This is a genomic window from Stenotrophomonas sp. TWI1183 (assembly GCF_039673115.1).
Classification (GTDB): Bacteria; Pseudomonadota; Gammaproteobacteria; order Xanthomonadales; family Xanthomonadaceae; genus Stenotrophomonas; species Stenotrophomonas maltophilia_AA.
The window spans coordinates 1-57,422 of record NZ_JBDJKZ010000002.1 but is presented as its reverse complement, the minus strand read 5'-3'; the positions used below and the strand labels follow the sequence as shown (position 1 = coordinate 57,422).

The 57,422-nt window shown below is 66.7% G+C and carries 47 protein-coding genes and 1 pseudogene (1 of these 48 running past the window's edge); 37 read left to right on the top strand and 11 right to left on the bottom strand.

Annotation, left to right across the window (positions count from 1 at the left end; translation table 11 throughout):
- The 6 genes and pseudogenes from hslV to ABE434_RS02605 form a co-directional block, all read left to right on the top strand.
- On the top strand, positions 1–507 hold the 3' portion of the coding sequence (hslV, locus tag ABE434_RS02630; protein WP_019183676.1) for an ATP-dependent protease subunit HslV. Its footprint begins 45 nt before the window's first position; 507 of the gene's 552 nt are visible here — the last part of the coding sequence; the start codon falls outside the window, past its left edge; the stop codon is at positions 505–507.
- A gap of 148 nt (positions 508–655) precedes the next feature.
- Positions 656–2,029, top strand: a complete 1,374-nt coding sequence (gene hslU, locus ABE434_RS02625) for an ATP-dependent protease ATPase subunit HslU (RefSeq protein WP_346477728.1) — start codon at positions 656–658, stop codon at positions 2,027–2,029.
- Positions 2,030–2,620: 591 nt separating this feature from the next.
- A pseudogene (locus ABE434_RS02620) lies at positions 2,621–3,523 on the top strand (IS110 family transposase); the annotation flags it as partial.
- Positions 3,524–3,918: 395 nt separating this feature from the next.
- The gene (locus ABE434_RS02615) at positions 3,919–9,240 is read left to right on the top strand and encodes a wall-associated protein (RefSeq protein WP_346477727.1); all 5,322 of its coding nucleotides are present in this window, start codon (positions 3,919–3,921) and stop codon (positions 9,238–9,240) included.
- On the top strand, positions 9,240–10,181 hold the full coding sequence (locus ABE434_RS02610) for an RHS repeat-associated core domain-containing protein (protein WP_346477726.1): 942 nt from the start codon (positions 9,240–9,242) through the stop codon (positions 10,179–10,181). The genes ABE434_RS02615 and ABE434_RS02610 overlap by 1 nt, the downstream gene beginning before the upstream one ends.
- On the top strand, positions 10,153–10,629 hold the full coding sequence (locus ABE434_RS02605) for a hypothetical protein (RefSeq protein ID WP_346477725.1): 477 nt from the start codon (positions 10,153–10,155) through the stop codon (positions 10,627–10,629). The genes ABE434_RS02610 and ABE434_RS02605 overlap by 29 nt, the downstream gene beginning before the upstream one ends.
- 646 nt (positions 10,630–11,275) lie before the next feature.
- Here ABE434_RS02605 and ABE434_RS02600 read toward each other — a convergent pair.
- A complete protein-coding gene (locus ABE434_RS02600) occupies positions 11,276–11,944 on the bottom strand; it encodes a TetR family transcriptional regulator (RefSeq protein WP_346477724.1) in 669 nt (222 codons plus the stop codon).
- 231 nt (positions 11,945–12,175) lie between these two features.
- Here ABE434_RS02600 and smeD point away from each other — a divergent pair, with 231 nt between their 5' ends.
- The 3 genes from smeD to ABE434_RS02585 are packed head-to-tail and all read left to right on the top strand — an operon-like array spanning position 12,176 to position 17,903.
- Positions 12,176–13,354: a multidrug efflux RND transporter periplasmic adaptor subunit SmeD gene (gene smeD / locus ABE434_RS02595; protein ID WP_346477723.1), complete on the top strand. Its 1,179-nt coding sequence runs from the start codon at positions 12,176–12,178 to the stop codon at positions 13,352–13,354.
- Between the two features lie 12 nt (positions 13,355–13,366).
- Complete coding sequence (smeE, locus tag ABE434_RS02590; RefSeq protein ID WP_346477722.1) at positions 13,367–16,513, top strand: multidrug efflux RND transporter permease subunit SmeE; 3,147 nt, start codon at positions 13,367–13,369, stop codon at positions 16,511–16,513.
- Positions 16,506–17,903, top strand: coding sequence for an efflux transporter outer membrane subunit (locus tag ABE434_RS02585; protein ID WP_176988156.1), 1,398 nt, complete (start codon positions 16,506–16,508; stop codon positions 17,901–17,903). The genes smeE and ABE434_RS02585 overlap by 8 nt, the downstream gene beginning before the upstream one ends.
- Before the next feature lie 39 nt (positions 17,904–17,942).
- Here the strand turns inward: ABE434_RS02585 and ABE434_RS02580 are convergent, their stop codons facing one another.
- The 4 genes from ABE434_RS02580 to ABE434_RS02565 all read right to left on the bottom strand — a co-directional run bounded on the left by ABE434_RS02580 (position 17,943) and on the right by ABE434_RS02565 (position 19,819).
- Positions 17,943–18,362 (bottom strand): low affinity iron permease family protein, encoded by a 420-nt coding sequence (locus ABE434_RS02580; RefSeq protein ID WP_346477721.1) that lies wholly within the window; start codon positions 18,360–18,362, stop codon positions 17,943–17,945.
- Positions 18,363–18,438: 76 nt separating this feature from the next.
- Entirely contained in the window at positions 18,439–18,771 is a 333-nt protein-coding gene (locus ABE434_RS02575) for a hypothetical protein (RefSeq protein ID WP_346477720.1), read from the bottom strand.
- 62 nt (positions 18,772–18,833) lie between these two features.
- The gene (locus ABE434_RS02570) at positions 18,834–19,112 is read right to left on the bottom strand and encodes a hypothetical protein (RefSeq protein ID WP_346477719.1); all 279 of its coding nucleotides are present in this window, start codon (positions 19,110–19,112) and stop codon (positions 18,834–18,836) included.
- 254 nt (positions 19,113–19,366) lie between these two features.
- Complete coding sequence (locus ABE434_RS02565; protein ID WP_176988159.1) at positions 19,367–19,819, bottom strand: nucleoside deaminase; 453 nt, start codon at positions 19,817–19,819, stop codon at positions 19,367–19,369.
- A gap of 78 nt (positions 19,820–19,897) precedes the next feature.
- On the opposite strand from ABE434_RS02565, the gene ubiE reads away from it, so the two are divergent.
- Entirely contained in the window at positions 19,898–20,659 is a 762-nt protein-coding gene (gene ubiE / locus ABE434_RS02560) for a bifunctional demethylmenaquinone methyltransferase/2-methoxy-6-polyprenyl-1,4-benzoquinol methylase UbiE (protein ID WP_019186052.1), read from the top strand.
- Between the two features lie 101 nt (positions 20,660–20,760).
- On the top strand, positions 20,761–22,701 hold the full coding sequence (locus ABE434_RS02555; RefSeq protein WP_346477718.1) for a M1 family metallopeptidase: 1,941 nt from the start codon (positions 20,761–20,763) through the stop codon (positions 22,699–22,701).
- A gap of 71 nt (positions 22,702–22,772) precedes the next feature.
- Here the strand turns inward: ABE434_RS02555 and ABE434_RS02550 are convergent, their stop codons facing one another.
- Complete coding sequence (locus ABE434_RS02550) at positions 22,773–23,393, bottom strand: TetR/AcrR family transcriptional regulator (protein WP_346477717.1); 621 nt, start codon at positions 23,391–23,393, stop codon at positions 22,773–22,775.
- 130 nt (positions 23,394–23,523) lie between these two features.
- Here ABE434_RS02550 and ABE434_RS02545 point away from each other — a divergent pair, with 130 nt between their 5' ends.
- The 3 genes from ABE434_RS02545 to ABE434_RS02535 all read left to right on the top strand — a co-directional run bounded on the left by ABE434_RS02545 (position 23,524) and on the right by ABE434_RS02535 (position 26,004).
- Positions 23,524–24,570, top strand: coding sequence for an MBL fold metallo-hydrolase (locus tag ABE434_RS02545; RefSeq protein ID WP_346477716.1), 1,047 nt, complete (start codon positions 23,524–23,526; stop codon positions 24,568–24,570).
- A 94-nt stretch (positions 24,571–24,664) separates the two neighbouring features.
- Positions 24,665–25,396 carry a hypothetical protein gene (locus ABE434_RS02540; RefSeq protein WP_346477715.1) on the top strand — a complete coding sequence of 244 codons (732 nt, stop codon included), beginning with the start codon at positions 24,665–24,667 and terminating at the stop codon, positions 25,394–25,396.
- Between the two features lie 35 nt (positions 25,397–25,431).
- A complete protein-coding gene (locus tag ABE434_RS02535) occupies positions 25,432–26,004 on the top strand; it encodes an HAD family hydrolase (protein WP_346477894.1) in 573 nt (190 codons plus the stop codon).
- A gap of 181 nt (positions 26,005–26,185) precedes the next feature.
- Here ABE434_RS02535 and ABE434_RS02530 read toward each other — a convergent pair whose 3' ends face one another.
- Entirely contained in the window at positions 26,186–27,124 is a 939-nt protein-coding gene (locus ABE434_RS02530) for a carbohydrate kinase family protein (protein ID WP_346477714.1), read from the bottom strand.
- A 275-nt stretch (positions 27,125–27,399) separates the two neighbouring features.
- On the opposite strand from ABE434_RS02530, the gene ABE434_RS02525 reads away from it, so the two are divergent.
- From ABE434_RS02525 to ABE434_RS02485, 9 genes are all read left to right on the top strand, one after another.
- On the top strand, positions 27,400–28,446 hold the full coding sequence (locus ABE434_RS02525; RefSeq protein WP_019186044.1) for a rod shape-determining protein: 1,047 nt from the start codon (positions 27,400–27,402) through the stop codon (positions 28,444–28,446).
- 156 nt (positions 28,447–28,602) lie between these two features.
- Positions 28,603–29,730 (top strand): rod shape-determining protein MreC, encoded by a 1,128-nt coding sequence (gene mreC, locus ABE434_RS02520; protein ID WP_346477713.1) that lies wholly within the window; start codon positions 28,603–28,605, stop codon positions 29,728–29,730.
- Positions 29,727–30,212, top strand: a complete 486-nt coding sequence (gene mreD, locus ABE434_RS02515; protein ID WP_346477712.1) for a rod shape-determining protein MreD — start codon at positions 29,727–29,729, stop codon at positions 30,210–30,212. Before mreC ends, mreD begins: the two co-directional genes overlap by 4 nt.
- A 1-nt stretch (position 30,213) precedes the next feature.
- The gene (gene mrdA, locus ABE434_RS02510; RefSeq protein ID WP_176988167.1) at positions 30,214–32,283 is read left to right on the top strand and encodes a penicillin-binding protein 2; all 2,070 of its coding nucleotides are present in this window, start codon (positions 30,214–30,216) and stop codon (positions 32,281–32,283) included.
- Positions 32,280–33,392 (top strand): rod shape-determining protein RodA, encoded by a 1,113-nt coding sequence (gene rodA / locus ABE434_RS02505; protein WP_019186040.1) that lies wholly within the window; start codon positions 32,280–32,282, stop codon positions 33,390–33,392. The genes mrdA and rodA (ABE434_RS02505) overlap by 4 nt, the downstream gene beginning before the upstream one ends.
- Positions 33,393–33,557: 165 nt before the next feature.
- Positions 33,558–34,658, top strand: coding sequence for a rod shape-determining protein RodA (rodA, locus tag ABE434_RS02500; RefSeq protein WP_346477711.1), 1,101 nt, complete (start codon positions 33,558–33,560; stop codon positions 34,656–34,658).
- A 600-nt stretch (positions 34,659–35,258) separates the two neighbouring features.
- The gene (gene mltB / locus ABE434_RS02495) at positions 35,259–36,404 is read left to right on the top strand and encodes a lytic murein transglycosylase B (RefSeq protein WP_346477710.1); all 1,146 of its coding nucleotides are present in this window, start codon (positions 35,259–35,261) and stop codon (positions 36,402–36,404) included.
- On the top strand, positions 36,401–37,729 hold the full coding sequence (locus ABE434_RS02490; RefSeq protein ID WP_346477709.1) for a septal ring lytic transglycosylase RlpA family protein: 1,329 nt from the start codon (positions 36,401–36,403) through the stop codon (positions 37,727–37,729). The genes mltB and ABE434_RS02490 overlap by 4 nt, the downstream gene beginning before the upstream one ends.
- Before the next feature lie 108 nt (positions 37,730–37,837).
- Positions 37,838–39,055: a D-alanyl-D-alanine carboxypeptidase family protein gene (locus ABE434_RS02485; RefSeq protein WP_179460038.1), complete on the top strand. Its 1,218-nt coding sequence runs from the start codon at positions 37,838–37,840 to the stop codon at positions 39,053–39,055.
- 112 nt (positions 39,056–39,167) lie between these two features.
- Here ABE434_RS02485 and ABE434_RS02480 read toward each other — a convergent pair whose 3' ends face one another.
- On the bottom strand, positions 39,168–40,232 hold the full coding sequence (locus ABE434_RS02480; RefSeq protein WP_179460039.1) for a lipid A deacylase LpxR family protein: 1,065 nt from the start codon (positions 40,230–40,232) through the stop codon (positions 39,168–39,170).
- 193 nt (positions 40,233–40,425) lie between these two features.
- Between ABE434_RS02480 and ABE434_RS02475 the strand changes: the two genes are divergently transcribed.
- The 7 genes from ABE434_RS02475 to gnd all read left to right on the top strand — a co-directional run bounded on the left by ABE434_RS02475 (position 40,426) and on the right by gnd (position 47,815).
- The gene (locus tag ABE434_RS02475) at positions 40,426–40,704 is read left to right on the top strand and encodes a DUF493 family protein (RefSeq protein WP_121041243.1); all 279 of its coding nucleotides are present in this window, start codon (positions 40,426–40,428) and stop codon (positions 40,702–40,704) included.
- Positions 40,692–41,399, top strand: coding sequence for a lipoyl(octanoyl) transferase LipB (lipB, locus tag ABE434_RS02470; RefSeq protein ID WP_176988174.1), 708 nt, complete (start codon positions 40,692–40,694; stop codon positions 41,397–41,399). Before ABE434_RS02475 ends, lipB begins: the two co-directional genes overlap by 13 nt.
- An 18-nt stretch (positions 41,400–41,417) precedes the next feature.
- The gene (gene lipA / locus ABE434_RS02465) at positions 41,418–42,431 is read left to right on the top strand and encodes a lipoyl synthase (protein WP_176988175.1); all 1,014 of its coding nucleotides are present in this window, start codon (positions 41,418–41,420) and stop codon (positions 42,429–42,431) included.
- 237 nt (positions 42,432–42,668) lie between these two features.
- Entirely contained in the window at positions 42,669–44,846 is a 2,178-nt protein-coding gene (locus tag ABE434_RS02460) for a carboxy terminal-processing peptidase (protein WP_346477708.1), read from the top strand.
- A 130-nt stretch (positions 44,847–44,976) separates the two neighbouring features.
- The gene (locus ABE434_RS02455) at positions 44,977–45,603 is read left to right on the top strand and encodes a DUF2242 domain-containing protein (protein WP_176988177.1); all 627 of its coding nucleotides are present in this window, start codon (positions 44,977–44,979) and stop codon (positions 45,601–45,603) included.
- 22 nt (positions 45,604–45,625) lie between these two features.
- The gene (locus tag ABE434_RS02450; RefSeq protein ID WP_346477707.1) at positions 45,626–46,909 is read left to right on the top strand and encodes a hypothetical protein; all 1,284 of its coding nucleotides are present in this window, start codon (positions 45,626–45,628) and stop codon (positions 46,907–46,909) included.
- 3 nt (positions 46,910–46,912) lie between these two features.
- Positions 46,913–47,815, top strand: a complete 903-nt coding sequence (gnd, locus tag ABE434_RS02445; protein ID WP_346477706.1) for a phosphogluconate dehydrogenase (NAD(+)-dependent, decarboxylating) — start codon at positions 46,913–46,915, stop codon at positions 47,813–47,815.
- Between the two features lie 85 nt (positions 47,816–47,900).
- Here the strand turns inward: gnd and ABE434_RS02440 are convergent, their stop codons facing one another.
- On the bottom strand, positions 47,901–48,941 hold the full coding sequence (locus tag ABE434_RS02440; RefSeq protein WP_346477705.1) for an oxidoreductase: 1,041 nt from the start codon (positions 48,939–48,941) through the stop codon (positions 47,901–47,903).
- A gap of 170 nt (positions 48,942–49,111) precedes the next feature.
- Between ABE434_RS02440 and ABE434_RS02435 the strand changes: the two genes are divergently transcribed.
- The 4 genes from ABE434_RS02435 to ABE434_RS02420 all read left to right on the top strand — a co-directional run bounded on the left by ABE434_RS02435 (position 49,112) and on the right by ABE434_RS02420 (position 53,511).
- On the top strand, positions 49,112–49,489 hold the full coding sequence (locus ABE434_RS02435; protein ID WP_179460045.1) for a BON domain-containing protein: 378 nt from the start codon (positions 49,112–49,114) through the stop codon (positions 49,487–49,489).
- Between the two features lie 245 nt (positions 49,490–49,734).
- Entirely contained in the window at positions 49,735–51,555 is a 1,821-nt protein-coding gene (locus tag ABE434_RS02430; protein WP_346477704.1) for an ATP-binding protein, read from the top strand.
- Positions 51,552–51,992: a response regulator gene (locus ABE434_RS02425; protein ID WP_346477703.1), complete on the top strand. Its 441-nt coding sequence runs from the start codon at positions 51,552–51,554 to the stop codon at positions 51,990–51,992. The genes ABE434_RS02430 and ABE434_RS02425 overlap by 4 nt, the downstream gene beginning before the upstream one ends.
- Before the next feature lie 4 nt (positions 51,993–51,996).
- The gene (locus ABE434_RS02420) at positions 51,997–53,511 is read left to right on the top strand and encodes an ATP-binding protein (protein ID WP_346477702.1); all 1,515 of its coding nucleotides are present in this window, start codon (positions 51,997–51,999) and stop codon (positions 53,509–53,511) included.
- On the opposite strand, the gene ABE434_RS02415 is transcribed toward ABE434_RS02420, so the two are convergent.
- Positions 53,512–54,246: a 20S proteasome subunit A/B gene (locus tag ABE434_RS02415; RefSeq protein ID WP_179460048.1), complete on the bottom strand. Its 735-nt coding sequence runs from the start codon at positions 54,244–54,246 to the stop codon at positions 53,512–53,514.
- 84 nt (positions 54,247–54,330) lie between these two features.
- On the opposite strand from ABE434_RS02415, the gene folK reads away from it, so the two are divergent.
- Positions 54,331–54,822 carry a 2-amino-4-hydroxy-6-hydroxymethyldihydropteridine diphosphokinase gene (gene folK / locus ABE434_RS02410; RefSeq protein ID WP_176988185.1) on the top strand — a complete coding sequence of 164 codons (492 nt, stop codon included), beginning with the start codon at positions 54,331–54,333 and terminating at the stop codon, positions 54,820–54,822.
- A gap of 126 nt (positions 54,823–54,948) precedes the next feature.
- On the opposite strand, the gene ABE434_RS02405 is transcribed toward folK, so the two are convergent.
- Positions 54,949–55,686 carry a pteridine reductase gene (locus ABE434_RS02405; protein ID WP_176988186.1) on the bottom strand — a complete coding sequence of 246 codons (738 nt, stop codon included), beginning with the start codon at positions 55,684–55,686 and terminating at the stop codon, positions 54,949–54,951.
- Positions 55,687–55,742: 56 nt separating this feature from the next.
- Here ABE434_RS02405 and ABE434_RS02400 point away from each other — a divergent pair, with 56 nt between their 5' ends.
- Both ABE434_RS02400 and ABE434_RS02395 read left to right on the top strand, forming a co-directional pair.
- Positions 55,743–56,927: a class I SAM-dependent methyltransferase gene (locus tag ABE434_RS02400; RefSeq protein WP_346477701.1), complete on the top strand. Its 1,185-nt coding sequence runs from the start codon at positions 55,743–55,745 to the stop codon at positions 56,925–56,927.
- A gap of 1 nt (position 56,928) precedes the next feature.
- Positions 56,929–57,318 (top strand): VanZ family protein, encoded by a 390-nt coding sequence (locus ABE434_RS02395; protein ID WP_346477700.1) that lies wholly within the window; start codon positions 56,929–56,931, stop codon positions 57,316–57,318.
- Positions 57,319–57,422 lie beyond the last annotated feature (104 nt).

Genomic DNA, 57,422 nt, shown 5'->3' with positions numbered 1-57,422 from the left:
ATCTCGGTGCGGCGCAATGGACATGTCGCCGTCGCCGGCGATGGCCAGGTCACGCTCGGCCACACGGTGATGAAGGGCAACGCCCGCAAGGTGCGCCGCCTGGGTCGCGAGGGCCAGGTGCTGGCCGGTTTCGCCGGTGCCGCCGCCGATGCCTTCACCCTGTTCGAGCTGTTCGAGGCCAAGCTGGAAAAGCATGGCCAGCTGCAGCGTGCCGCGGTGGAACTGGCCAAGGACTGGCGCACCGAGCGCCGCCTGGGCAAGCTCGAAGCGCTGCTCGCCGTCGCTGACAAGGACACCTCGCTGATCATCAGCGGCACCGGTGATGTTATCGAACCGGAAGACGGCATCATCGCGATCGGTTCCGGCGGCTCCTATGCCCTGTCGGCCGCCCGCGCGCTGATGGCGCACACCGAACTGGACGCCCGCACGATTGCCACCGAGTCGATCAACATCGCCGGCGACATCTGCATCTACACCAATCGCAACGTGGTGGTCGAGGAGCTTTGACCCGACGGGTCAACGCTCGGTAGAGCCACGCCATGCGTGGCTGCGGTATCCGGTCAGCCCCGCATGACGTGGCTCTACAGCAGCGTTACGTCGCTGCCAGGCAGGCCGGTGATACGACATTCCACCCCATATCCTCGTGAGCACATCCATGCCGCACAAGATTGAAGTTTCTTCCGCCACCATGACCCCGCGCGAGATCGTGCAGGAGCTGGACCGGCACATCGTCGGCCAGCACGACGCCAAGCGCGCGGTCGCCATCGCGCTGCGCAACCGCTGGCGCCGCATGCAGCTGCCGGCCGAGCTGCGCAACGAAGTCATGCCCAAGAACATCCTCATGATCGGCCCGACCGGCGTCGGCAAGACCGAGATCGCGCGTCGCCTGGCCACGTTGGCCAATGCGCCGTTCGTCAAGGTCGAGGCCACCCGTTTCACCGAGGTCGGCTACGTCGGCAAGGACGTGGAGCAGATCATCCGCGACCTCGCCGATACCGCGGTCAAGCTGTATCGCGAGCAGGCCAAGGTGCGCGTGCGCACCCAGGCCGAAGAGCGCGCCGAAGACCGCATCCTCGATGCGCTGCTGCCGCGGCGCAGCACCGGTATCGGCTTCGATGCCGACGCCGCGCGCAATGAGCCGTCCGCGCAGGACAACGAGACCCGCATCAAGTTCCGCCGCATGCTGCGCAACGGTGAGCTGGACGAGCGCGAGATCGAACTGGAAGTGTCGGCCAACGTCAGCATGGACATCATGACCCCGCCGGGCATGGAAGAAATGGGCCAGCAGCTGCGCCAGATGTTCTCCAGCATGGGCGGCGCGAAGGCGCAGAAGCGCACGCTGTCGATCAAGGCCGCGCGCCCGCTGCTGATCGAGGAAGAGGCCGGCAAGCTGGTCAACGAAGACGACATCCGCAGTGCGGCGATCGAGGCCTGCGAGCAGCACGGCATCGTGTTCATCGATGAGATCGACAAGGTCGCCAAGCGCGGTGACAACGTCGGCGGTGGCGATGTCTCGCGCGAAGGCGTGCAGCGCGATCTGCTGCCGCTGGTGGAAGGCTCCAACGTGTCCACCAAGTACGGCACGATCAAGACCGACCACATCCTGTTCATCGCCTCCGGTGCGTTCCACCTGGCCAAGCCCAGCGATCTGATCCCGGAACTGCAGGGTCGTTTCCCGATCCGCGTGGAGCTGGGGGCGCTGAGCAAGCAGGACTTCGTGCGCATCCTGACCGAGCCGAAGGCCGCGCTGACCAAGCAGTACGAAGCGCTGCTGCAGACCGAAGGCGTCTCGATGAAGTTCACCGTCGACGCGGTGGACCGTCTGGCCGAGATTGCCTTCCAGGTCAACGAGCGCCAGGAAAACATCGGCGCGCGGCGCCTGCACACCGTGCTGGAGCGCCTGCTGGATACGCTGAGCTATGAGGCCCCGGACCGCGATGGCGAGACCATCAGCATCGACCAGGCGTATGTCGATGCGCATCTGGGTGAGCTGGTGCAGGATCCGGACCTGAGCCGCTACATCCTGTAACGGTGGGTGGTATGAACTGAAAGGGCGGCACTTCGGTGCCGCCTTTTTTTGTTGGCTCGGCGTGGGTGAGGTTGCGGGCAATCCACGGGTACCGGCCGTTGCCCGGTAGCCTCATGCATTTCGGCGAACAGCCCTTTGCCGGCGGTTACCTGGCTTTGGCGGGACGATGCGGGTTTGCGGGGGACGCCGTGAACCCGTCCTTGGGGGCTTGGTCGCAGCATCGATGCTGATCATATCCCCGCAAACTGGTCCCGACCCGCCTTTCATAGTGTGGCGTTGCCACGGGAGAAGCGGGGGCAATGTCAACGTCAATGGCGTCTTGGTTTGGGGGCCATGCGTTGAAGGGGCGATTGGGTTAATCGGCAGTCGTCGTGCGACCGACTCTTATCTGTTCGGAATCTGGCACTGTGGGTGTCGAGAGCCGGCGTAAGCCGCCGTATGACTCTAGATCTCAGCGATCGCTTGGTAGCCAGGTGCCCACGCCGGTATCTCCCTTGCATCGCCCGAACGGTTGCCAGAGTAGGCGCTCGTAGACGTAAGACTGGGCAAACGGGGGAGCTCTCGGCCCCACCAGCCTAGCGGAGAACGCTCATGAATGGCATCGGGATTGATGTATGCAAGGCAATGTTGGATGTGGCCGTTTTTGAGGCCCATTTGCGCAATTTCACAACACGCCGGCGGGACATCGCAAGCTATTGTCTTGTCTGGAGAAACTGGGTTCGAGCAGGAAGGTCCTAGAGGCTTCCGGAGGATATGAACAGCGGGTTCTGGATGCGCTATTCAGCGCCGGCCATCAAGTCGTGCGAGAGAATGCCCGGCGCAGTCATTCTTTCGCTGATGCCGCGGCCCTGCCGGCGAAGACAGATCGACTGGATGCCATCAACCTGGCTCAGATGGCTCAGATGGCTCAGATGGCTCAAGTGGCTGACGCGCTGAAGTTGCGCCTCTACCGGCCAATGGAGGCGTGGCGAGCACGCCTGCGGGAATTTGTATGTGCGCGGCTGCAGCTGATAGAGATGATCTCTGCCGCTCAGAACCAGCTTCAGCACGTGACTGATAGCGGTTTAAGTCGTCAGCTGAAGGCCAACCTTCAACAGATGCAGAGGAACTGCAGTCGGTTGGAGCAGCAGATTGCCGAACAAGTCCGTGAGCAACCGCAGCTGGAGGCCATGAAAGTCCTCAAGGGTGTCGGCCCGGTGCTGCAATCTGTCTTGGCTGCCCATCTGCCCATCTGCCCATCTGCCCGAGCTGGGCGTGCTGAATCGAAAGGCGATTGCCAAGTTGGTGGGGATGGCACCCATCGCCCGCGACAGCGGAAGCATGCGGGGCCTAAGAAGGATCTGCTATGGACGAATTGAAGTATGCAACGTGCTGTACAGGGCCTGTCTATCGGCCATCCGGCACGAGCCTGTCATCGGGAAGTTCTATCAATCCCTCAAAAAGCGAGGGAAGCCCAGCAAGGTCGCGATAGTAGCGGCCATGCACAAGATGCTGCCTACGTTCGTCCGGCATCAACGGAATCGCGGCGTGCGCGTCATACGTCCTGCATCCACGGAATCGCCCCGTACCCATCATGCGACCCGTTTCGGCGGATCCATGCTCTGCGCACCGTGCGCCACGGCGATCAGAAAACTCTGGCATCGATGTAGGAAAACCACGCGTCGCGCTCCTAGTTTGCCACTTTGCCAAATTTGGCGACTTCAAGCCATTGACGCGATCGTCACGTTTCGTTCATAAAAGCAACCTGATTGCGCGCGCTACAGGGGTTCCACATCTGCTGACGTCTGTTCTGGCTGCCATCCGGCGGCCGGGCGAACTGCGGCGGGTTGAAAACACGCCCTGCAGCGATGCGCCGCACCGGACTGCATCCAGGGGAGTGAGTAATGCGAATGAACGCTGCCGATCGGACCGCCAGGCAACCCGCCTGGAGCCGCGCCCTTCACCTTCTGACCGCTGTCAGCCTGCTGCTGCCATTGGCCGCGCACGCCCAGATCGTGCCGACCTGGCGCGAGGAGTACGACAAGCGGCTGAAGTACGGCGACCTTGTCGAACCGCTGAAGGGTGAGATCTTCGGCGAGAAGGTCAATCTGTATGACGGCTCGGTCAGCTTCAGCGCGACCGATATCACCCTGCCCGGCAACAGCAGCATGGCCGTGTCTATCAGCCGCAGCTACGGCGACATGGGTGGCAATCGGAACGACAAAGAGTTCGGCAGCTGGACTCTGGACATCCCCTCGCTTACGGGCACCTATGGCGACCAGCCCGAGACCCAGGTCGGTGGGCACTGGACCCCGGCTGCCCGCTGCTCGACGGTAATCGCGCCGCCCCTGCTGAAGGTGTGGAATTACCGGCGCACCCAGCTCATCAACTTTGATTCGCACACCTATTGGGATGGCGTACGCCTGACCCTGCCCGGTGGCAACGGCGAAAACGTGCTGGCCGGTAGTGGCGACGCGCGCCAGCCCGTGCCCCAGGTTGGCCAGCCAACGCCTTGGAACACCAAGGGTGGCTGGTTCTTCTCCTGCCTTAGCGCACTGAAGAGCGGCCAGCAGGGCGAAGGCTTCTTGGGTCACGCCCCGGATGGCACCAAGTACTACTTCGATTGGATGGTCGCGCGTTATAACGACCCAGCGGTGCTGCAGCCATATGACACCGTCACTCATGCCACTCTGCAACGCAAGAAGGTCTTCCTGTACCCCTCGCAGGTGGTGGACCGCTTCGGCAACTGGGTACGCTATGAGTGGACCGGCGGCCGGCTTGACCGCATTGTCGCCAATGACGGCCGCAGCATCAGCCTTGCCTACGACGCACAGGGCCGCATCAGTACGGCCACGGCCGGTAACCGCACTTGGACCTACTCCTACCTGCCCAGCGGCCCGTTGCAGTCGGTAACGCTGCCCGATGGCACGGCGTGGAGCTACAATTTCCCGCCCGTGTACGTGACCAAGAAGTACCAGGAGTACACGGGTCAGCCGGTTACCGATTACATCGAGAACCCGGCCATGTGCGCGAAGACCAACAAGATCGTGCAGACGGAAGTGGTTGCCAGCGTTACACATCCATCCGGTGCCGTTGGAACCTTCGCGTTCCGTCCGTTCCGTCACGGACGCAAGAACGTGCCCTTCAACTGCCAGACCTCCGGCGATGACCAGCTGATCGCGGACGGCTGGAACATGACGCCGATCTACCGGGATGCCATGTCGCTGGTCACCAAGACCATCAGTGGCCCGGGCATGCCCACCGCGCAATGGACATACCAGTACACCAACCTGGGTTGGGAATACGACCGGAACCTGACTCAGCAAGGTTGGCCCATAATTCCTGCAGGTCAGTCGGAACCCAAGATAACTATCGAAACCTTACCCGATGGCGTGATCAGGACCTACGAGTTCGGCAAGGAAGTCGCCTACAACGACGGCCTGCTGCTGGGCACCACCACCCGCAGCGGCGGCACCGTGGTTCGCGTGGACCGGAACAACTACTACCCCAACGCGCAGTTGCCCAGCGCGCCGTTCCCGCAGGCCGCCGGCCGCAACCTGAAGTATGGGGCCACCGAACTGGGCGAGCACCTCAATCGCCCGGTACAGAGCACCACCGTGCAGCAGGACGGCGTGTTGTTCACCCGTCAGGTGCAGACGTTTGATGCGTCCATCCGCGAAGTCGCCGTGGTGGAATCCAACAACGCCGGCTTCAGCCGCAGCACCAGCACTGAGTACTACGACAATGCGCAGCTGTGGGTGCGCGGGCAGACCGCCCGCAGCATCGTCAACGGCATCGAGCAGTCGCGCACCGAGTTCGACGGCAACACCGCCCAGCCGCTGCGCGCCTACAGCTTCGGCAAGCTGGCCCAGCAGGTCAGCTATGCCGCCGATGGCACCGTGAGCACGGTCACCGACGGGCGCGGCAACACCAGCCACCTCTCTGCGTGGAAGCGCGGCGTTCCGCAGCAGCTGCGACTGCCCCCGACGCCTGAAGCGCCCAACGGTGCGACCCGTCAGGTGGAGGTGGACGACAACGGCTGGATCACCGCGCTCACCAACGAGGTCGGTGCAACCACCCGCTACACCTACGACAGCATGGGCCGGCTGCGCACGCAGCAGTTCCCCGCTGGTGACAGCGTGGCCTGGAACGGGGCCACACTGGACCTGCAGCGCCTGGGCGCTGCCCAGTACGGCGTACCCGCCGGCGCATGGAAGCACTCGCGCACGCTGGGTGGCCTGCGCACGGATACCTACCTGGACACCATGTTCCGGCCGGTGCTGGTCACCCAGAACCTCAACAACGCACTGGACAGCGCCACCGTCACCCGCTACGACAGCAGCGGCAAGACCGTGTTCGCCTCCTACCCCACCCGCCAGCTGAGCGACATCAACCAGGCCCTGGCCGGCACTACCACCCAGTACGACGCACTGGGTCGCGCCAGGATCGTGCGCCAGACCTCGGAGCTGGGTGACCTGATCAGCACCACCGAATACCTTGGCAACCTCACGGTGCGCAGCACCAATCCGCGCGGGCAAGCCACCACCACCCGGCACCAGACCTACGACCAACCCACCTACGAGTTGCCGCTGACCATCCAGCATCCCGAGGGCGTGGTCACCGAGATCCAGCGCGACAGCCTGGGCAAGCCGTTGGCCATCATCCGCCGCAGTGGTGACGGCAGCCGGTCGCTGACCCGCCGTTATGTGTACGACGGGTATCAGCAGTTGTGCAAAACCGTCGAGCCGGAAACCGGGGCCACCCTGCAGGACTACGATGCGGCCGGCAACGTGGTGTGGTCCGCGGCGGGCACCACCCTGACCAGCACCACCACCTGCAACCAGGCCGAGGGTCTGGCCAGCGGCCGCGCCGTGCAGCGCAGCTACGACGCACTGAACCGCCTGCAGCAACTGGCCTTCCCGGACAACCGTGGCAACCAGAGCTGGAGCTACACCGCCGACGGCCTGCCGGCTGAGATCAGTACCACCAACGACCTGGCCACCCTGCCGGTGGTGAACCGCTACCAGTACAACCTGCGCCGCCTGCTTACGGCCGAAACCCTGCAGCACGGCCAGCTGGGCACGGTGAGCTTAGGCTACAGCTACGACGGCAACGGCAATCTTGCCGGGCAGACCTACCCCGGCGGTGCCAGCGTGGCCTACCAGCCCGACGCCGCCGGCCGCGCCACCGCCGTGGGCACCTATGCCCAGCAGGCGAGCTACTACGCCAACGGGGCACTGGCCGGCTTCGTGTACGGCAACGGCATTGCCCACAGCATGACCCAGAACGCACGCGGCCTGCCCGAGCGCAGCCGCGATGCCGGGGCTGGCGGTGCCGTGCATGACGACAGCTACGACTACGACGCCGCCGGCAACGTGCTGGCCATCTCCGACGGCCTGCCCGGTGCGCCCGGCAACCGCGACATGAGCTACGACGGCCTGGACCGCCTGCGCGCGGTCACCGCCGCCAGCTTCGGCAACGCGCTGTACGAGTACGACGCGCTGGACAACCTGCGCCGCGCCAAGGTCGGCAGCCGCGACCGCACCCATTACTTCGACCCGTCCAACCGTCTGGTCAACGTGATGGATACCGGTACCGGGGCCACCGTGACCGGCCTGAACTACGACGTGCAGGGCAATCTGTCCATGCGCAACGGCCAGGCTTTCACCTTCGACTACGGCAACCGCCTGCGCGAAGTGGCCAGCGCCGAGCGTTACGAGTATGACGCGCACGGCCGCCGGGTGAAGTCGCTCGGCGCAGACGGTGCCATCTATTCGTTCTACGACAACGGCGGCGTGCTGCGGTACCAGCGCAACGAGCGTACCGGCAAGAAGACGAATTACATGTACCTGTCCGGCAGCCTGGTGGCACGCGTCAATGACGCTGCGGCACCCAGCGTGCCGGCGCTCAGCGCGCCCGGTTATATCACCCAGGGCAGCGTGACCTTGACCTGGACGGCAGCTGGTGCTGCCAACCGCTATGAGCTGCAGCAATTAAGGGGCGGCAATTGGCTGGGCCTGTACAACGGCACCGCCCTCACCTACGTAGCCAGTAACCTACAGACCGGCAGCTACCAATACCGGGTGCGCGGTTGCCGTGAGGTGTGCGGTGACTGGAGCAACATCGCCGCCGTGGCCGTGGAACTGCCCCCCAGCGGCGTGCCGTCCGTGACCACCCCGGCCACCGCCTACAACGGCAGCTACACCATCAGCTGGACCGCATCCAACGGTGCGGCCACCTACGAACTGCAGGAAAGCGCGAATGGCGGCAGCTGGACGCTGGTACAGAACACCGCCGCCCGCTCTTTGGCTATCAGTGGCAAGCCCACTGGCAGCTTCGGCTACCGCGTGCGCGCCTGTAACCCGGTGGGCTGCACCGGCTATACCGCGACCGCCACTACTGCTGTGGTCTACCCGCCGACGGCCGCCCCCAGTCTAAGTGCCCCCGCCCGTGTGGGTCCGGGCAGCATCGGCATTGGCTGGATCGCCATCGCCGGCGCGACCCGCTACACCCTGCAGGAAAGCGCCAACGGTGCGGCGTGGGTGACCCTGTTCGACGGCAACGCCAGCTCGTACGCCACACCAGCCCGCAGCGTGGGCAGCTACGCCTACCGCGTGGCGGCGTGTAATGGCGCGGGCTGTGGCAACTGGTCAGGAAACGCCGGTGTCACCGTGGTCAGTGCGCCGACCCTGGAACCGGTGATCAATGCGCCGGGTTTGGTGAATGTGCGCGACTACGCCTTCAGCTGGAGCACGCCGGCCAATACCGAGTACTTCATCCTGCAGGAAAGCGCCAATGGTGCAGGCTGGGTCACGCTGCTGGCTGATGGCCGCACCTCGGCTGCAGTGGGACGGGACAATGGCAGCTATGCCTACCGTGTACAGGCCTGCAACTTTGTCGGCTGCGGCCCATGGTCGGGAATCGCCACGGTCAATGTGGTGCTGCCGCCGTCGATGCCGTTAATCAATGTCGCCAACTGGCTGACTACCAGAAGGGCACCCTACAAAGTGTGGTGCGATGCTAACTGGACGCCGGTGACGAACGCCACCGAGTACCAGTTGGAAACGGGCGTGGGGGGCAAGCACCTGTACACCGGACCCAAAACTTACGTCGCCGCAGCCGGCAATGCGTACTGTGGTTCACCAATTCGGGCGCGCGCGTGCAACGCAGGTGGTTGTTCGGAATGGTCCCCACTGTTTACCCCCGCCCGTGGCGTCTACGAGACCGACTGATGAACGCGATCAAGAACATGAGCATGCTGATGCGCGGGTTGTTGGTGCTGGTGCTGGCGGCAGGGATGCTGCCGGCTGCCCAGGCGGTCGAGACCGTGGAGTACATCCACACCGATGCGTTGGGCTCGCCGGTGGCGGTGACCGATGCCAATGGCGTGGTGATCGAACGGACCGTCTACGAGCCGTATGGGGCGGTGGTGGGTGGGCCGGTGAAGGATGGTCCGGGGTATACCGGGCATGTGTCTGACTCGGCTACTGGGCTGAGTTACATGCAGCAGCGGTACTACGATCCAACAACAGGCATCTTTGTTTCAGTTGACCCAATCACCGCACTACAAGGCGGTGGTGCAAGGTACATGTATGCCAAGTCCAATCCTTACAACTTCGTGGACCCAGATGGAAGGTGCGCCGCAAAGCTTGGCACAAAAATATGTATGAACGACACGCATCTGAAATCGGAGCTGAAAAAGCTGGATGCAGCATCGAAGCTCAAAGCACACGCGACTCCAGCCATAGCCGCCAGCTACTTCGCCGGGAAAGCAATCCCCCTGCAGGAAGCGTCTGGGCGAGAGGTCTTCGCCAACATGGAAGAGCGGCACTCAACCGACTTTCGAATCGTTGATTGGACCGGCGGTGACAGCCCCAACTCCGCTCCGTTTGTTAGATATACTGGGAATTACACTTGGAAGGCGATGCTACACACGCACCCGGAGGCAAATCTTCATAGTGGAAACGGCGCATACGCGACGGGAGGAAAATTCTACTATGTCGGCATCACTGACGATCACGATATTGCGCGCGCATTCGGCGCAAAGATAGACAGCTACGTGGCCAGGCCTGATGGAAAAGTTGTATGGTTTGACCAAAAGGGCTGGAGAAAGGCCGGCGTTTCATCAGGCGAGGAGAAGGTTTATGCAGGTCATTTCGAGAAAGTGCTTTAGCGCTGCTTCCACGGTCGCTGTTGCTACTCTTGCAGTCGGCTTTGCATGTGGATACGCGTCGACCCCGGTAAAGCACAACCAGTGCAACATTGAGGAGCAGCGGGCTGGGAAAGCTGTCTGCGGCACACCTTTGACAAGGCTGATCGTCGCCCCCGGCGATTTTGAAGGATTGAGGGTAGAGACCAGCGGATTCATGCTCTATGAAGGCGCGAAAGGAGTTGTCTTCTATCCATCTGATTCCTTGCCCAACAGAACCGACGCATATAGCTGCATCGTAGTGTGGTCAGATAGTTCAAAAATTGACTGGCCCTCGCCGGAGCCTGAACATGGAGTTTACTTCGCCACCGTTGTGGGGACGGTTAGCGTTTCTGACCGTCGAAGAACCTGCTCAGCAGAACTTACCGGAGCGGAAGTCTCAGATGTTTCGGTTGTCAAGCTGCATAAATGAGAAATGCTCACGCCTTCCATGAGGGACTCGATACTGGTGCCTACAAGGTGCAGATCATGATTGAAACAGCCGCATCAGCTGCGATCTCCGGGATGTCGACACGGACATCGTCTAACGCGAACTGACTGCCATGCCAACGGAATGACAGCGCCAGGGGGCCCGACACCTGCCGGTCAATCGTCAAGCGCTGCATCGAGGAGACCCGGGGATGGAAGGTATCCAAGTACATCGTTCGGAAACTCAGAGGGGGGGCATGCGGCACATGAGCAGGCAGAAGCATTGGAATTCCGGACTCACCCCCACTGCCCGATTCGGAGAGCCGGCAGCTGTCTTCGGGAACCTGCATCGTGGGATTGGAGAAATGCAGCTAGGTCATGATTGAGGCGGCACGCAGGGAGTGCCGTGACCATTGGTATCGGATTCGGCGGCTAGGGCGTCGGGGCGGGTTTGCGGGCCGTCTAAAACATGGATGTTTTTGACGATCCTCCATGGACGGGTTCACGGCGTGTCCCGCACACCCTGCACCGGACGGCCAAACCCACGGAACCGATGCCCACCGGCTGTTCGCCTGAATGCATGAGGCTGCCGGGCAGAGCCCGGCACCCAGGCAACCCATGCAATCCGAGGAGGCGGCCAGCGGCCGGCACTACGCCTCGTCGTCGGTCGGCAGCGCCGTCGGCGGGGCACCCGGGGTGAATACACCCGGTTTGACGAAGGCGCTGAAGATCGCATCCAGCGTCTGCATGCCGTCGCGCTGGATCTCGAACAGCTCAGGCTCCAGCATGGCGCTGTACAGCACGCCGGTCAGGCTGGTGCTGACGATCCGCGCCACCGTTTCGGCATCCACGTGGTCGCGCAGCTGGCCCAGCTCGCGCGCGCGTTCGAGCGCGGCGGCGATGATCGCCAGCTCCTCGCGGGATGCCTCGCGCTGCAGTTCCTGCATCGCCTGGCTTTCCACCGACAGATCGTTGCGCAGCATGATTTCCATCATGTTGCGCAGCCGCTCGTCCTCGGCCAGCTCCCGGAACGACACCAGCAGCGCCGAACGCAGGTCCAGGATCGGCGTGCTGCGCTTGGCCGAGGTGGTGCGGCGCATCCGCTCGATGAAGGGCACGCGCTCGCGGTCGATCATCGCGGTCAGCACTTCGGCTTTGTTCTTGAAGTGCCAGTACACCGCGCCGCGGGTGAATCCGGCGCGCGCGCCGATCATCGCCAGGCTGGTGCCGGCGACCCCGTATTCATGGAAACAGACCTGGGCCGCGTCGAGGATGCCCTCGCGGGTGGCCTGGGCCTCTTCTTTGGTTTTTCTGGCCATTGCGCTGTGCAGTTGCTGGATGAAACCGGCCTGAATTGTACCGCTTTACAAACAAACATGCATGTATGTATATTTGCGCCCCACTGATCCTCAGCGAGGACTGCCTGCAGATGCCGGCGGGTCTCGTTTCGGATATTTGCCGTTATTTGCTGCCTGTTTGTCGCCATTCTTCGCTTTTATCGGAAGTTGGGCTGCAGGCGCGCCCTTTTCCGTCTGCGAGCCCCTACCGCCATGTCCAGAACCCCGTACCGTCTTCTCGCGCTGTCCCTCGCGATCGCCCTGACCGTGTCCGCCTGTGGCGGCGGTGAGCAGGAGGGTCCGCAGGGCGGCCCCGGCCAGGTCACCGTGGCCACCCTGAAGGCCGAGCAGGTCGGCCTGACCCGTGAGCTGCCGGGCCGCACCAATGCCTTCCTGGTCGCTGAAGTGCGCCCCCAGGTCAACGGCATCGTGGCCAAGCGGCTGTTCACCGAAGGCGGCCTGGTCACTGCGGGGCAGCCGCTGTATCAGCTCGATGACGCCAGCTATCGCGCCCAGGCCAACAGCGCCCGTGCCCAGCTGGCCCGCGCCGAAGCGACCGCCAATGCCGCACGCCTGAGCGCCAGGCGCATCGGCGAGCTGGCCAAGGTCGAGGCGGTCAGCACCCAGGACAACGAGAACGCGATCGCCGCGCTGAAGCAGGCCGAGGCCGATGTCGGTGCCGCGCGTGCCTCGCTGGATGCCGCCAACGTGACGCTGGGCTATGCGCGGATCACCGCGCCGATCAGCGGCCGCATCGGCAAGTCCTCGGTCACCCAGGGTGCGCTGGTCAGCGCCGGCCAGGCCGAAGCGCTGGCGACCGTGCAGCAGTTGAACCCGATCTATGTCGACCTGACCCAGTCCGCCAGCGAGCTGCTGCAGCTGCGCCGCGAACTGGCCAGCGGCCGCCTGCAGGACAACCAGACCCTGCCGGTGACGATCCTGCTCGACGACGGCACCGAGTTCGACTACAAGGGCACGCTGGAATTCTCCGAAGTCAGCGTCGACCCGACCACCGGCAGCTACGCGCTGCGGGTCAAGGTCGAGAACCCGGACCAGGTGCTGATGCCGGGCATGTACGTGCGTGCCCAGGTCGGCAGCGGCGTGCGCGAGAACGCGATCCTGGTGCCGATGCAGGGCATCGCCCGCGATCCCAAGGGCGATACCAGCGCCATGGTGGTCGGCAAGGACGACAAGGTCGAAGTGCGGCAGGTCAAGGTCAGCCGTTCGCTCGGCGACAAGTGGCTGGTGGAAGACGGGCTCAAGGCCGGTGACAAGGTCATCGTCGAAGGCCTGCAGAAGATCCAGCCGGGCATGCCCGTGCAGGCCACCGAAATGGGCGCGGCCCCGGCCAAGCCGGCCGCCGCGCCGGCGGCTCCCGCCGCCCAGCAGTAACCGGAGAATTCCATGGCACGTTTTTTCATTGATCGCCCCATCTTCGCGTGGGTGATTGCGATCATCATCATGCTCGCCGGTGGCCTGGCGGTGCTCAAGCTGCCGGTGTCGATGTACCCGGAAGTGGCACCGCCGGCCGTCGAGATCAGCGCCAACTATCCGGGTGCATCGGCCAAGGTGGTCGAGGACTCGGTGACGCAGATCATCGAGCAGAACATGAAAGGCCTGGATGGCCTGATCTACTTCTCCTCCAACAGCTCCTCCAATGGCCAGGCCACGATCACGCTGACCTTCCAGAGCGGCACCGACCCGGACATCGCCCAGGTGCAGGTGCAGAACAAGCTGCAGCTGGCGATGCCGCTGCTGCCGCAGGAAGTGCAGCGCCAGGGCATCAACGTGGCCAAGTCGAGCAGCGGCTTCCTGCAGGTGCTCGGCTTCGTGTCTGAAGACGGCAGCATGGATGCCAACGACATCTCCGATTACGTCGGCTCCAACATCGTCGATCCGCTGAGCCGCGTGCCGGGCGTGGGCAACATCCAGGTGTTCGGTGGCAAGTACGCCATGCGCATCTGGCTGGACCCCAACAAGCTGCACACCTACAAGCTGTCCACCGCCGAAGTGATCGCCGCGATCACCGCGCAGAATGCGCAGGTCGCCATCGGCCAGCTCGGCGGCGCGCCGTCGATCAAGGGCCAGCAGCTCAACGCGACCATCAACGCGCAGGACCGCCTGCAGACCCCGGAGCAGTTCCGCAACATCATCGTGCGCAGTGCGCAGGACGGTGCCGAACTGCGCCTGGCCGACGTGGCCCGGGTCGAGCTCGGCGCGGAATCGTACGACTTCGTGACCCGTTACAACGGCAAGCCGTCCTCGGGTATCGCGATCACCCTGGCCACCGGCGCCAACGCGCTGGCCACCGCCAACGGCGTGCGCGCCACCCTGGATGAAATGGCCCCGAACTTCCCGGCCGGCCTGAAGGCGGTGGTGCCGTATGACACCACGCCGTTCGTGCAGGTCTCGATCAAGGGGGTCATCAAGACCCTGATCGAAGCCATCGTGCTGGTGTTCCTGGTGATGTACCTGTTCCTGCAGAACTTCCGCGCGACCCTGATCCCGACGATCGCGGTGCCGGTGGTGCTGCTGGGCACGTTCGGCATCCTGGCCGCGCTGGGCTTCTCGGTGAACATGCTGACCATGTTCGCGATGGTGCTGGCGATCGGCCTGCTGGTCGATGACGCGATCGTGGTGGTGGAGAACGTCGAGCGGATCATGTCCGAGGAAGGACTGTCGCCGCTGGAAGCCACGCGCAAATCCATGAGCCAGATCACCGGCGCGCTGGTCGGCATCGGCCTGGTGCTGTCGGCGGTGTTCGTGCCGATGGCCTTCATGAGCGGTGCCACCGGCGTCATCTACCGCCAGTTCTCGGCCACGATCGTTTCGGCGATGGCGCTGTCGGTGCTGGTCGCGATCGTGCTGACCCCGGCGCTGTGCGCGACCATGCTCAAGCCGCTCAAGAAGGGCGAGCACCACGTGGCCCACAAGGGCTGGTCGGGCCGCTTCTTCAATGCGTTCAACCGCGGCTTCGACCGTTCCAGCACGGGCTACCAGCGTGGCGTGCGCGGCATCCTCGGCCGTCCGTGGCGCTTCATGGGCGTGTTCGCCGCACTGGCGCTGGTGATGGGCCTGCTGTTCATGCGCCTGCCCAGCTCGTTCCTGCCCAATGAAGACCAGGGCATCCTGATGGCGCTGGTGCAGACCCCGGTCGGTGCTACCCAGGAACGCACGCTGGAATCGATCGACAAGCTCGAAAAGCACTTCATGGAGAACGAGGCCGACGCGATCGAGTCGATCTTCTCGGTGCAGGGCTTCAGCTTCGCCGGCATGGGCCAGAACGCGGGCATGGCCTTCGTCAAGCTCAAGGACTGGAAGGACCGCGATGCGGACCAGGGCGCGATGCCGATCACCGGCCGCGCGATGGCCGCGCTGGGCGGGATCAAGGATGCCTTCATCTTCGCCTTCCCGCCGCCGGCGATGCCGGAACTGGGTATCGGCTCGGGCTACACCTTCTTCCTGAAGGACACCAGCGGTGCCGGTCACCAGGCGCTGCTGGACGCACGCAACCAGCTGCTCGGCATGGCCGGGCAGAGCAAGCTGCTGGCCAATGTGCGCCCGAACGGTCAGGAAGACACGCCGCAGCTGCGCATCGACATCGACGTCGGCAAGGCGAGCGCGCTGGGCCTGTCGCTGGAGGCGGTCAACACGACGCTGGCGGCGGCCTGGGGCAGCAGCTACATCGATGACTTCATCGACCGCGGCCGGGTCAAGCGCGTGTATGTGCAGTCCGATGCGCCGTTCCGCATGAACCCGGAAGACTTCAACCTGTGGTCGGTCAAGAACACCGCCGGTGAGATGGTGCCGTTCTCGGCCTTCGCCAGCCAGCGCTGGGACTACGGTTCGCCGCGCCTGGAACGCTACAACGGCGTATCCGCGATGGAGATCCAGGGCGAGCCGGCCGCGGGCGTGGCCTCGGGCGATGCGATGAACGAAGTGGAGAAACTCGCCAAGCAGCTGCCGGCCGGTTTCGACATCGAGTGGACCGCGCTGTCCTACCAGGAACGCCAGGCCGGTTCGCAGACGCCGCTGCTGTACACGCTGTCGCTGCTGATCGTGTTCCTGTGCCTGGCCGCACTGTATGAAAGCTGGAGCGTGCCGACCTCGGTGCTGCTGGTGGCCCCGCTGGGCATCCTCGGCGCGGTGCTGGCCAACACCATGCGTGGCATGGAGCGCGACATCTACTTCCAGGTGGCGATGCTGACCACGGTCGGCCTGACCAGCAAGAACGCGATCCTGATCGTGGAGTTCGCCAAGGAAAACCTGGAGAAGGGCGCCGGCCTGATCGAGGCGACGATGCACGCCGTGCGCGACCGTCTGCGCCCGATCATCATGACCTCGCTGGCCTTCGGCCTGGGCGTGCTGCCGCTGGCGATCGCCTCGGGTGCCGGTTCCGGCGCACAGCAGGCCATCGGTACCGGCGTGCTCGGCGGCATGCTGGTCGGCACGGTGCTGGGTGTGTTCTTCATCCCGCTGTTCTTCGTGGTGGTGCAGCGCGTGTTCAATCGCAGGAAATATGGCAAGAACGCAGGAGGTTCCGATGCGTAAGCCCTTGATGGCCAGCCTGGCGCTGGCCGTGAGCCTGGTGCTGTCCGGCTGCTCGACCCTGGAGCCGCGCAGCACCGAAGTCGCCCCGGCGATTCCCTCGCAGTGGCCTGCCACCGCCACCGCGGGGGCACAGACCGCAACGGCCGACGTTGCCGACATCGGCTGGCGCGACTTCTTCGTCGATCCGCGCCTGCAGGCGGTGATCACCCAGTCGCTGGACAACAACCGCGACCTGCGCGTGGCCGTGCTCAATGTCGAGCGCGCCCGGGCGCAGTACCGGATCCAGCGCGCCGATCGCGTGCCGGCCATCGGCGTGCAGGGGCAGATGACCCGCAGTGGCGGCGATGCCCCGGTGACCGAGCAGTTCAGTGCCAACCTCGGCGTGGTCGAGTTCGAACTGGACCTGTTCGGGCGCGTGCGCAATCTGAGCCAGGCCGCGCTGCAGCAGTACTTCGCCGAAGCGGCCAACCGCCGCAGTGCGCAGCTGTCGCTGGTCGCCGAGGTGGCCAACGCATGGCTGACCCTGGGCGCCGACAGCGAACAGCTGCGGATCGCCCAGGCGACGCTGGCAACCTATGAGGACTCGCTGCGCCTGACCGAGGCGCGTCGTCAGCTCGGCGGCGCCTCTGCGCTGGAACTGAGCCAGACCCGTACGCTGGTGGAGACCGCGCGCACGGATGTGGCGCGCTTCGCCGGGCAGGTCGCGCAGGACCGCAATGCGCTGGTGCTGCTGGCCGGTGGGCCGATCGATGCGTCCCTGCTGCCGCAGGCCGAGGTGACCGACGTGGCCAGCGTGCGTCCGCTGCCGGCCGGCGTGCCGGGCGACGTGCTGCTGCGGCGACCGGACGTGATGGCCGCCGAGCACGTGCTGCTGTCGGCCAACGCCAACATCGGCGCGGCGCGCGCGGCGTTCTTCCCGTCGATCAGCCTGACCGGCAACATCGGTTCGGCCTCGTCGGAGCTGTCGGGTCTGTTCGACAGCGGCACGCGGGTGTGGAGCTTCATTCCGAAGCTCAATCTGCCGATCTTCCAGGGCGGCAAGCTGCGCGCGAACCTGGGCATGGCCACCGCCGATCGCGACATCGCGCTGGCGCAGTACGAAAAGGCGATCCAGTCCGGCTTCCGCGAGGCCGCCGATGCGCTGGCACTGAACGAGAGCCTGGATGCGCAGCTGTCTTCGCAGCAGGCGCTGGTGGCCGCGGCGGAGCAGGCGCAGCAGTTGTCGCAGGCACGCTATGACGCCGGCCTCGACAGCTTCCTGACCTTGCTGGATGCGCGGCGTACCGCGTACACCGCACGCCAGTCGCTGGTCAGCACGCAGCTGGCGCAGCAGTCCAATCAGGTGGCGTTGTACAAGGTGCTCGGCGGCGGTTGGCACGAGCGCGGTTGAGGTATCGCGGGTGCGGCCACGCGGTCGCACCCGTGCCGGTCACGGATCATCGGCCCGGCCATCGCCGTGGCAGCGCCGCGCGCGGTCCAGCGCATTGCCGGCTTCGCGTGCCATCCGTTCGTACTCGCGACGGATTTCTTCCAGCCGCTCTTCATCGAGCTCCTCGAGATCGAGCAGTTCGTTGTTGGCGTCCTTGGTGGCGCGGATCAGTTCATCGAGCTTGATCTGGATCGCGGCGGTGTCCGCGTTCTGGCTGTGCTGGATCAGGAACACCATCAGGAAGGTGATGATGGTGGTACCGGTGTTGATCACCAGCTGCCAGGTGTCATTGAACTTGAAGACCGGGCCGCTCAGGGCCCAGATGACCACGATCGTCACCGCCGCCAGGAAGGTCCACGGCGTTCCCGCCGCATAGGACGCCTTCTTGGCGACAAGATTGAAGAGACTGCGCAGTTTCATGAGGCACGACAGGTGGGAGCCGAGGTGCCTGCATCATTGGTGGGGCGCCGTGCAGGCGCTGTGCAGCCGGCGCGGGTCAGGCGCGGGCATGCAGCCGCGGGCGCGAGGACAGGTCCTGGCGGCCGGCATGGTAGACATGTTCCCAGCACTGATCGACGAACTGGCGTGCCTGTTCTTCGGACAGGCGCGGCATGATCTGCAGCGCGTAGTGGGTCTGGAACATTTCATCGCGCTGCTCATCGCTGGCACGCGGTTGCGTGATCAGCGAATCGCAGGCGAATTTGATCCACGGTACGTAATGGCCGAACGAGCCCGTCCCGAGGTTGCCGTCGGCATGAAGCTGGCGCCAGTGGCTGACTTCGGCGTCGACATCGATGACGGCAGGGATGGAGATCTGGGCGGAAGACATGGTCACTTCAGTCTGGGAAGAAGGGAATCTGGATGATGGCGTAGGGCGCGGTGCAAGCGATGTCATGGCGATGTGGAGCCTGTGTGGCGGTGTTGGCTGCGGTGTTCGCCCAGCAGATGCGCGTGGTGGACCACGCCGAGGCGTTCGGCCAGGGTGGCCAGCCGGTTGCAGACCGCGACGCGGTGATGGGGATGGCGCCGCGTCAACTCATCCTGGATCGCCTGGTAGGCATCCCAGAAAGGCGCGGCGTTGTGGTGGCGTGCGTAATGCACCTGCAGTCTTTCCCACGCGTCCATCAACGCAGGTTCGACGGAGGAGGTGCGGCGGGTTTGGGCATGCATGACGTCTCCTCGACGATGGTGCCCCCTGTGCAACCACCTTAAGACGTTCATGCAGCGCCGTTGTTAGCACCGCGTGTTCGCAGTGTCCGGCAACGGTCGACGGCGCGTGACGGTGCCACGCGCAGACACCCGCGGCACAGGGGCCTGCACCCCGTCCGTGTCACTGAAGCATTCAGAACGTTGCAGCGCCCGCGCGCGCCGCAACGGGAGCGCGCGGAGCTCTTTCGCGCGGATCCGCGCAGGAGCGGGCGTACTTACTCGCCGATGTCTTCGTTCCAGACCTCGGGATGGGCGTTGATGAAGCCGCCGAGCAGGTCGATGCAGGCCTGGCTCTGCATGTCGATCACGGTGACGCCGTTCTCGCGCAGCCAGTCGATGCCGCCCTGGAAGGTGACCGATTCGCCGACCACCACGGTGCCGATGTTGAACTGGCGGACCAGCCCGCTGCAGTACCAGCAGGGGGCCAGGGTGGTGACCATGATGGTGTCCTGGTACCGGCGTTGGCGGCCCGCCTTGCGGAACGCATCGGTCTCGCCGTGCACGGACGGGTCGCCTTCCTGCACGCGGCGGTTGTGGCCGCAGCCGAGCAGGCGGCCATCGTTGTGGTACAGCGCGGCGCCGATCGGGATGCCGCCTTCGGCCAGGCCCTGGCGGGCTTCGGCGATGGCGGTCTCGAGCAGGGCGGCGTAGTCGGGGGTGGTGATCATGCGCAATCCAGGGACGTGAAGGCCTTCATCATAGTGGGCGGCCTGCCGCAACGGCGCCGGCGGTGCGATAATCGTCCCATGAGCGAATCCCCCTACAAGACTGGCACCACCCATTTCGGCTTCCGCGATGTCGCTGCGAAGGACAAGCAGAAGCTGGTGGGCGAAGTGTTCACCTCGGTCGCGCGCAGCTACGACCTGATGAACGATCTGATGAGCCTGGGCATCCACCGGGCGTGGAAGCGCTACTACGTAGCCACCGCGCAGGTGAAGCCGGGCGACCGCGTGCTCGACCTGGCCGGCGGCACCGGTGACATCGCCGCGCTGATCAAGGAGCGGGTCGGGGACGAAGGTGAAGTGGTGCTGGGCGACATCAACGCCGGCATGCTCTCGGTGGGCCGCGACCGGCTGACCAACCGCGGCCTGGTCGCGGGCCTGAACTACGTCCAGTGCAACGCCGAAGCACTGCCGTTCCCGGATGCGAGCTTCGACCTGGTCACGATCGCCTTCGGCCTGCGCAACGTCACCGACAAGGAAGCCGGCCTGCGCGAGATGCACCGCGTCCTCAAGGTGGGCGGCCAGGCACGCGTGCTGGAATTCTCCGAGGTCACCGCGGACTGGTTCAAACCGATCTACGATTTCCACTCGTTCAAGATCCTGCCGAAGCTGGGCCAGCTGTTCGCGCGCGATGGCGACAGCTACCAGTACCTGGCCGAGAGCATCCGCAAGCATCCGCCGCAGGAGCAGCTCAAGGCGATGATGGCCGAGGCCGGTTTCGAGCGGTGCCATTACAAGAACCTGACCGGCGGGATCGTCTCGATCCACTCCGGCTACAAGCTCTGACGCTTCGCGCAGCGAACTGAATGCGCAGACCGCCACGTACGGCCTGCGCGCAGTGCCGGGACAGGGGTAAACTGGTCGTTTCACCCCGATCGGTCCCGTTCATGCGATCTCCGTTCCTGTTGATTCCCCTGGCCGTCGCCCTGGCGTCCGGCTGCTCCAAAGAACCGGCGGCTCCGACCGTCGATCCCACTGCCAATGCGCCGGCGGGCACTGCCATGAAAGCGGACAGCCGCAGCCACGATGAGAGCTCGTACGCCGAGCCGGACAAGGTGGTCGTCAAGGACCTCGCGCTGGATCTGAAGCTGGATTTCGACAGCAAGCAGATCGGTGGCACCGCGACCTACACCCTGGAGTGGAAGGACAAGGCCGCCAGGCAGCTGGTGCTGGACACCCGCGCGCTGAGCGTGGAGAAGGTCGAGTCGATCGCCGCCGACGGCAAGACCGCGCCGCTGCCCTTCGTGCTGGCACCGGCCGACAAGGTGTTCGGCAGCAAGCTGAGCATCGAGACCCCGGACCAGCCGGCCAAGGTCGTGATCACGTATCACACCGCACCGACCGCCTCGGGCCTGCAGTGGCTGGAGCCGTCGATGACGGAGGGCAAGAAGCTGCCCTTCATGTTCAGCCAGTCGCAGGCGATCCACGCCCGTTCCTGGGTGCCGCTGCAGGACACCCCGAGCGTGCGCTTCACCTACAGCGCGCATGTGGTCTCGCGCCCGGACGTGATGGTGCTGATGAGCGCCGACAACGATCCCAAGGCCGCGCGTGATGGTGATTACACCTTCAAGATGCCGCAGCCGATCCCGTCCTACCTGCTGGCCATCGCCGCCGGCGACCTGGTGTTCGAGCCGATCTCCGGCCGCTCCGGCGTGTGGGCCGAACCGACCATGGTCGGCAAGGCCGCCAAGGAGTTCGAAGACACCGAGAAGATGATCGGCGCCGCCGAGAAGCTCTACGGTGAGTACCGCTGGGGCCGCTACGACATGCTGGTGCTGCCGCCGTCGTTCCCGTTCGGTGGCATGGAGAACCCGCGCCTGACCTTCGCCACCCCGACCGTGATCGTCGGCGACAAGTCGCTGGTCTCGCTGGTCGCCCACGAACTGGCGCACAGCTGGTCGGGCAACCTGGTGACCAACGCCAGCTGGAAGGACATCTGGCTCAACGAAGGCTTCACCACCTACGTACAGGGCCGCATCACCGAGGCGCTGTACGGCCAGGAAATGGCCGAGATGGAGCGCGAGATCGACCAGAACGATCTGCTCGCCGAAGTGAAGGGCATGAGCGAGGCCGACCAGGCCCTGGCGCTGCCGCCGCTGAGCGAGCGTGATCCGGACGAGGCGCTGAGCCAGGTCGCCTACGTCAAGGGTTCGTGGTTCCTGCAGTTCCTGGAGCAGCGCTTCGGCCGCGAGACCTTCGATCCGTTCCTGCGCGGCTGGTTCGATGACCACGCCTTCCAGAGCGCCAACACCGACCAGTTCATCGAGTACCTGAAGAAGAACCTGCTGTCCAAGAAGCCCGGCGCCGTCACCGATGCCGAGCTGAAGGCATGGCTGGACGAGCCGGGCATTCCGTCGTTCGCGACCAAGGCCCGCTCGCGCAACTTCTCCATCGTGGATACCGCACGCATCGCGTGGCAGGGCAGCAACACGCTGCCGAATGCGCAGATCACCGGCGAGTGGGGCACCCAGGAATGGGTGCACTTCATCGACGGCCTGGGCAAGACCCTGCCGGTCGAGAAGCTGGCTGCGCTGGACAAGGCGTACCACTTCACCGGCACCGCCAATGGCGAGATCGCGATGCGCTGGTACCCGCTGACGATCCGCAGCGGCTACAGCGAAGCGAACGAGGCCGCCGGTGCGTTCATCGAGCGCGTTGGCCGCCGCAAGCTGATCCTGCCGATCTACGCCGAACTGGTGAAGACGCCGGAAGGCCTGGCCTTCGCCAAGGCGGCCTTCGCCAAGGCGAAGCCGGGGTACCACCCGATCACCACCGGCTCGGTCCAGGACATGCTGGACAAGGCCGAGGCGGGCACGGCCAAGCCGTAATCGCCAGACGTATCGGTTGAACGAAAAACGGCGGGGAAACCCGCCGTTTTTTCATGCCGCGGCGCCAGCGCTCACACCGCGCGCACCGCCAGGAACATGTCCACGCAGTCGTGCATCACCTGCTGCTGCTGCGCCGGGGTCAGCGGTGGCTGGCCGAAGGTGATCTGTGGCCAGAACGCAAACGCCTTGAGCATCGCCTGCAACTGGTGCGCGGCCTCGGCGGGCGGCATCTCCGCGCGCAGCCGGCCGTCGGCCTGGGCGGCGCGGATCCAGCCGGTCAGGCCTTCTTCCTTCTCGGCCAGCTTGTCCATCATCGCGCGCGCCCGTTCGGGCGTGTGCACCAGTTCGGCCATCGCCACCCGGGACAGATCGATGAAGCCGGGGTCGTCGAGCAGGCGCATCTTCCGCGCCGCGAATACCAGCAATTGATCGCGCAGCGGCCGTGCCGGATCGTACGGCACGACATCCAGTGCCTGGCTGGCCTCGAACAGTTGCCACAGGATCGCGGTGAACAGTTCGTCCTTGCTGGCGAAGTGGTTGTAGACGGTGCGCTTGGATACCTCGGCCGTGGCCGCGATGCGGTCCATGCTGGTGCCGGCGAAGCCGAAGGTGCGGAACTCGGCTACCGCCGCCTCGAGGATGGCCGCGCGCTTGCGGTCGGTCAGGCGGGTGGGGCGGTCGGAGGGGCTCATGTCGCCATTTTACACCGTTCAGTTTACTTTTCGGAAAAGGCAAGTACACTCGCCGGTGTACTTTCCAGGGCAAGCCCCGATGACGCGTCGCCTGCCTCGATTCCTCCTCCTTCTGACGGTGTTGATCGCCATGTCCATTGGCCTGTTGACCTGCGGTGCCCGCCCGGCTGCCGCCTATGACCAGTCGCCGCAGTTCGGCGACGGGCGCTTCCACAATCCCGTCGGCAAGAGCGCGCTCGGCTTCGTCGGCACGCTGGGCGTGATGTGGAAGTTCCTGTTCGACAAGCCGGCCGATGCCAGCCCGCTGGCGCCGATCCCGGTGCAGGCGCTGACCCGCCAGGCCCTGCTCGATGCGCCCGATGACAGCCTGTGGCGGCTGGGGCACTCGACGATGCTGATGAAGCTGGACGGCCATTTCTGGCTGACCGACCCGGTGTTCGCCGAGCGCGCCTCGCCGATGTCGTTCATGGGCCCGAAGCGCTTCCACGCCCCGCCGTTGAGCATCGACGAACTGCCGCCCATCACCGGCGTGATCATCTCCCACGACCACTACGATCACCTCGACCACGCGGCTATCCTCGCGCTCGCGCCGAAGGTGCAGCACTTCGTCACCGCGCTCGGCGTGGGTGACCGTTTGATCGGGTGGGGCGTGCCGGCGGCGAAGGTGGTGCAGCTGGACTGGTGGCAGGACACCCGCGTGGAAGGCCTGAAGATCGTCGCGACCCCGGCCCAGCATTTTTCCGGGCGCACCCTGGCCGACGGCAACCGCACGTTGTGGGCCTCGTGGGTGATCGACACCGGGCATACCCGGATCTTCTTCAGCGGTGACACTGGCTACTTCGATGGCTTTGCCCGCATCGGCGAGCGCTACGGCCCGTTCGACCTGACCATGATCGAGACCGGCGCCTACGATGCGCAGTGGCCGGACGTGCACATGCAGCCCGAACAGAGCCTGCAGGCGCACCTGGACGTGCGCGGCAGGGTGATGATGCCGATCCACAACGGCACCTTCGACCTCGCGCTGCACCCGTGGACCGAACCGTTCGAACGCATCACCACGCTGGCGCAGGAACAGGGCGTGGCGCTGACCGCGCCGCACATGGGCGAACGCCTGGATATCCGCGCACCTGCATCGTCCACCCAGTGGTGGCGGGAAGGGCAGCCGGCCACGCCGTGACGTTGGCGCCGAACGGCGTCGTGCCGGCATGACGCGCTTGGCGATAAAGTAGGCGCAGGCGCCTGGCGCGCCATCGTCCAACACGGAGCACCCAATGAAGCGACTGATCCTGGTAGCGGCCTGCGCCTTCGCGCTGGCCGCCTGCAGCAACCCCGAGGCCGAGCGCCAGGCGCAGCAGGCCGCCGCGGCCGCCGCCAAGGCGCAGCAGGAAGAGAAGGCCGAAGGCGTGGCCAAGCAGTACGACATGGCCGTCGCCGCGCAGGATTGGGAGCGCGCGCGCATCCACGGCGGCTCGCTGCTGGATCAGTACAAGGACACCGACGTGGCTGCCCGGATCGAACCGGGCTACGCCGAGGTCAAGGCCAAGGCTGAAGCCGCGCGCGAGACGCGCCGCCTGCAGGCGCTGTGGCAGTACAACAAGATCCCGGTCGGGACCAAGGGCATCCAGGCCTCCGCGCAGATCTACAGCAAGGAGCGCGTGGATGTGGACGGCAGCGGTGCCAAGCCGGTGCAGCTGGTCTTCCGCGACCATCCCGAGTGGAAGCGCCACGCCTACCTCGTGCTGCAGGCCGGCGATTTCCGCTGCCCGAAGTGCCAGGTCAAGGTGACCGTCGACGACGGCAAGCCGGTGGCGATGGCGGCCTGGCGCCCGGATACCGATGAGGCGATCGCGATGTTCATCACCGACCAGAAGGCGCTGTGGAACCTGGCGCGCAAGGCCAGGGTGATCAGCATCGAATTCCCGGTCAAGGCCGGCGGCACGCGCACGGCCGTGTTCGAGACCGGCGGCGTGGACGCCAGCCAGATGCCGCAGTGGTGGCAGTGAGCGGCCTGCCGGCCCTCCGTCACTGGGTGTTCGACATGGACGGCACGCTGACCGTGGCGGTGCATGATTTCGAGCGCATCAAACACGAGCTCGCGATCCCGCAGGAAGACGACATCCTCACCCATCTCGCCGCGCTGCCGGCCGAGGTGGCGGCGGAGAAGCATGACTGGCTGCTGGCACACGAACGCGCGCTGGCAGAGCGCGCGCAGGCCGCTCCCGGTGCCGTGGCCCTGGTACGCGCGCTGCACGGTGCGGGCTGCCGGCTGGGCATCCTGACCCGCAACGCGCGCGAACTGGCCCAGGTGACATTGCAGGCGATCGGAGTGGGGGATGTGTTCGCCACCGACGACATCATCGGCCGCGACGAAGCCCAGCCCAAACCGTCACCGGCCGGGCTGCGGTATTTCGCCGAGCGCTGGCAGGCAGCTCCCGCCCGGATGGTGATGGTCGGCGATCACCGTTTCGACCTCGAATGCGGCCGCGCCGCCGGTACCCGCACCCTGCTGGTCAACACGCCGGACAACCCGTGGCCGGGCCTGGCCTGCTGGCATCTGGCTGATTGCGGCGAGGTGCTGGCGGCGTGGGAAGGGAAGCGGGTTTCGGCCTGATCGCACCGGACAAGGCCTGCCGCATGCTCTGCTGACGGTGGACCCGAACAGCAGCCAGGCATGGCCTGGCTCTACCCCCCCCCCATCGCCTCGCGCTTCACCCTCTGGTGGAGAGCCCCCTTGATGTTCAAGGGGGCGTGCCGAAGGCGGGGGGATAAGGTGGGATGCGCGGGCAGTTTGGTTACGCGTTCAACGCGTAACCAAACTGCTGCTTGAACTGCTCATTGAACTCATCAAACGTGAAGCGCTGGTTCTGGGTGCCCGGGTGCTCGACCTTCAGCGCGCCCATCAGGTTGCCCATGCGGCCGATGGTCAGCCAGTCGTAGCCCTTCTCGATGCCGTAGATCAGGCCGGCGCGGAAGGCGTCGCCACAGCCGGTCGGGTCGACCACGCGGCGCTCGTGCGCCGGCGGAATGTCATAGGTCTTTTCCGGGGTGTGGATGACCGCGCCCTTCGGGCCACGGGTGGTGATGTAGGCCTTGACCCGGCTCACGATCTCCTTTTCATCCCAGCCGGTGCGCTCCTGCAGCAGGTTGGACTCGTAGTCGTTGACCACGACGTAGTCGGCCTGTTCGATGAAGGTGCGCAGCTCCGGGCCGTTGAACAGCGGCATGGCCTGGCCCGGGTCGAAGATGAACGGCACGCCGCCTTCGAAGAATTCCTGCGAGTTCTGGATCATGCCCTCGCGCCCGTCCGGGCCGACCAGGCCCAGGGTCACGCCCGGCACGTCCTTCACGTGGTTCTCGTAGGACCGCATCATCGCGCCCGGGTGGAAGGCGGTGATCTGGTTGTTGTCGTGGTCGGTGGTGATGAACGCCTGCGGGGTGAACAGCTCGTCGATCACCTTGACCCGGCTCAGGTCGATGCCCAGGCCCTGGAAGTACTCGCGGTACGGGCCGAAGTCCGAGCCCACGGTGCCCATCGGGATCGGCTCGCCGCCCAGCAGGTACAGGTTGTAGGCGATGTTGCCTGCGCAACCGCCGAATTCACGACGCATGCGCGGCACCAGGAACGACACATTCAGGATGTGCACCTTGTCCGGCAGGATGTGATTCTTGAACTGGTCCGGAAACACCATGATGGTGTCGAAGGCAAGAGAACCACAGATCAAAGCGGACATCGAGTAAGGCCTATGCGGAAGGGAGTTTGAGGCCCGTCTGGCGGGCAACGAAACGGCGCCTCGCGGCGCCCTGCGGCGCAAAGGTTAACGGGTGAGGCGGCTTTGGGCCAGAACCCGGGCTGTCCGGATTGGCCTGAATGGCCGTGAAGGCTGGCTTTCGGCCAGATTTGTCCTTGCTCGCGCACAGGGGGATTGCTAGGCTTGTCGACCTCGAATTCTGCCCATTTTTTCGCCATCCCGCGTTGGGCGCGACACCCCTCAGGATCAACTCCCAGATGTTCAAGAAACTGCGTGGCATGTTCTCCAATGACCTGTCCATCGACCTGGGCACGGCCAACACCCTCATCTACGTGCGTGGGCAGGGGATCGTGCTGAACGAGCCGTCGGTCGTGGCCGTGCGCCAGGACCGTGCCATCGGTGGTACCCGTTCCGTGGCTGCCGTGGGCGCCGAGGCCAAGCAGATGCTCGGCCGTACCCCGGGGCATATCACCACCATCCGCCCGATGAAGGATGGCGTCATCGCCGACTTCACCTACACCGAGGCGATGCTCAAGCACTTCATCAAGAAGGTCCACAAGTCGCGCTTCCTGCGCCCGAGCCCGCGCGTGCTGGTCTGCGTGCCGGCCGGCTCGACCCAGGTCGAGCGCCGCGCGATCAAGGAATCGGCCGAGGAGGCCGGTGCCCGCGATGTGTTCCTGATCGAAGAGCCCATGGCCGCTGCGATCGGCGCCGGCATGCCGGTGACCGAAGCGCGTGGCTCGATGGTCATCGACATCGGCGGCGGCACCACCGAAGTGGCGGTGATCTCGCTGAACGGCATCGTCTACTCGGCCTCCGTGCGCATCGGCGGCGACCGCTTCGACGAATCGATCACCAACTACGTGCGCCGCAACCACGGCATGCTGATCGGTGAAGCCACCGCCGAGCGGATCAAGGTCGAGCTCGGCTGCGCCTACCCGCAGGCGGAAGTGATCGAGATGGAAATCTCCGGCCGAAACCTCGCCGAGGGCGTGCCGAAGATGATCAAGATCAACTCCAACGAGGTGCTTGAAGCCCTGCACGAGCCGCTGTCGGGCATCGTCAGCGCGGTCAAGCTGGCGCTGGAGCAGACCCCGCCGGAACTGTGTGCCGACGTCGCCGAGCGCGGCATCGTGCTGACCGGTGGTGGCGCCCTGCTGCGCGACATGGACCGCCTGATCTCCGAGGAAACCGGCCTGCACGTGCAGGTGGCCGATGACCCGCTGACCTGCGTGGCCCGCGGTGGTGGTCGTGCGCTGGAGCTGGTGGACATGCACGGCAACGAGTTCTTTGCGCCGGAGTGAGCCGTACCGGCCGTGTATCGTAGACACGCCTCTGCGGCGTGATGCCTCCGGTGAGCCCCGCTCACCGGGCGTCACCCCGCCGGGGCGTTGTCGCATGCTGTTCCCGCTGCGCTCTCGTTCCGCGCGCTTCATCCACACTTTTCCCAGTCGACGCCTGTGCCGCCTTACGCCGGTCCTCCCGTAGCCTCCCGCCAGGGCGATGCCGCCAGTCCGCTGCGCCTGCTCGCATACCTGGCGTTGGCCATCACCCTGATCGTGCTCGATGACCAGGCCGGCTGGCTGTCGCGCCTGCGCGCGCAGGCCAACGTGCTGGTGCAGCCGGTGTGGGCGCTGGCCGGCCTGCCGGGTCGCCTGGGCACCCAGGTCAAGGACAACGCGGCCAGCCACGGCCAGCTCGTCACCGAGAACCGCGAACTGCGCAACCAGCTGCTGATCGCCAATGCGCGGCTGACCCGCCTGCAGACCGCGGCGCTGGACAATGCCCAGCTGCGCGAGCTGCTCAACGTGGCCGAACGCAGTGGCCTGGACGTGCAGCTCGCCCCGATCCTGGATATCGACCTGGACCCGGTGCGGCAGCGTCTGGTGCTCGCCGCCGGCACCCGCGATGGCGTGCATGTCGGCCAGGCGGTGATCGATGCCGGTGGCCTGATGGGCCAGGTGATCGCCACCACCGGCAACAGCGCGACCGTGCTGCTGCTCACCGACCCCGACCACGCGGTGCCGGTCACCGTGGCCCGCAACGGCGTGCGCCTTATCGTCTACGGCCGTGGCGACACCCTGGAGCTACGCGACATTCCGCTCAGTGCCGGGGTGGAAGTGGGCGACGAGATCGTCACCTCCGGTCTCGGTGGGCGCTTCCCGGCCGGATTCCCGGTCGGCAGCATCACCGCGCTGCGCCCGGATGACACCCATGCCTTCCTGGTCGGCGAGCTGAAGCCGGCCGCCCAGCTCGACCGCGGCCGCGATGTGCTGCTGCTGCGCCCGGGCGAGGCGATCCGCATCCCGCCGAACCTGCGCCGTGATGCCAGCGAAGCCGGTGGACCGGCCGCTGCGCCGCTGCAGGAGGGCGCGCCCACAGGCACTGCAGCGCCGGCCAGTACCACCCCGGCGGGTTCATCCCCGGCCACGACGGCACCTGCGGCGGCGCCCGCCAATGCACCACAGGCCAACCGGCCCGGTCCGGCCGCACCGGTACCGGTGACCGCTCCGCGGCGTGCCGCAGCCGAATCCACGGTAGTGCCGAGCCATGCTCGGCAGCCCGAACCCGTGGAGAACCGGCCATGAGCCGCCTGCGCGACAAACCCTGGGTGCTGCCGGCCAGCCTGGTGGTGGCCCTGCTGCTCGGCCTGCTGCCACTGCCGGCCCTGCTGCAGCCGCTGCGCCCGTACTGGCTGGCGCTGGTGCTGGCCTACTGGGTGATCGAAACACCGGACCGGGTCGGGCTGGGCATCGCCTTCGCCAGCGGCGTGATCGCCGATCTGCTCTATGGCGGCGTGCTCGGCGAGCAGGCGCTGCGGCTGGTGATCCTGACCTTCATCCTCCAGCGCTTCCGCGCGCGCATCCGCTTCTTCCCGATGTCGCAGCAGATCCTGGCGATCGGCGGCCTGCTGTTCAACGATCGCATCGTCAGCGCGGTGGTGCACATCGTGGTCGGCGAGCCGACCCTGCCGTGGTCGTACTGGTGGGCGCCGCTGCTGGGCATGGCGCTGTGGCCGCTGGTGTTCGTGCTGCTGGACGCCCTGCGCTTCGGGCGACGCGGGCGCTGACATGTACATGCGCCGCCAGGCCAAGAATCCGCATGCCGAGGCAGAACAGTTCCGGCGCCGCGCCGCGCTGGGCTTCCTCGGCGTGCTGGTGTGCCTGCTCGGCCTCGGCGGCTGGTACTTCAAGCTGCAGGTGATGGACCACGACATCTACGCCACGCGCTCGGAGGCCAACCGGATCAAGCCGCGGCCGGTGGTGCCGGGGCGCGGGATGATCTACGACCGCAACGGCCGGCTGCTGGCCGAGAACGTGCCGGCGTTCCGCCTGGACATCACCCCGGACAAGGTCAAGGACATGGACGCCACGCTGGCGGGCCTGTCGAAGATCCTCGCCCTCAGCCCGGAAGACATCGAGACCTTCAACCGGTCGCGCAAGGCACGCCGCAGTTTCCTGCCGGTCACGCTCAAGCTGCGCGTCACCGATGAGGAGATGGCGCGTTTCGCGGTGGACCGCTGGCGTTTCCCCGGCGTGGAGCTGGAGCCGTACCTGACCCGTCGCTATCCGTATGGCGATCTGTTCGCGCACATCATCGGCTACGTCGGCCGGGTCGATGACAAGGACCTGGAGATGCTGGGCGAGGGCAATGCCGCGCTGACCCACATCGGCAAGTCCGGGCTGGAGCGCTATTACGAGCAGCAGCTGCGTGGCAAGGTCGGTTACGAGCAGGTCGAGACCAACGTACAGGGCCGGGCGATCCGCACCATCGGCCGGGTCGCGGCGCAGTCGGGCAGCGATCTGCGGCTGTCGATCGATGCCGACCTGCAGCGCGCGATGGTCGCCGCCTTCGGTGAGTTCGAGGGCGCGGCGGTGGCGATGGACCCGCGCACCGGCGAAGTGCTGGCGATGGTCAGCCTGCCGTCCTACGACCCCAACCTGTTCGTCAACGGCATCTCGCACGCCGACTTCAAAGCGCTCAACGACAACCCCTCGCGGCCGCAGTTCAACCGCCTGGTGCTTGGCGGCGTCGCGCCCGGTTCCACCATCAAGCCACTGATCGGGCTGGCCGGCCTGGACAGCGGCGTGCGCAGGCCGGAAGACAAGATTCTCTCCACCGGCATGTTCTATCTGCCGGGCACCTCGCGCGGCTGGGGCGATGCCAACCGTGGCGGCCATGGCTGGACCGATCTGCGCAAGTCGATCACCCAGTCGGTCAATACGTATTACTACAAGCTGGCGCTGGATCTGGGCATCGACCGCTTCGACCACTACATGGGCTACTACGGGTTCGGTGCGCCGACCGGCATCGACCTGACCGGCGAGATCGGCGGCATCCTGCCGTCGCCGGCGGCCAAGTTCAAGGCGCGCAAAGAGCGCTGGTATCCCGGCGACACCGTCAACGTCAGCATCGGCCAGGGTGACTGGAAGGTCACGCCGCTGCAGCTGGTGCACGGGGTGGCCGGCATCGCCGATGGCCAACTGCGGCAGCCGCACCTGGTGATGCAGCAGCGCGCCGGTTTCGATGCGGACTGGACCGCCACGCCGCCGGGCGAGAGCAAGCCGATCAGCCCGACGCCGGGCAATCTGCAGGCCGTGCGCGAAGGCATGATGGGCACCATGCAGCCGGGCGGCAGCGGTGCGCGTGCTGCCGCCGGAGCCCCGTATGTCATGGCCGGCAAGACCGGCACCGCGCAGGTGATCAGCCGCCGCGGTACCGCGGCGGTCAACCCGCGCAGCCTGCCGCTGCATCTGCGCCACCGCGCGCTGTTCGTGGGCTTCGCACCGGCCGACCACCCGGTGATCGCGGTGGCGATCGCGGTGGAGGGCGGTGGTTACGGTGGCTCGGCGGCAGCACCGATCGCCCGCAAGATCTTCGACGCCTGGCTGCTCGGCAAGATGCCCGATGGCCTGGAACCGCTGGACAGTGAGCGCGGCACCACCGCGATCGGCATCACGGCGTTCGACGGGGGCGATGGTGCGGCACGCGAAGCGGGCGATGCCGCCGTGGCCGCGCTGGAGCTGCTGCCGGTCATGGTCGGTGTGCCTGCCGCGCCCGAGCCCGCCCCGGCGCCGCTGCCCGGCGCCCCCGTGCCGAGTGCCACCGCGCCGCCGACCGCACCGGAGCGGACACGATGAAGGTCTTCCTGCGCTGGGCGGTCGATATGGCCGTCCGCTTCAGCAGCTCGCTGGACTGGGTCCTGTGCCTGGCCCTGGGCGCGCTGATGCTGATCGGCCTGGCGGTGCTCAAGAGCGCCGGCGGCGACGGGCTGGTGTTCGCGCAGGGTGCGCGCTTCGCGGTCGGCCTGGCCGCGATGTGGGCGATCTCGCGCGTGTCGATCCTGCGCATCCGCTCGGCCACGCCGTTGATCTACGCGGTCTCGATGATTCCGCTGCTGGCCGTGTTCGTGCTCGGCACCGGCAAGTACGGCCGGCAGTGGCTGGATCTGAAACTGTTCTACCTGCAGCCGGCCGAACTGCTCAAGGTCAGCCTGCCGATGATGGTGGCCTGGTACCTGCATCGCATGCCGCTGCCGCCGCGCTTCTCCACGGTGCTGACCAGCGCGGTGATCATCGGCGTACCGACCGGGCTGGTGATGCTGCAGCCGGACTTCGGCACCGGCGTGCTGATCGCCGCCAGCGGTGCGTTCGTGCTGCTGCTGGCCGGCCTGCCGTGGTGGTGGGTCGGCGTGGCGGTCGGCGGTGTCGCCGCGGCCGCGCCGGTGGCCTGGTTCTGGTTGCTGCGGCCGTACCAGAAGGACCGCATCATGATGTTCATGGACCCGGAGAGCGATGCGCTCGGCGCGGGCTGGAACATCATCCAGTCCAAGATCGCGATCGGCTCGGGGGGCTTCGACGGCAAGGGCTGGGGACAGGGCTCGCAGTCGCACCTGAACTTCATTCCCGAGCAGACCACCGACTTCGCCTTCTCCGTGCTCAGCGAGGAGTTCGGCTGGATCGGCGTGGCCATCGTGCTGGCGCTGTACCTGGTGGTGATCGGGCGCTGCCTGTGGATCGCCTCGCAGTCGCGCGATACCTATTCGCGTCTGCTGGCGGGCGCGACCGGCCTGGCGTTCTTCGTCTACGTGCTGGTCAACGGCGGCATGATTTCCGGCCTGCTGCCGGTGGTCGGGGTACCGATGCCCTTGATCAGTTACGGCGGTACCTCGGCGGTATCGCTGCTGGCCGGCTTCGGCCTGGTGATGGCGGTACGTCGCCACAACCCGGTGCACGGCGGCTACGGCTGAGCGCACGCGATGCGTACGCCGTGATCGGCGGTACGTGTCGGCTAAGGTTTGCGGTGCCCACGCGTGTTACGGTCCTGCGCTCGCGCCGGCCCGCCTGTCGGGCCCGCTTTCTGTTCGCCGTGTCGCCTCCTGCTGTGCGTCGCGTCATCCACAGGAGTCGTCCGCATGGTCGAACTACTGCAGCGCGCACGCGCCGTGTTCCGTTTCTTTTTCCGCACGCTGGACCTGCCGCTGCTGGGCGCGTTGTGCCTGCTGATGGTGGCCGGCCTGGCCGTGCTTCACAGCGTGGACGGTCCGGTAAATGCGCAGGCGATGCGCTACGGGGCCGGCCTTGCCGCACTCTGGGGGCTGTCGCGGCTGCCGGTGGTGGAACTGCGCGTGTGGTCGCCGTGGATCTACACGCTCTCCCTGCTGCCGCTGCTGGCGGTGTATGTGGTCGGCACCGGCAAGTACGGCCAGCGCTGGTTGAACCTGGGCGTGTTCTATCTGCAGCCTTCCGAGCTGCTCAAGCTCAGCCTGCCGATGATGATGGCGTGGTACCTGCACAAACAGCCCTTGCCGCCGCGGCCGCGCGCGGTGCTGACCGCCGCCGTGCTGATCGGTGGCCCGGCGGTGCTGATCCTGCTGCAGCCCAACCTGGGCACCGCGACGCTGGTGACCGCCAGTGGCGTGTTCGCGCTGCTGCTGGCCGGGCTGCGCTGGTGGTGGATGGCGGTGGCGCTGGGTGGCTTGTCGGTGGCGGCGCCGCTGGCGTGGTTCGGATTGCTGCGGCAGTACCAGAAGGATCGCGTGCTGACCTTCCTGTATCCGGAGAACGATCCGCTGGGCACCGGCTGGAACATCATCCAGTCCAAGATCGCGATCGGCTCGGGCGGCATGCACGGCAAAGGCTGGGGGCAGGGCACCCAGGCCACGCTGGATTTCCTGCCCGAGTACACCACCGACTTCGCCTTCTCGGTGCTGGCCGAGGAGTTCGGCTGGGTCGGGGTGGCGGTGGTGCTCAGCCTGTTCCTGTTCGTCACCGCGCGCTGCCTGTGGATCGCCAGCCAGTCGCGCTGTGGATACTCGCGGCTGCTGGTCGGCACCACCGGCCTGGTGTTCTTCGTCTACGTGCTGGTCAACGGCGGCATGATCTCCGGGCTGCTGCCGGTGGTGGGCGTGCCCATGCCCTTGATCAGCTATGGCGGCACGTCGGCGGTATCGCTGCTGGCCAGCTTCGGGCTGGTGATGGCCGCGCGGCAGCATCAGCCGGTGCATTCGACGTGAGGCCGGCATCCGCCATGCATTGCGCACGCGCCCAGGCGAAAACGCTTCCACGTGCAGGCATCGTCAAGCTGTCGCCGCAAAAGTGAGAAGTGGCGCACAGATATGAAGTGACTTGATCTCGATCAATGGACTTGTCGCAAACGGCCTGCACAATGGCGGCCCGCCAACAACGACGCGCTGAGCCAAGCATCGCGAAGGGGGAGTCTGGCGGGGAGTAGTTGACCTCACAGGTAGAGAGGGCGAGGCGCGCGCTGGGGAGATGCGCGCCGCGCCGCTGCCGATCGGGTCCGGTTTGGCCGGTTGCGTCCGCGGGGATGGGGACGCAGCCGGCAGACCTCTTCGCCCGGTGTTGCCAGCGCACAAAGTGAGACGTGCGTCGGCGCCCCTGCCGGTCGTGGCGTCTGCCCGGCAACCTTGCCGGAGGCGCGAGCGCGTTCCCGTTCCACCGCACGGTCGTCGTGCGTGAAGATCAACATGAATGGGGAAGTGAGCCGGCGCGTCCTACACGCGGCCTTAACGGCGTCGGTAAAACTCAGGCAATCCGTTGAGATTCATGGTGTTAGGGGTTTTAATTCATCCATGACCTGCTAACCTGCCGCGATGATTCGACGCTCCCTGGCCTGCATGCTCACGCTCGGTTTGGTCGCTTGTGCGACCCAGCCGCAGACTCCTTCACCGTCGCCGCAGGCCTCGGGGGTTCCCGTCACTCCCGCTGCGGGGAACAAAGGGCCGGCCGAAGCCGCCCCCGAGGCAGCGGGTGCCAACGCGGCCCCGGTCGATCTGACCCCGGTCCCGTTCGAGGTGGCCCGCGCCAACTTCGTGCGCGATACCGCGGCCCGCTACGGCATTCCCGCCGCGCACATCGAGGCGACCCTGGCCCAGGCGCAGATCCGCGACCCGATCATCGCGGCGATGTCGCGCCCGGCCGAGCGGGTCAAACCGTGGAACGAATACCGGCCGATGTTCATCAGCCAGGCGCGGATCGAAGGCGGCAGGAAGTTCCTCGCCCAGCATCGCGATGAGCTGATGCGCGTGCAGCAGCGCACCGGTGTCCCGGCCGAGGTGATCGTGGCGATCATCGGCGTGGAAACCAGTTACGGCGGCAACACCGGCAATTACCGCGTGCTGGATGCGCTGTACACGCTGGCCTTCAAATACCCGCGCAGTGGCGATCCGGCCAAGCTCGAACGCGAAGTGCGCCGCGAGCTGTTCTTCCGCGACGAACTGGCGCGCCTGTTCGCGCTGACCCGCGATGAGAAGCTCGACATCACCGCGATCAAGGGCAGCTACGCCGGCGCGATGGGCATGGGCCAGTTCATGCCCTCCAGCTATCTCGATTACGCGGTGGACGGCAACGGCGATGGCCGTCGCGATCTGTTCAACAGCTATGACGACGTCTTCTCCTCGATCGCCAACTACTTCGTCAAGAAGGGCGGTTGGGTCCGCGGTGGCCCGGTCGCCGTGCCGGCCACGCTGCAGGCGGGTCGCGAACCCTTCAATCCGACCGAGTGGGCGCCGACCTGGAGCCTCTCCGAGCTGGCCCAGCGCGGTTACCAGCCCAGCGTTCCGGTCGCGGCCGGCCTGACCGCCACCCCGATCACGCTGGAAGGCAGCACCGGCAAGCAGTACTGGCTGGGCTTCCAGAACTACTACGCCATTACCCGCTACAACCTCTCGAAAATGTATGCGATGGCCGTGTACCAGTTGTCCCAGGCCATCGCCGGACAGGAGTTGCCGCCGGCATGAACACGATCGCACGCTCCAGATGGCTGATCCCGGGTCTGTTGATACTGGCACTGGCCGCCTGCAGCAGTGCGCCGAAGAAACCCGGGGGCGGCACCGCTTCCGGCAGCAGCAAGCCGTCCGGCGCGGTGGTGCAGGGCAAAGGCGGGCGTCCGGCGCATTGTCCTGATGGCTCGCCGTACAAAGCCGCGTCTGAAGACCCGAGCACGCGCGGCGACTATCGCGCCGGCGGGCTGTACAAGCCGGGCGTGAATGACAGCACCCCCACCTACATCCCGAACGTGGCCTGCATCCCCGAGCCGGAGGTCGTGGATCTGCCGCGGTCGCCGGTCGGCAACAAATCGCCGTATGTGGTGCTGGGCAAGCAGTACCAGGTGATGGACAAGACCCGCGGCTATGCCGAGAAGGGCACCGCCTCGTATTACGGCGCCAAGTTCCATGGCCGCCTGACCTCCAACCGCGAGGTGTACGACATGTACGCCTTCACCGCCGCGCACAAGACGCTGCCACTGCCGAGCTTCGCCCGGGTCACCAACCTGGACAACGGCGAATCGGTGATCGTGCGGGTCAATGATCGTGGCCCGTTCCATGACGGCCGCGTGGTCGATCTCAGTTACGCGGCCGCCGTGCGCCTGGGCATCACCCAGCGCGGCACCGGCAACGTGGAAGTCCGCGCACTGGCCCCGGGCGACGACAACCTCATGGTCGACAAGCCCAGCCGCCGCGAACGCCGCGAGGTCGCCGCCGCTGCGGCTGCCGCGACGACGGCCAGCGCCACCGCGGCACGCCGCGCCAGCGACATGGATGCCCTGGTCGGCAAGTTGCCGGCCGCCACGGCCACGGCCACGGCCACGGCCACCGCGGCCAAACCGGCCGGCGAGCAGTACCGCTACCGCGTGGCCGACTCGGCCAAGCCGGGCAACGCCGACAACTTCGATCACTGGATGCGCGACAACGGGGTACGCGTGGCCACCGGCAAGCCGGCCACCACCCAGGCCGCCAGCGTGAACAGCGCCCCGGTGGCGGTCGCCGCACTGCCCGCCGCCGCGCCCGCCGCGCGCCCGGCCCCCAGCGCCAGCCTGTCCCAGCAGGTGCTCGGCAGCGTGCTGCTGCAGGTCGCCAGTTTCGCCAGCCGCGACAATGCGACCCGCGCGCTCGGCCAGCTGTCCTCGGCCGGCATCGCCGGGGCCAGCATCAGCGACATCGTCAGTGGCGGGCGCACCCTGTGGCGCCTGCGCGTGCCGGCCCCCGACCATGCCAGTGCCTCGGAACTTGCCGGCCGGATTGCCGGTCTGGGCTTCGGGGCGCCGCAGATCGTGAAGGACTGAGCCTTCCACTGCCCGCGGCACGCCAGCGCGTGCCGCCGCTCCTTGGCCCTACAATGGCCGTTATCCCTCATCCCCCCCCCTTGGCGCCCTCCAGGAGCTTGCTGTCCGATGAAATTCCGCTTTGCCGCCGCTGCCATGGCCACGACCCTGTTCGTGGGCATGGTCTCCGCCCAGACCCCCCTGCCGACCCCGGCACCGGCGCCTGCTCCCGCCGCCGCCGCTCCGGCCACCGTGGCCACGCCGCCGGCACCCGCGCCCAGCATCTCCAAGGCCTGGATCCTGATGGATTTCGCCACCGGGCAGGTCCTGGCCGGTGAAAACGTGCACGAACAGCTGGCCCCGGCCAGCATCACCAAGGTGATGACCTCGTATGTCGTCGCCGCCGAGGTCAAGAACGGCAAGGTCCGTACCGACGACCAGGTGATGATGAGCGAGCGCGCCTGGCGCGAGGGCGGTGCCGGCACCGACGGCAGCTACAGCGGCTTCCCGGTCAACCAGACCGCACGCCTGGAAGACATGGAAAAGGGCATGGCGATCCAGTCCGGCAACGATGCCGCGATCGCCCTGGCCGAGCACGTCGCCGGCAGCGAAGAAGCCTTCGCCTCGCTGATGAACAGCTACGCCGCCAAGATCGGCATGAAGGACTCGCACTTCGTCAACGCGCACGGCCTCAGCGCCCCGGGCCACCACACCACCGCCTACGACCTGGCCCTGCTGGGCCGCGCGATGGTGCGTGACTACCCGGAAACCTACGCCTACAACAAGGTGAAGGAATTCACCGTCGGCAACATCACCCAGCCGAACCGCAACCTGCTGCTGTGGCGCGACCAGAGCGTGGACGGCATCAAGACCGGCCATACCTCCGAAGCCGGCTACTGCCTGATGAGCTCGGCCCAGCGCGGCGACCAGCGCCTGGTCGCGGTGATCCTCGGGGGCGGTTCGGAAAAGCAGCGCGCCGATGACAGCCTGGCCCTGCTCAACTGGGGCTTCCGCTTCTTCGAAACCCACCGCATGTACGAGCCGGGCAAGGTCGTGGCCGAGCACAAGGTGTGGAAGGGCAAGACCGCCACGCTGCAGCTGGGCGTCGCCCAGCCGATGCTGGTCAGCGTCCCGCGCGGCCGCTACAACGATCTCAAGCCGAGCATCGACGTTCCCAAGACCCTCGAAGCCCCGTTCACCGCTGGCCAGCAGGTCGGCACGCTGAAGGTGATGCTGGACAACCAGGTCGTCGCCCAGGCGCCGCTGGTCGCCGTGGCCGCCGTCGAAGAAGCCGGCTTCTTCAAGCGCCTGTGGGACAGCTTCTGGATGTGGTGGGAATCGGAGTAATCCGGCCCGACCGCAGTAAAAAAAGACCGGCGAAAGCCGGTCTTTTTTTTGCGCGTCCCTTTTTGGCTGCCCGGTAGTGCCGGCCGCTGGCCGGCGTCTCGTACTGGCGGCGTTACAGCGACCGGCTGATCGTGAAGCTGCCGAACACCGGTGCCTCGCGCTGCCCATCGAACTCGCGCGTGCTGTGGTAGCGCGCCAGCGCGAACTTCCAGCGCCCGCGCATCACCGCCAGCCCGTACCCGGCCTGGCCGACCACATGCCGCTTGTCGACACTGTGGCTGGTGCGGAACGTGTTGCCATCCAGCGTGATATCGCGGATCACCCACGCCGCATCGGTCGTCGCGAACAGATGCCACGACCACCCGCTCGGCTTGCCCCCGCGCGTCGGCGCCGTGTTCTCACCGGCCGGGCGCAGGGGGGTACTGCCGAAATCGTCCGGCAGCTTCCAGCCGAAGCGCACTTCGCCACCGGCATTGAGGTGCGTGGCCAGGTTGCCCACCGCGCCGCCGTAATGGCTGATCGCATCCCAGCCCCAGCCGCCCAGGTTCTCCGTGGCATCGGCCGGCCACCGGCGCATCCGCTCGTGGGTCAGCATGAACACCGGCTCGTTGTGCAGCTGGTTGTCCCAGCCCTGGAACTTCTCATCGCCCAGCAGCTCGTGCACCGCGTTCTGCACTTCTTCGCCCTGCGCCCAGGGCCCGACCACGCCCAACGCCAGCTGCGTCGTCTGCAGCCGGTCGCCGCGGCGCGCGTTGTACCCGAAGCTGCCGATCAGCACGCCCGCATACGGGCGGTCATCTTCGATCAGGTCCTTCCGGGTGAAATCGGTCGGGGTGAAAATCCCCTGGGCCAGGCTGAAGATCATGTTCTGCTGTTCGAACTCGCCCGGGTGCAGCCGCTCCAGGTGGCTGTTGACCCAGCGCGCCAGGCGCGGCAGGCACGGATCGTCGGTGTAGTCGACCAGGTTCGGGGACACGAAGGTGATCTGGGCACCGTTGGTATAGCCCTGATCCTGGTCCTTGCCGCCGAACAGATCGTTGTCGACGCGGAAGTTGACCTGCGGCGGATGCTCGCGCATCGCATCGGGCCCGCATTGGGAGGCGGCCTGGGCGGCAGGCGCCGCCAGGGCGAGGACACCGGCAAGCGCGGCCGGCAGCGCGAAGGGCTTCAAGGACATGGGATACCAGACAGGGATTTATTCTTTCTTAAGCTGGTACAGCGTAGTCAGAGCGTGATCCTGTGAACAGCACTGCGCACGCACTGCTGCGTATCAGTGGCGATACAGGCGTTTTCACGTGCCGTTCGGTACCGCTGTGCGCACGATCAAGCAATGCTTGGGTTCGGGCGCGGGCATCCCCATAATCCCGGACATGGAGATCAAGTCTGACAACCCCGACCACGGCTTCCAGTTCCCCGGCCAGTTCGAACTCAGCGCCATGGGCGCGGCCGGCAACGACCTGGAACGCGAACTGCCGCGCCTGCTCGAGCTCGCCGGCCTGGAAGTACTGACCGAACGGGTCAGCTGGAAACACTCGTCCAACGGCAAGTACGTGTCCGTGCGACTGGTGTTCAAGGCCGACAACCGCGAACAGTACGATGCCGCCCACAACGCGCTACGCGACCACCCGGAAGTGAAGTGGACGCTGTAGCCAGCTGCGCCACCGCCGCGGCCCCGGGCGACCGGGCGCCGCAACCGGCCCTCGTGCGTGACCTCGGCCGCCAGCCCTATGCCCCGGTCTGGCACGCCATGCAGCGTTTCACCGATGCCCGCACCGATGCCACCCGCGACGAACTGTGGGTGGTCGAGCACGACCCGGTGTTCACCCTGGGCCAGGCCGGCAAGGACGAGCACGTGCTCGCCCCCGGCGATATTCCCGTTCTGCATGTCGACCGTGGCGGCCAGGTGACCTACCACGGCCCCGGCCAGCTGGTGATCTACCCGCTGCTGCAGCTGCGGCGGCTGGGCATCGGGGTGCGCGACTACGTCTGCCGGATCGAGCAGGCCATCATCGACACCCTGGACGAATGGAACATCGGCGCCGAGCGCCTCGACGGCGCCCCCGGCGTCTACGTGGGCGGGGCCAAGGTCGCCGCCCTCGGCATCCGCGTGCGCCGCGGCTGCACCTTCCACGGCCTGGCCTTCAATGTGTCCATGGACCTGGAACCGTTCCGCCGGATCAACCCCTGTGGCTATCAAGGGCTGCAGGTGACCTCGGTGGTAGACTTGGGGGGACCGTCCGGCATGGCGGCCGTCACGCCGGTGCTGCTGGGCCATCTGGCCCGCCAGTTCGGCCTGGCCCTCGAGCCGGCCGCTGAATTACCCGATTTGACTGACGCGGCGTGAACGCCGCCGACCAAGGCCATGACTGAAACCACCGCTCGCCTCATTCCCCTGCAGGTTGTGCAGGGCGACACGCCGTCCGCCGCCCCGTTGCAGACGGGCGTCAAACAGATCGGCGGTGACAAGATCGGCCGCTCGCCGGTGCAGTTCGCCGACGCGCCGGTGCTGCGCAAGCCGTCGTGGATCCGCGTGCGGATTCCGTCGGGCAACGCCGTGCAGAACCTCAAGGCCAAGCTGCGCGAGAACCGCCTGGTCACGGTCTGCGAGGAAGCCAGCTGCCCCAACATCCACGAGTGCTTCAGCCACGGCACCGCGACCTTCATGATCCTCGGCGAGGTCTGCACCCGCCGCTGCTCGTTCTGCGACGTCGCCCACGGCCGGCCGAAGCCGCCGGACGCCAATGAACCGGCCAGCCTGTCCCAGACCGTGGCCGACATGGGCCTGAAGTACGTCGTGGTGACCAGCGTGGACCGCGACGACCTGCGCGACGGCGGTGCCCAGCACTTCGCCGACTGCATCGGCGCCATCCGTGCCAAGTCGCCCAACACCAAGATCGAAGTGCTGACCCCGGACTTCCGTGGCAAGGGCCGCATGGAGCGCGCGCTGGAGATCCTGGCGACCAATCCGCCGGATGTGTTCAACCACAACATCGAAACCGTGCCGGACCTGTACCGCAACGTGCGCCCGGGCGCGGATTACCAGTGGTCGCTGACCCTGCTCAAGAAGTTCAAGGCCCAGCATCCGGAGATCGCCACCAAGTCCGGCATCATGCTCGGTCTGGGCGAGACCCTCGAGCAGGTCCAGGCCACGCTGCGCGACCTGCGCGAGCACGACGTGGACATGATCACGATCGGCCAGTACCTGCAGCCGACCGCCCACCACCACCCGGTGCTGCGTTACTGGACGCCCGAGGAATACAAGGCGCTGGAGGAGTACGGCAACGCGCTGGGCTTCAGCCACGTCGCCTCCGGTCCGATGGTGCGCTCGTCCTACCACGCCGACCGCCAGGCGGCCGACGCCGGCGTCGCCGGTTGATCCAACGGGCCCTTCGGGGCCCGTTCTGTCATTCCCCCTGTCTTCCCCCGGCTGCGGCCCTGAACCGCGGATGGCCGCAGGCCTGTGCCTGCCTGCCGATCCCGCCGGTATTCACAAATTTCTCCAACGGCCTCGGTAGGCTGAAGGCCCCGGTGACAAACGCGGCAACTTTCGGCACTGTCGTGGTGTCTGTAATGCACGCAGTCTCTCCCTTGGCAAGGTGCCACGAGCTAGTCCATGAAATTCAAAGCCCCCGCATTCCTGATGGCCCTGGCGCTCACCGCGCCGATGGCACTGGCCGCCTACGCCGATTCGCCCGCGCTGCCCTCGGCCGCCACGGCCGACCAGGTGACCACCTCCAAGCTGGTCTACGGACTGCTCTCGGACAGCCGATACGCCTACCGGCCGCGCGCACTTGATGCGGCGACCTCCAAGGACGTCTTCAAGCGCTACCTGGAGTCGCTCGACAGCAGCAAGCAGTTCTTCACCCAGGCCGACATCACCCGCTTCGCGCCGTTCGAGGCCAACATCGCCACCGCCATCCGCGGAGGTGAGCTGGAGCCGGCGTTCCAGGTGTTCGCGGTCTACAAGCAGCGCGTGGGCGAGCGCGTCGGCTATGCGCGCAAGCTGCTGAAGCAGGACTTCGATTTCAGCACCGACGAAAAGTTCGAGTACGACCGCAAGGACGTGCCATGGGCCGCGGGCAGCGCCGAACTGGACGATCTGTGGCGCAAGTCGGTCAAGAACGATTGGCTGCGCCTGAAGCTGGCCGGCAAGCAGCCGGCCGAGATCCGCAAGACGCTGGACAAGCGTTACGCCACGCTGGAAAAGTCGGTCAATGAGCTCAAGGGCGAGGACGTGTTCCAGTTCTTCCTCAACGCCTACACCAGCGCCGTCGACCCGCATACCGATTACTTCACCCCGCGCACCGCCGAGAACTTCAACCAGGCGATGTCGCTGTCGCTGGAAGGCATCGGCGCGCAGCTGCAGCGCCAGGACGACATGGTGGTGATCCGCGAGGTCATCGCCGGCGGCCCGGCCGCGGTCAATGGCACGCTCAAGCCGGGCGACCGCATCGTCGGCGTGGGCCAGGGCAAGTCCGGTCCGCTCGAGGACGTGATCGGCTGGCGCATCGATGACGTGGTGGCCAAGATCCGCGGCAAGAGCGATACCCAGGTCCGCCTGGAGTTCATTCCGGCCGAGGAAGGCGTCGACGGCAAGCACCACACCCTGGTGCTGACCCGCCAGAAGGTGCGCCTGGCCGAACAGGCCGCCAAGGGCGAAACCCTGACCATCCCGGCCAAGGATGGGGAGCCGGCGCGCAAGGTCGGCGTGATCAAGCTGCCGACGTTCTACCAGGATTTTGAAGGCCGCCGCCGCAATGCCGCGGACTACGCGTCGGCGACGCGCGACGTGGCCAAGCTGCTGGCCGGCTTCAAGGCCGACAAGCTCGACGGCGTGGTGCTGGACCTGCGCAACAACGGCGGTGGTTCGCTGGATGAAGCGATCGAACTGACCGGTCTGTTCATCGAACAGGGCCCGGTGGTCCAGGTGCGCGAGTCCGGTGGCCGCGTCACCGTCAACAGCGACCGCAGTGAAGTGGTGGCGTGGGACGGTCCGCTGGCCGTGCTGATCAACCGCGGCTCGGCCTCGGCGTCGGAAATCTTCGCCGGCGCCATCCAGGATTACGGCCGTGGCCTGGTGATCGGTGAGACCACCTTCGGCAAGGGCACCGTGCAGAACATCGTCGACCTCGACCGTTGGCCGAGTGGCGAGACCCAGCGCTTCGGCCAGGTCAAGCTGACCATCGCCCAGTTCTTCCGCGTCAGCGGCAGCAGCACGCAGCACAAGGGCGTGGTGCCCGATCTGGCCTTCCCGGCCAGCGTGGACGCCAGCGAGTACGGCGAAAGCACCTACGACAACGCCCTGCCGTGGACCCGCATCGCTGCCGTGCCGCACACCCAGTACGGCAATTTTGGTCCGCTGCTGCCCAAGCTGGAAAGCCGCCACGACACGCGCATCGCCGCCGACAAGGAGTTCCAGTGGTGGAACGAGGATGTCGAGCAGTTCCGCGCCGAGAAGGCCAAGAAGTACATCTCGCTCAACGAGGCCGAGCGCCGCGCCGAGCGTGAGAAGCAGGACAAGCAGCGCACCGATCGCCAGGCCATCCGCAAGCAGCTGGGCCTGGATCTGGATCCGCTGGCCGATGACAGCAATGACGACGGCCTGACCGGCAACGAGCGCGACATCGTCAAGGATGCCGCCCGCGAGAAGGCGGCCGAGAAGCGCCCGGATCCGCTGCTGCGCGAGTCGGCCGCGATCCTCGCCGATGCGGTCAACCTGCTGGAGGCCGACCGTCCGCTGTCGGCGCAGGTCCTGCCGCAGTCGACCGCCGTCGGCCGCTGGGCGGACTGACCGCTTCCGCGGCCGCCAGCTGAACAGGTGACAACTCCACAGGCCGCCCTCCGGGGCGGCCTGTGCGTATCCACCTCCTGCCAACGCGCACAGGTCTATCCTTGGAGGCTGGATTTCCGCAGGAGCGGCCATGCGCTTTCGTCGTGTACGTTCGATCCCGCTGCTGGCGGTGTTCGCCGCGTTGACCGCCTGTGGCGGCCGCGCCGCCGACAGTACCCTGATCCGGGAGTCCTTCGACTCCGGCGACACCTACTCGCGCACCGTCCCCGGCCCGCCGGCCCAGGCCTGCGAAGCCGCCCGACGCACCCTGCTCAGCCAGGGCTATGCGATCGCCCGCGCCGGCGATGACGCGGTGGAGGGCAACAAGAACTTCCAGCCCAAGGATGAGGAGCACGAGCAGTTGGTGCTGCGGATTTCCTGTGCGCCGCGCGGCGACCAGGCGCTGGTCTTCGTCAGCGCCGTGCAGGACCGCTACGCATTGAAGAAGAGCCCGACCTCGGCCAGTGTCGGCGTGGGTGCGCTGGGCTCGGTCTCGCTGCCGTTCGGCAGCAACGACGACTCGCTGGTGAAAGTGGCCAGCAGCACTGTGCAGGACGCCACCTTCTACCGCCGCTTCTTCGAGCGTCTGCAGCAGTACCTGCCGGCCGCCGCCGTGCCCGAGCCGACGCCGGCCGCCGCCCCGCCCGCGGCGCCCGCTGCAGCGGTGGAGACGCCGCCCACCACGGTGGTGAGCGATACGCCGGCATCGCTGCGCTGAGCGGGCGGGGGTGCGGCAGGCCATGGCAGCAGGATCGCGGCGCTGGCACCGCTGCGTGCTCGGCGCGCTGCTGGGACTGATCCCCGCGGCCAGCGCGTGGAGTGCGGCGTCCTGCGCGCAGCGCGTGCTGGAGGAGCTGGGCTGGCGGATCAGCGCCGCTGATATCGAGGCACCGATGGTGCAGGGCGGACCGGTCTGCGAGCGCGCCGACCTGCGCCAGGCGCAGGCGCACGGCGACCTGCGCGTGCAGCTGCCGCGTCAATGGTCGGAGGCGCAGCGGCAGGCCTGGCTGCCCACCTTGTTCGATGATCCGGCCACGGTGTGCGCCTACGCGTTCAAGCTCGGCGCCGCCACCCGCCGTGCCACCACCGCCCTGCAGGACAACGAGGGGTTCCGCTTCTCGGCGCTGCAGCTGGGCTGGATCGGCTTCGGCGCCGGCGGCGCCCAGGCCAAGGGCTGGGAGCGCTTCCGCAGCTTCGGCCGCGGCTATCAGCCGGCCGAGGCCAACAGCGCGGCACTGCAGACCTTCTACGACGGCCGCGTGCGCGCGGAATGCGGGGTCGGCCGCCAGGTCGCGCAGCTGGCGACCCAGCGCGAGCTGTACGGCGATGCCGCGTTCGATCGCGCGTTCTCGGCTGAAGAGCTGTCCATCGGCACCTTCCTGACCCTGCACGAGACCGACAGCATCCTGCTCGGCCGGCACGCCGGTGCGTTCCTGGCCGATGGGAAGGCAACGAAGACCGCCCAGCGCGGGCGGCAGGCGTTCGTGGGGACGCCCGGCTTCATCGAGCACGTGTTCGACCGCGCTTACCTGGACGACATCAACAACCAGGCCGAGAACTTCGTGGTGGTCGATGTCAGTGATGCGGCGGCGCGCGCGCTGCGCGAGCATGACGGCTTCGCGTACTACGACCGGATCAACCGGCGCATCTGGTCATTGGCCCAGCGCATGCCGGGCCCGGGCCCGCGCCGTTTCGAGCGCCTGCTGATCGAGCGTGATCCGATCTTGCGGCGCGAAGTGCCGGCCGCGCAGCAGCCGCTGCTGAAGGAACTGGACGCGTTGCTGGACGATCCGTTCTACCAGGGGTTCCTGATTTACGTGCATCCACGCGGTATACGTCCTATCGGATATCACATCGCGCGCCTGCTCGACCGCAATCCGCGGACGCCGTTCGCGATCGAGCTGGGGCTGCACAATCTGCACACCACGTTGTACCGGCGCTGGATCGACGCACAGCTGCAGCAGTGCGCGGCCGCGCCGGTCTCTCCCGTTACACAACCGTATTCGCAAGCTGAGCAAAGGTGAGTCATGGATATTGCAATGATTGGACTGGGCCGCATGGGCGCCAACATGGCCGAGCGCCTGCACCGCGGCGGTCATCGCGTGATCGGGGTCGATCCCGGTGAGGCCGCACGCACCGCGGCGGCCGCGCGTGGTTTCGAGGTCAGCGCCTCGATCGCCGATACGCTTGCCGCGCTGCCGGTGCCGCGCGTGGTGTGGTTGATGGTGCCGGCCGGCGTCGTCGACCAGACGCTGGCCTCGCTCTCGCCGCATCTGTCCGAAGGCGACGTGGTGATCGACGGCGGCAACTCGTACTACAAGGATTCCATGCGCCGCAGCGAACAGCTGCAGGGCGAAGACGTGACCTATATCGACTGCGGCACCAGCGGCGGCGTGTGGGGCCTGCAGGAGGGCTACAGCCTGATGATCGGCGGTGACAAGGCCGCGGTCGAACGGATCGGCGCGATCTTCCGCACGCTGGCACCGGGTGAAGACCGCGGCTGGGCGCATGTCGGCCCGAGCGGGGCAGGGCACTTCTGCAAGATGGTCCACAACGGCATCGAGTACGGGATGATGCAGGCCTACGCGGAAGGCTTCGCGCTGATGCAGCACAAGACCGAGTTCAACCTCGATCTGGCGCAGGTGGCCAAGGCCTGGCAGCACGGCAGCGTGGTGCGTTCGTGGCTGCTCGATCTCAGCGCCGATGCGCTGGGCCGCAACCCGCAGCTGGACGGTATCGCGCCGCATGTCGATGACTCCGGCGAAGGCCGCTGGACCGTCGCTGAAGCGATCGACCTTGATGTGTCGGCTCCGGTGATCACCCTGTCCCTGCTTGAGCGGCTGCGCTCGCGCGAGAAGAACTCCTTCAGCGATCGCCTGCTGGCGGCGATGCGCAACGAGTTCGGCGGCCACGCGATCAAGTCGACCTGAGGCCGACCGATGCGGGCCGACGGGACGTGATCGTCCGGCCCGCATCCACGCAGGGCGTGGATCTATATGGCGTGGCGTGACCGACTCACAGGGTTACCCGCCGCCCGCTGCGTGCGCTCTCTGCGCCCGCTTCCAGCAGGCGCATCAGCTGCAGTGCCTGCGCGGTGCTGACCGGCGCTTCGCCCGTACCCAGCATCGCATCGCGGAAGGCCGCGTAGAACGCGCGGTAATCGCCGGGCACGTTGTCCACGGTGCTGCGCTGGGTGTGTCCGTCCGCATCGACCCGCACCAGGTGGCCATGCTGCGGGTCCAGCCCCCAGCCCGGCGCACCCGGCGCGACACCGCGGCGCAGTTGATCTTCCTGCACGTCCAGCCCCTCCTTGAGGTAGCTGCCGGCATCGCCATGCACGATGAAGCGAGGGCTGGAGGCGGCGACCAGCGAACCGGCATGCAGGATCGCCCGGTGGCGCGGGTAGTGCAGCACCGCGTGGAAGTAGTCGTTGCCGAGCGCGTGCTCGCGCTGCGCCATCAGGTCCACGCTGATCGCGCCGGGCCAGCCGAACAGCTGCAGCATCTGGTCGAGCAGATGGGGACCGAGATCCATCCACAGGCCGCTGCCGGGGGCATCGCTCTCGCGCCAGCGGTCACGCACCTGCGGGCGGAACCGGTCGAAGTGGGAATGGCATTCGGCGACGCGGCCGACGCGGCCTTCGGCGAGCACCTGCTTCAGGGTGAGGAAGTCGGCGTCGTGGCGACGGTTCTGGAAGACGGTGACGACACGGTCGGCCTCCCGTGCGGCCTGCACCACCGCCTCGGCTTCGGCCACCGAGAGGGCGAACGGCTTGTCCACCAGCACGTGTTTGCCCGCGGCCAGCGCGGCGCGCGCCAGCGGTGCGTGCGCATCGTTGGGTGTGGCGATGACGACGGCGTCGACCGCAGGATCATCGAACAGCTGCTGCGGATCGTCGCAGAGGCGCACATCGGTGAAGCTGCGTAGCAGCCGATCGCGCTGCGAACTGACGATGCTGTGCAGGGCAAGCCCGGGCGTGTGCAGGATCAATGGCGCATGGAACATGCTCCCCGCCAGGCCGTAGCCGATCAGTCCCACCTGAAGTACGGCGGCCATGGTGCACTCCAACATAACGGGGCAGGACAGCGTAACGGCTGCACGCGTGGGGCGGAAATCTGAACGGTTCGGCAGCAAGCTGAGTGGTTCACGGCGACGTTATGTGGTGCGCACGTCCCGTCCACGGCCCTGCACGGACACTGGTCCCACATCCGCAAAGGAATTCGAACATGACCAACACGACCCGTAATCTGCTTGCTGCTTCGCTGGCCCTGGGCATGGTGCTGGGCACCTCGTCCGCGATGGCCAAGGATCCGCCGAAGAGCACCGATCATGCCGCGATGACCCATGCCGATACGCACGATTCGGCCGAGCCGGTCACCGACAGCTGGATCACCACCAAGGTCAAGACCGACCTGCTGACCAGCAAGAACGTGCCGGGTACCGAAGTGAAGGTGGAGACCGTCAATGGCGTGGTCACCCTCACCGGCACCGTGGCCAGCCAGGCCGAGCATGACAAGGCCGTCCGCGTGACCCAGCAGATCAAGGGCGTCAAGCGCGTCGACGCCGCTGGCCTGAAGGTTGCCGCAGCCGCTGCCAAGCGCTGAGTCCGGCCGTAATGTTGAACAGGGCGCGCCTTCGGGCGCGCTTTTTTTTGGGCGCTTTCCCTCTCCGCCTGGCAGGCGTCGCGCGCCCTCCGAGCCTCCCCGGGGTGCGTTCAGACAGGTGATTGCCTGCGTATTCACAAAGGGGTGGAGTATATTCAGCGCTTCGCCATCGTCGGCGCGGTGCACGGCCCGGACCTCCCGGTGCCTGGGCACGGCCGGTCTTGGCATCGAGCTGAAGAGGGACTATGGCGCTGGTGTTCAGTGATCAAATCTGGGACCGCTGGCGTCTGCCGGCCCTGGCCCTGGCGGCGGTAGCCATCATCGTGGTGCCGTGGCTCACCCTGCGCAAACTGGCCAACGACAACATCGATGCGATGAACTGGGTCACCCACACCCAGGATGTCGGCGTGGCCGTCTATCAGCTTCAGGCCGACGTACGCGATGTTGAGTCCGCTGCGTTGACGATGTCCAAGGGCATCGACGCGCCGGGCCTGCGCGAGCGGTTGGCGCAGGCCGATGATATTCCCGGGCGGTTGGCCCGGCTGGCCGAACTGACCCGCGACAATCCCGATCAGCTGATCCGGATCGGTCGCATCCAGTCGATGCTTGAACGCCGCATGGAACTGGCCAAGCAGCTGGCCCGTTCCGCGCCCGACGCCGATCAGCGGCAGCTGGTGGCCGACCTGACCACCCGCTATCCGATCCGCCGCCTGGTCGAGGAACTGCAGGCTACCGAAGAACAACTGCTCGCCAAGCGCTCGGAGCTGTTCGCCGCGCAGCAGCGCCAGGGCGAGCTCGTCTCCTGGTCGGCACTGATCGTGCAGCTGCTGCTGCTTGGCCTGGTGCTGTGGCTGCTGCAGCGGCAGATCCGCCACCGCCTCAGCGCGGAACGTGCCTCGCTGCGTGCGGCCGAGCGTGCGGCCTCGGTGCTGCACACGGTGCGGGAGCCGATCGTGCTGCTCGACCGCGCGTTGCGCGTGCAGATGCACAACCCGGCCTTCGGCGAGCTGTACGGCCTGGACGAAGAGGCCCCGGCCGAAGGGCTGCCGCTGGACAGCATCGGCGACGGTGCCTGGGCCGATGCGGTGGTCCGCCAGCGCCTGACCGACGTGCTGCTGCGCGGCCGCGAGCTGTGGGACTACGAGCACGAGCAGCGCACCGCCGATGACGTGGTGCGGATCATGCTGATCAACGCGCGGCGCATGCCGCTGCCGGACAAGGATGACGAAGTGGTGCTGATGACCGTCAGCGATGTCACCGTCCAGCGCGCCGTGCAGCTGCGCGTGGAAGAACTGAACCGGCAGCTGGAAGGCAAGGTCGAGCAGGTCTCCGAGGTCAACCGCGAGCTGGAAGCGTTCAGTTATTCGGTGTCGCATGATCTGCGCGCGCCGCTGCGCCACGTGGCCGGTTTCTCGGACAAGCTGACCCGCCACCTGGGCGAGGGCGCGGATGAAAAATCGCTGCACTACCTGGGTGTGATCTCCAATTCGGCCAAGCGCATGGCCGCCCTGATCGACGATCTGCTGGTCTATTCGCGCCTGGGCCGGGCGGCGATGCGCCTGCAGGCCGTGGACATGCAGTCGCTGGTCGCCGACACCCGCGCGATGCTCGATGCCAACCAGCAGAGCGAGTCCGAAAGTACCGGCGTACCGCACCATGTCGACTGGAAGATCGCGCCGCTGCCGATCATTGTTTCCGATGAAAACATGATGCGGCAGGTCTGGCTGAATCTGCTCGGCAATGCGATCAAGTATTCTTCCAACCGCGAGCCGGCCCGGATCGAGGTCGACTACAAACTCCAGCCTGACGGCAGCCATCTGTTCACCGTGCGCGACAACGGCGCCGGGTTCGACATGGCCTACGCCGGCAAGCTGTTCGGGGTGTTCCAACGCCTGCACAAGGCCAGCGACTACCCGGGTACGGGCATCGGCCTGGCCAGCGTCCGCCGGGTGTTGACCCGCCACGGCGGCCGCATCTGGGCCGAGTCGGCGGTCGATCAGGGCGCCACGTTCCACTTCGTTCTTCCACCCGCGCTCGACGCAATCAACAAGGGCTCCGCCGCATGACCGCTCTCCGCACCATCCTCCTCGCCGAGGACAGCCCCGCCGATGCCGAGATGGCCATCGACGCCCTGAAGGAGGCCCGCCTGGCCAATCCGATCGTGCACGTCGAAGACGGCGTGGAAACGATGGACTACCTGCTGCGCCGTGGCGCCTTCGCCAACCGCGAGGAAGGCCTGCCGGCGGTGCTGCTGCTGGACATCAAGATGCCGCGCATGGATGGCCTGGAAGTGCTCAAGGAAATCCGCAACACCGAAGAGCTCAAGCGGCTGCCGGTGGTGATCCTGTCTTCCTCGCGCGAAGAAAGCGACCTGGCGCGCAGCTGGGATATGGGCGTGAACGCCTACGTGGTCAAGCCGGTGGATGTCGACCAGTTCTTTGGTGCGGTGCAGACCCTGGGCAAGTTCTGGGGTCTGATCAACCAGGCACCGGAGGTCGAGTAAGCCCATGCCGCTCACCGGCCCTGCGTTGGGTGCCCTGCGGATCCTGCTGATCGAGGATTCGCCGGAAGACGCCGAACTGATGTGCGAGCAGATGCTCGACGCTGGCCTGGAGGCCAGTTTCGAGCGGGTCGAGAGCGCGCAGGAACTGCGCGACGCGCTGGAGCGCGCCGCGCCGGACATCGTGCTGTCGGACCTGAGCATGCCCGGCTTTTCCGGCAATGAAGCGCTGCAGATCGTGCGCGCCGTGTTGCCGGACGTGCCCTTCATCTTCGTGTCCGGCACGATGGGTGAGGAAAACGCCGTGGCCGCCCTGCACCAGGGTGCCAACGACTACATCATCAAGCACCAGCCGGCGCGCCTGCCCTCGGCGGTGGCGCGCGCGGTACGCGAAGCGCGCAGCGCGATCGACCGCCAGCGGGTGGAAGCCGAGCTGATGCGCGCCCAGCGGCTGGAAAGCCTGTCGCTGCTGGCGGCCGGGCTGAGCCATGACCTGCGCAACATCCTGCAGCCGCTGCTGATCATGCCGGACCTGCTCAAGGCGCGCACCGACGACCCGCAGCTGCACCATCTGGCCGACATCATCGCCGAGTGCGGCCGCCGCGGCCACGAGATGGCCGAGTCGATGCTGTCCTTCGTGCGCGGTTCGCGCAAGCCAAGCGAGCACATCTGCCTGGCCCACCTGTTCGAAGGCGTGGAGCTGCTCCTGCGCAGCAACCTGCCGGCCAAGGTCACCCTGCACCTGGAGGTGGCCGACGGGCTGGCGGTGGATGCCAATTACACCGAGCTGCAGCAGGTGCTGCTCAATCTGTCCCTGAATGCCATCCAGGCGATGCCCGACGGTGGCCGGCTGACCCTGCGCGCTGCGGCGGCCGCCGATACCCATGGCGATGACTGGCTGCGCATCACGGTGTCCGACGAAGGCATCGGCATGGACGCGCAGACGCTGTCGAACCTGTTCAATCCGTTCTTCACCACCAAGGCGACCGGCACCGGGCTCGGCCTGATTTCCTGCAAGCGCATCATCGAAGGCGCGCACGGGACCATCCAGGTCGACAGCACCCCGGGCGTCGGGACGCGCTTCGATGTCCTGCTGCCGATGCAGGTGATCGTCGATGCGGCCGAGGCGGTCGATGGGCCGATCACCGCCGGTACGGGGCAGTCGATCCTGGTGGTCGATGGCGAGGCCACGCGGCTGTCGTTGCTGGGCAATGCGCTTTCCAGCCAGGGCTATCACCTGCAGCTGGCCTCCGATGGCGCTGCCGCGCTGCGCTGGATGCAGCAGGAGAGCATGCCCGCGCTGGTGATCGCCGATGCGGGCTCCAAGCTGCTCTCGGCCAGCCATCTGCTCGGCGAAATGGCCTCGCTGGGCTATCACGGCCCGGCGCTGGTGCTGGAAGAAGCCGACGTCACGGTACCGCTGGCGGTGTTCCCGCCGGGCATCAACGTGCACGTGCTGCGCAAACCACTGGAAATGCAGCAGGTGTTCCGTTCGGTCGCCGAGGCGCTGGAAACCGCCTGATCAGGTCTCCCACGGAAACCGTGGGAGGCTGGCCACGGCCTGTTCGAGCCTGAAAGACCAATTGCCGTGGATCTCCGCGTACAGCGGACTGTCGCCGGCCAGGCGCATGCGCTGGGTGATGCGCAGGTCATCCCTGCGGATCAGCACCAGGTCGACCGGCAGCCCGACCGACAGATTGGAGCGGATGGTCGAGTCCAGCGACACGATCGCCGTGCGCGCAGCGTCTTCCAGCCGGGTCTGCGGGCGCAGGATCCGGTCCAGGATGGGCTTGCCGTACTTGGACTCGCCGATCTGCAGGAACGGGGTTTCCGGCGACGCCGCGATGGCATTGCCGAGCGGGTAGATCATGTACAGGCCGGGGTGCTCGCCGCTGATCTGGCCGCCCAGGATCAGCGTGGCCTGGGTCACGATGCCATCCTGCCCGGCCTCATGCGTGCTGGATTTGACCTGGCTGTCGAGCAGCACGCGGCCCACGTATTCGGCCACTTCGAACAGATGGCGGTAAGCGCGCAGGTTCTCGGGCCGCTGCTCCTCCACGTCGCGCCGCAGCCGCGAGATCAGCAGCTGGGTCGTCGCCAGGTTGCCGGCGGCCATGATGACGAAGGCCGCTTCACCGGGGAACTCGAACTCGTGCAGCTTCCGGTGCACGCGCACGTCGTCCAGCGACGCGTTGGTGCGGGTGTCGGCGGCGAAGACCAGGCCTTCGTCCACCTCGATGCCGACGCAATAGGTCATGTCGGTGTCCTATGATGTGCACCCCGATTCTATGCGCTGGCCCCGTTGCCCCCGTGTGGAGTCGCCCCACGTACGCTGAATACCATGATCACTGCGCTCCTGAGCCTGGGCAGCAACCTGCAGCCGCAACAGCATCTTCACGCCGCGGTGGAGGCCCTGCGCGCGCGCTTCGGCGCGATCGCGGTCTCGCCGGCCTACCGCACCGCCGCGGTGGGCTTTGATGGCCCGGATTTCCTCAACAACGCGGTGGCGATCCAGACCGATCTGCCGCTGCAGACGCTGGATGACTGGCTGCATGCGCTGGAAGACGCCCACGGCCGCGACCGCAGCGGCCCGCGCTTCAGCGACCGCACCCTGGACATCGACGTGGTGTTCTACGGCGATCTGATCGTGGAAGGCCCCGGCCACCTGCGCATCCCGCGCCCGGAGCTCAAGCACGCTTTCGTGCTCAAGCCGCTGGCCGACATCGCGCCGGACTTCCGCGATCCGGTCAGCGGGCTGACCCTGGATGCGCTGTGGCGCGCGCATCGGCAGTTCGGCGAGCCGTTCGACACGATGGACCTGCTGCCCGGCTGATCGATGCACGGGTGGTGCCGGCCGCTGGCCGGCACTCCGACACTGCCCGGCTGATCGATGCGGTAGGTACCGACCGTTGGTCGGTACGGGGCCTGCACGCGACCCAGCGTGCGGTCCAACCGGCGTTTACGACAACGTCCGCCCACCATCCACGCGCAGGGTGTGCCCGGTGACGAACGCGGCATCGGTGGCCAGCCAGTACACCGCCTCGGCGATCTCCTCCACCGTGCCGGTGCGTGCCAGCGGCGTGCGTGCCAGCAGCGCCTGCTGCGCGAAGTCATCCTTGCCCTGTTCCGGCCACAGGATCGCCCCGGGCGCGACCGCATTGACCCGGACCTTGGGCGCCAGCTCGAGCGCCAGCGAGCGGGTGACCATCTCCAGCGCTGCCTTGGCCGCTGCGTACACCGGGTGGTCGCGCATCGGCTGGGTGCCGTGCAGGTCGGTCAGGTTGACGATGCTGCCCTGCTGGCGGCGCAGGTGCGGCGCCGCGGCCTGGGCCAGCAGCAGGGGCGCGCGTGCGTTGACCGCGAACAGGTCGTCCCACTGCGCGGCGGTGATCTGGCCGAGCAGGGTGGGGTAGAAGTTCGAGGCGTTGTTGACCAGCGTGTCCAGCCGGCCGAACTGGGCCACGGTCTGGTCGACCAGGTCGGGCAGGGCCTCGGCATCGCGCAGATCGGCCTGCAGGGCCAGCACGCTGCCCGGGCGCAGCATGTCCATGTCGAAGGCCATCTGCTGCAGCTCGGCGGTCGAGGTGTGGGCGTGCAGCACCACCGACCAGCCACAGGCGTGGAACTGGCGGGCGATGGCCGCGCCGATCCGGCGCGCACTGCCGGTGATCAGCGCCACGGGCGCGGTATCGGTCATCGGGGGTACTCCCTGCTCAGGCTATGCTGTGCATTGTCACCGCAATCGCCCGCGCCATGCATTCCCCACTGCCCCTCCCCGAATCCGACGCCCTGGCCCACAGCGACGAGCTGGCTGCGGCGCTGCGCGCTGAAATCCTCGCCAACGGCGGCGCGATGCCGTTCTCCCGCTTCATGGAGTTGAGCCTGTACGCGCCCGGTTGGGGGTACTACAGCGCCGGCGCCAGCAAGTTCGGCGCGGCCGGCGACTTCACCACCTCGCCGGAAATCGGCGCGCTGTTCGCCGCGACCCTGGCCAACGCGATCGCCCCGGTGATGCAGCAGCTCGGCCCGGAAGCGCGGTTCATGGAAGTCGGTGGCGGCAGCGGCGCCTTCGCCGAAGTGCTGCTCAAGCGCATGCTGGAACTGGACGCGCTGCCTGAGCGCTACGCGATCCTGGAGCCCAGCGCCGACCTGCGCGAGCGCCAGCGCGAGCGCCTGGAGAAGGCGCTGATCCCGCCGGTGTTCGCCCAGGTGGAATGGCTGGACCGCCCGTTCGATGACGACTGGGACGGCATGGTCTTCGCCAACGAAGTGATCGACGCGCTGCCGACGCCGCGCTTCCTCGCCCGCGACGGCATGGTCTATGAAGAAACCGTGGAGCTGGATGCCGACGGTGCCTTCGTGCGGGGCGCGCAGCCGGCCGATGCGATGCTCACGGCGGCGGTCCGCCACGTCGAGCATTACCGCGAGAAGCCCTTCGCCGATGGTTACCGCTCCGAACTGCTGCCGCAGCTGCCGTACTGGATCCAGGCGATCGCCGGCGGCCTGCAGCGCGGTGCGATGCTGTTCGTCGACTACGGCTACCCGCGCAACGAGTATTACCAGGACGACCGCGACGAGGGCACCGTGCGTGCGTTCTATCGCCACCACGTGCACAACGACCTGTACCGTTGGCCGGGCCTCCAGGACCTGACCGCGTCGGTGGATTTCACCGCGTTGGCCGAGTCGGGCACCGGCGCCGGTTTCGAGCTGGCCGGCTACTGCACCCAGGCCAGTTTCCTGCTCGGCAACGGGCTCGATGCGCTGCTGGAAAAGGCCGACGCGCGTACCGACGAGATCGGCCGCGTGCGGCTGCGCGACCAGGTGAAAAAGCTGACGCTGCCGACCGAGATGGGCGAGCGCTTCCAGGTGATGGGCTTCCAGCGTGACGTCGATTTCGAAGCCGCCTTCGAGCTCGGCGATCTGACCTGGCGCCTGTAAGGTGGCCGCGACCACGCTGCTGAAGCCGCTGCGCTGGCCGCGGGCATGGCTGGCGCTGTGGTGGCTGGCGGTGCTGGGCACGCTCGTGGTCTGCCTGATCCCGCCGCCGCCGATCCCGTTGCCGGAGAACAGCGATAAGGTCGAGCACTTCCTCGCGTATTTCTTGCTGGCCGCATCGGCCGTGCAGATTTACCAGCGCCGCGCAGCCCTGGTCTGGGCGGCGGTCGGCCTGGTCGCGCTGGGCATCGGCATCGAGTTCGCGCAGGGCGCTTTGACCGTCAACCGCATGGCCGATCCAATGGATGCGCTGGCCAACAGCGTCGGCGTGCTCGCCGGCATGGCGATCGTGTTCACCCCGCTGCGCGACCTGCTGCTTAGCCTGCGCGGGTGACGCGGGACGACGCATGACAGGTAGTGGCGGGCGCGGGGCGGCCACCCCCCCCATGTGGGAGTGAAGAGGTGGGGGGCCCCCGCCCGCGCAAACACCCCCCGGTT

What these genes read in the sequence shown, in the direction of transcription:
- ABE434_RS02440 (WP_346477705.1), bottom strand. Translation starts at nt 48,941, where the DNA reads ATGGCCGCCGTACTTCAGGTGGGACTGATCGGCTACGGCCTGGCGGGG.
- mreD (WP_346477712.1), top strand. Translation starts at nt 29,727, where the DNA reads ATGAGCCGCCTGCGCGACAAACCCTGGGTGCTGCCGGCCAGCCTGGTG.
- mrdA (WP_176988167.1), top strand. Translation starts at nt 30,214, where the DNA reads ATGTACATGCGCCGCCAGGCCAAGAATCCGCATGCCGAGGCAGAACAG.
- ABE434_RS02540 (WP_346477715.1), top strand. Translation starts at nt 24,665, where the DNA reads ATGAAGCGACTGATCCTGGTAGCGGCCTGCGCCTTCGCGCTGGCCGCC.
- ABE434_RS02615 (WP_346477727.1), top strand. Translation starts at nt 3,919, where the DNA reads ATGAACGCTGCCGATCGGACCGCCAGGCAACCCGCCTGGAGCCGCGCC.
- ABE434_RS02585 (WP_176988156.1), top strand. Translation starts at nt 16,506, where the DNA reads ATGCGTAAGCCCTTGATGGCCAGCCTGGCGCTGGCCGTGAGCCTGGTG.
- lipA (WP_176988175.1), top strand. Translation starts at nt 41,418, where the DNA reads ATGACTGAAACCACCGCTCGCCTCATTCCCCTGCAGGTTGTGCAGGGC.
- ABE434_RS02525 (WP_019186044.1), top strand. Translation starts at nt 27,400, where the DNA reads ATGTTCAAGAAACTGCGTGGCATGTTCTCCAATGACCTGTCCATCGAC.
- ABE434_RS02425 (WP_346477703.1), top strand. Translation starts at nt 51,552, where the DNA reads ATGACCGCTCTCCGCACCATCCTCCTCGCCGAGGACAGCCCCGCCGAT.
- rodA (WP_346477711.1), top strand. Translation starts at nt 33,558, where the DNA reads ATGGTCGAACTACTGCAGCGCGCACGCGCCGTGTTCCGTTTCTTTTTC.
- rodA (WP_019186040.1), top strand. Translation starts at nt 32,280, where the DNA reads ATGAAGGTCTTCCTGCGCTGGGCGGTCGATATGGCCGTCCGCTTCAGC.
- gnd (WP_346477706.1), top strand. Translation starts at nt 46,913, where the DNA reads ATGGATATTGCAATGATTGGACTGGGCCGCATGGGCGCCAACATGGCC.
- ABE434_RS02450 (WP_346477707.1), top strand. Translation starts at nt 45,626, where the DNA reads ATGGCAGCAGGATCGCGGCGCTGGCACCGCTGCGTGCTCGGCGCGCTG.
- ABE434_RS02575 (WP_346477720.1), bottom strand. Translation starts at nt 18,771, where the DNA reads ATGTCTTCCGCCCAGATCTCCATCCCTGCCGTCATCGATGTCGACGCC.
- ABE434_RS02545 (WP_346477716.1), top strand. Translation starts at nt 23,524, where the DNA reads ATGTCCATTGGCCTGTTGACCTGCGGTGCCCGCCCGGCTGCCGCCTAT.
- ABE434_RS02430 (WP_346477704.1), top strand. Translation starts at nt 49,735, where the DNA reads ATGGCGCTGGTGTTCAGTGATCAAATCTGGGACCGCTGGCGTCTGCCG.
- ABE434_RS02580 (WP_346477721.1), bottom strand. Translation starts at nt 18,362, where the DNA reads ATGAAACTGCGCAGTCTCTTCAATCTTGTCGCCAAGAAGGCGTCCTAT.
- ABE434_RS02610 (WP_346477726.1), top strand. Translation starts at nt 9,240, where the DNA reads ATGAACGCGATCAAGAACATGAGCATGCTGATGCGCGGGTTGTTGGTG.
- smeE (WP_346477722.1), top strand. Translation starts at nt 13,367, where the DNA reads ATGGCACGTTTTTTCATTGATCGCCCCATCTTCGCGTGGGTGATTGCG.
- ABE434_RS02455 (WP_176988177.1), top strand. Translation starts at nt 44,977, where the DNA reads ATGCGCTTTCGTCGTGTACGTTCGATCCCGCTGCTGGCGGTGTTCGCC.
- ABE434_RS02480 (WP_179460039.1), bottom strand. Translation starts at nt 40,232, where the DNA reads ATGTCCTTGAAGCCCTTCGCGCTGCCGGCCGCGCTTGCCGGTGTCCTC.
- ABE434_RS02530 (WP_346477714.1), bottom strand. Translation starts at nt 27,124, where the DNA reads ATGTCCGCTTTGATCTGTGGTTCTCTTGCCTTCGACACCATCATGGTG.
- ubiE (WP_019186052.1), top strand. Translation starts at nt 19,898, where the DNA reads ATGAGCGAATCCCCCTACAAGACTGGCACCACCCATTTCGGCTTCCGC.
- ABE434_RS02565 (WP_176988159.1), bottom strand. Translation starts at nt 19,819, where the DNA reads ATGATCACCACCCCCGACTACGCCGCCCTGCTCGAGACCGCCATCGCC.
- ABE434_RS02555 (WP_346477718.1), top strand. Translation starts at nt 20,761, where the DNA reads ATGCGATCTCCGTTCCTGTTGATTCCCCTGGCCGTCGCCCTGGCGTCC.
- hslU (WP_346477728.1), top strand. Translation starts at nt 656, where the DNA reads ATGCCGCACAAGATTGAAGTTTCTTCCGCCACCATGACCCCGCGCGAG.
- smeD (WP_346477723.1), top strand. Translation starts at nt 12,176, where the DNA reads ATGTCCAGAACCCCGTACCGTCTTCTCGCGCTGTCCCTCGCGATCGCC.
- ABE434_RS02490 (WP_346477709.1), top strand. Translation starts at nt 36,401, where the DNA reads ATGAACACGATCGCACGCTCCAGATGGCTGATCCCGGGTCTGTTGATA.
- ABE434_RS02420 (WP_346477702.1), top strand. Translation starts at nt 51,997, where the DNA reads ATGCCGCTCACCGGCCCTGCGTTGGGTGCCCTGCGGATCCTGCTGATC.
- ABE434_RS02415 (WP_179460048.1), bottom strand. Translation starts at nt 54,246, where the DNA reads ATGACCTATTGCGTCGGCATCGAGGTGGACGAAGGCCTGGTCTTCGCC.
- folK (WP_176988185.1), top strand. Translation starts at nt 54,331, where the DNA reads ATGATCACTGCGCTCCTGAGCCTGGGCAGCAACCTGCAGCCGCAACAG.
- ABE434_RS02550 (WP_346477717.1), bottom strand. Translation starts at nt 23,393, where the DNA reads ATGAGCCCCTCCGACCGCCCCACCCGCCTGACCGACCGCAAGCGCGCG.
- ABE434_RS02605 (WP_346477725.1), top strand. Translation starts at nt 10,153, where the DNA reads ATGCAGGTCATTTCGAGAAAGTGCTTTAGCGCTGCTTCCACGGTCGCT.
- ABE434_RS02400 (WP_346477701.1), top strand. Translation starts at nt 55,743, where the DNA reads ATGCATTCCCCACTGCCCCTCCCCGAATCCGACGCCCTGGCCCACAGC.
- ABE434_RS02600 (WP_346477724.1), bottom strand. Translation starts at nt 11,944, where the DNA reads ATGGCCAGAAAAACCAAAGAAGAGGCCCAGGCCACCCGCGAGGGCATC.
- ABE434_RS02435 (WP_179460045.1), top strand. Translation starts at nt 49,112, where the DNA reads ATGACCAACACGACCCGTAATCTGCTTGCTGCTTCGCTGGCCCTGGGC.
- ABE434_RS02485 (WP_179460038.1), top strand. Translation starts at nt 37,838, where the DNA reads ATGAAATTCCGCTTTGCCGCCGCTGCCATGGCCACGACCCTGTTCGTG.
- ABE434_RS02460 (WP_346477708.1), top strand. Translation starts at nt 42,669, where the DNA reads ATGAAATTCAAAGCCCCCGCATTCCTGATGGCCCTGGCGCTCACCGCG.
- ABE434_RS02475 (WP_121041243.1), top strand. Translation starts at nt 40,426, where the DNA reads ATGGAGATCAAGTCTGACAACCCCGACCACGGCTTCCAGTTCCCCGGC.
- ABE434_RS02570 (WP_346477719.1), bottom strand. Translation starts at nt 19,112, where the DNA reads ATGCATGCCCAAACCCGCCGCACCTCCTCCGTCGAACCTGCGTTGATG.
- ABE434_RS02405 (WP_176988186.1), bottom strand. Translation starts at nt 55,686, where the DNA reads ATGACCGATACCGCGCCCGTGGCGCTGATCACCGGCAGTGCGCGCCGG.
- mltB (WP_346477710.1), top strand. Translation starts at nt 35,259, where the DNA reads ATGATTCGACGCTCCCTGGCCTGCATGCTCACGCTCGGTTTGGTCGCT.
- ABE434_RS02535 (WP_346477894.1), top strand. Translation starts at nt 25,432, where the DNA reads ATGGACGGCACGCTGACCGTGGCGGTGCATGATTTCGAGCGCATCAAA.